The sequence below is a fragment of the Pinisolibacter aquiterrae genome (genome assembly GCF_019160155.1).
In the GTDB taxonomy this organism is placed as follows: Bacteria; Pseudomonadota; Alphaproteobacteria; order Rhizobiales; family Ancalomicrobiaceae; genus Pinisolibacter; species Pinisolibacter aquiterrae.
Window position 1 is genome coordinate 1 of the sequence record NZ_JAFNIH010000023.1, and the last position, 57,671, is coordinate 57,671.

The 57,671-nt window shown below is 68.9% G+C and carries 46 protein-coding genes, 2 tRNA genes and 1 CRISPR repeat array; of the genes, 18 read left to right on the top strand and 30 right to left on the bottom strand.

The window, feature by feature from the left end; translation table 11 throughout:
- Positions 1-195 precede the first annotated feature (195 nt).
- Positions 196-5,757: a CRISPR direct-repeat array (repeat unit 31 nt; unit sequence GTTTCGATCCACGCCCCCGTGAGGGGGCGAC).
- Between the two features lie 171 nt (positions 5,758-5,928).
- The 10 genes from cas2 to lon form a co-directional block, all read right to left on the bottom strand.
- Positions 5,929-6,219, bottom strand: coding sequence for a CRISPR-associated endonuclease Cas2 (gene cas2 / locus J3S89_RS07600; protein ID WP_217926897.1), 291 nt, complete (start codon positions 6,217-6,219; stop codon positions 5,929-5,931).
- 34 nt (positions 6,220-6,253) lie between these two features.
- Entirely contained in the window at positions 6,254-7,288 is a 1,035-nt protein-coding gene (gene cas1c / locus J3S89_RS07605) for a type I-C CRISPR-associated endonuclease Cas1c (protein WP_217926898.1), read from the bottom strand.
- Positions 7,285-7,953: a CRISPR-associated protein Cas4 gene (gene cas4, locus J3S89_RS07610; RefSeq protein WP_217926899.1), complete on the bottom strand. Its 669-nt coding sequence runs from the start codon at positions 7,951-7,953 to the stop codon at positions 7,285-7,287. Before cas4 ends, cas1c begins: the two co-directional genes overlap by 4 nt.
- Positions 7,954-7,974: 21 nt before the next feature.
- Positions 7,975-8,928, bottom strand: a complete 954-nt coding sequence (gene cas7c / locus J3S89_RS07615; RefSeq protein WP_217926900.1) for a type I-C CRISPR-associated protein Cas7/Csd2 — start codon at positions 8,926-8,928, stop codon at positions 7,975-7,977.
- On the bottom strand, positions 8,928-10,700 hold the full coding sequence (gene cas8c / locus J3S89_RS07620; RefSeq protein WP_217926901.1) for a type I-C CRISPR-associated protein Cas8c/Csd1: 1,773 nt from the start codon (positions 10,698-10,700) through the stop codon (positions 8,928-8,930). Before cas8c ends, cas7c begins: the two co-directional genes overlap by 1 nt.
- Positions 10,697-11,362, bottom strand: a complete 666-nt coding sequence (cas5c, locus tag J3S89_RS07625) for a type I-C CRISPR-associated protein Cas5c (protein WP_217926902.1) — start codon at positions 11,360-11,362, stop codon at positions 10,697-10,699. The genes cas8c and cas5c overlap by 4 nt, the downstream gene beginning before the upstream one ends.
- Before the next feature lie 307 nt (positions 11,363-11,669).
- On the bottom strand, positions 11,670-13,922 hold the full coding sequence (locus J3S89_RS07630; protein ID WP_217926903.1) for a CRISPR-associated endonuclease Cas3'': 2,253 nt from the start codon (positions 13,920-13,922) through the stop codon (positions 11,670-11,672).
- Between the two features lie 222 nt (positions 13,923-14,144).
- Positions 14,145-14,219, bottom strand: a tRNA-Val gene (locus tag J3S89_RS07635).
- Between the two features lie 221 nt (positions 14,220-14,440).
- Positions 14,441-14,716, bottom strand: coding sequence for an HU family DNA-binding protein (locus J3S89_RS07640; protein ID WP_217926904.1), 276 nt, complete (start codon positions 14,714-14,716; stop codon positions 14,441-14,443).
- Between the two features lie 334 nt (positions 14,717-15,050).
- Positions 15,051-17,471: an endopeptidase La gene (gene lon / locus J3S89_RS07645; protein ID WP_217926905.1), complete on the bottom strand. Its 2,421-nt coding sequence runs from the start codon at positions 17,469-17,471 to the stop codon at positions 15,051-15,053.
- A gap of 616 nt (positions 17,472-18,087) precedes the next feature.
- Between lon and J3S89_RS07650 the strand changes: the two genes are divergently transcribed.
- Positions 18,088-18,777, top strand: coding sequence for a class I SAM-dependent methyltransferase (locus J3S89_RS07650; protein ID WP_230489110.1), 690 nt, complete (start codon positions 18,088-18,090; stop codon positions 18,775-18,777).
- A 114-nt stretch (positions 18,778-18,891) separates the two neighbouring features.
- Here J3S89_RS07650 and clpX read toward each other — a convergent pair whose 3' ends face one another.
- The 3 genes from clpX to tig all read right to left on the bottom strand — a co-directional run bounded on the left by clpX (position 18,892) and on the right by tig (position 22,886).
- Positions 18,892-20,154, bottom strand: coding sequence for an ATP-dependent Clp protease ATP-binding subunit ClpX (clpX, locus tag J3S89_RS07655; protein WP_217926907.1), 1,263 nt, complete (start codon positions 20,152-20,154; stop codon positions 18,892-18,894).
- A gap of 408 nt (positions 20,155-20,562) precedes the next feature.
- Positions 20,563-21,195: an ATP-dependent Clp endopeptidase proteolytic subunit ClpP gene (clpP, locus tag J3S89_RS07660; protein ID WP_217926908.1), complete on the bottom strand. Its 633-nt coding sequence runs from the start codon at positions 21,193-21,195 to the stop codon at positions 20,563-20,565.
- A 344-nt stretch (positions 21,196-21,539) separates the two neighbouring features.
- Positions 21,540-22,886 (bottom strand): trigger factor, encoded by a 1,347-nt coding sequence (tig, locus tag J3S89_RS07665; RefSeq protein ID WP_217926909.1) that lies wholly within the window; start codon positions 22,884-22,886, stop codon positions 21,540-21,542.
- Between the two features lie 294 nt (positions 22,887-23,180).
- Here tig and J3S89_RS07670 point away from each other — a divergent pair, with 294 nt between their 5' ends.
- Together J3S89_RS07670 and J3S89_RS07675 are read left to right on the top strand one after the other, a co-directional pair.
- A complete protein-coding gene (locus J3S89_RS07670; protein WP_217926910.1) occupies positions 23,181-23,783 on the top strand; it encodes a DUF2585 family protein in 603 nt (200 codons plus the stop codon).
- A 40-nt stretch (positions 23,784-23,823) separates the two neighbouring features.
- Positions 23,824-24,702, top strand: a complete 879-nt coding sequence (locus tag J3S89_RS07675) for a DMT family transporter (protein WP_217926911.1) — start codon at positions 23,824-23,826, stop codon at positions 24,700-24,702.
- A gap of 8 nt (positions 24,703-24,710) precedes the next feature.
- Here J3S89_RS07675 and hemW read toward each other — a convergent pair whose 3' ends face one another.
- The 3 genes from hemW to rph all read right to left on the bottom strand — a co-directional run bounded on the left by hemW (position 24,711) and on the right by rph (position 27,339).
- Positions 24,711-25,874 carry a radical SAM family heme chaperone HemW gene (hemW, locus tag J3S89_RS07680; RefSeq protein WP_217926912.1) on the bottom strand — a complete coding sequence of 388 codons (1,164 nt, stop codon included), beginning with the start codon at positions 25,872-25,874 and terminating at the stop codon, positions 24,711-24,713.
- 89 nt (positions 25,875-25,963) lie between these two features.
- Positions 25,964-26,590: an RdgB/HAM1 family non-canonical purine NTP pyrophosphatase gene (rdgB, locus tag J3S89_RS07685; RefSeq protein WP_217926913.1), complete on the bottom strand. Its 627-nt coding sequence runs from the start codon at positions 26,588-26,590 to the stop codon at positions 25,964-25,966.
- 35 nt (positions 26,591-26,625) lie between these two features.
- A complete protein-coding gene (gene rph, locus J3S89_RS07690) occupies positions 26,626-27,339 on the bottom strand; it encodes a ribonuclease PH (RefSeq protein WP_217926914.1) in 714 nt (237 codons plus the stop codon).
- Between the two features lie 377 nt (positions 27,340-27,716).
- Here rph and hrcA point away from each other — a divergent pair, with 377 nt between their 5' ends.
- The 4 genes from hrcA (at position 27,717) to hslU (ending at position 31,860) form a co-directional block, all read left to right on the top strand.
- Positions 27,717-28,808: a heat-inducible transcriptional repressor HrcA gene (gene hrcA / locus J3S89_RS07695; RefSeq protein WP_217926915.1), complete on the top strand. Its 1,092-nt coding sequence runs from the start codon at positions 27,717-27,719 to the stop codon at positions 28,806-28,808.
- A gap of 123 nt (positions 28,809-28,931) precedes the next feature.
- A complete protein-coding gene (hslV, locus tag J3S89_RS07700) occupies positions 28,932-29,495 on the top strand; it encodes an ATP-dependent protease subunit HslV (RefSeq protein ID WP_217926916.1) in 564 nt (187 codons plus the stop codon).
- Positions 29,492-30,559, top strand: coding sequence for a hypothetical protein (locus tag J3S89_RS07705; protein WP_217926917.1), 1,068 nt, complete (start codon positions 29,492-29,494; stop codon positions 30,557-30,559). The genes hslV and J3S89_RS07705 overlap by 4 nt, the downstream gene beginning before the upstream one ends.
- Positions 30,556-31,860, top strand: coding sequence for an ATP-dependent protease ATPase subunit HslU (gene hslU, locus J3S89_RS07710; RefSeq protein WP_217926918.1), 1,305 nt, complete (start codon positions 30,556-30,558; stop codon positions 31,858-31,860). The genes J3S89_RS07705 and hslU overlap by 4 nt, the downstream gene beginning before the upstream one ends.
- A 52-nt stretch (positions 31,861-31,912) precedes the next feature.
- On the opposite strand, the gene J3S89_RS07715 is transcribed toward hslU, so the two are convergent.
- Positions 31,913-33,289, bottom strand: a complete 1,377-nt coding sequence (locus J3S89_RS07715) for a DHA2 family efflux MFS transporter permease subunit (protein ID WP_217926919.1) — start codon at positions 33,287-33,289, stop codon at positions 31,913-31,915.
- 268 nt (positions 33,290-33,557) lie between these two features.
- On the opposite strand from J3S89_RS07715, the gene J3S89_RS07720 reads away from it, so the two are divergent.
- The 9 genes from J3S89_RS07720 (at position 33,558) to J3S89_RS07760 (ending at position 42,288) form a co-directional block, all read left to right on the top strand.
- A complete protein-coding gene (locus tag J3S89_RS07720) occupies positions 33,558-34,400 on the top strand; it encodes a hypothetical protein (protein WP_217926920.1) in 843 nt (280 codons plus the stop codon).
- 176 nt (positions 34,401-34,576) lie between these two features.
- Complete coding sequence (locus J3S89_RS07725) at positions 34,577-35,638, top strand: aromatic ring-hydroxylating dioxygenase subunit alpha (protein WP_217926921.1); 1,062 nt, start codon at positions 34,577-34,579, stop codon at positions 35,636-35,638.
- A 7-nt stretch (positions 35,639-35,645) separates the two neighbouring features.
- A complete protein-coding gene (locus J3S89_RS07730) occupies positions 35,646-36,398 on the top strand; it encodes a GntR family transcriptional regulator (RefSeq protein WP_217926922.1) in 753 nt (250 codons plus the stop codon).
- Between the two features lie 34 nt (positions 36,399-36,432).
- Positions 36,433-37,407 carry a PDR/VanB family oxidoreductase gene (locus J3S89_RS07735; RefSeq protein ID WP_217926923.1) on the top strand — a complete coding sequence of 325 codons (975 nt, stop codon included), beginning with the start codon at positions 36,433-36,435 and terminating at the stop codon, positions 37,405-37,407.
- A gap of 258 nt (positions 37,408-37,665) precedes the next feature.
- Positions 37,666-38,850, top strand: a complete 1,185-nt coding sequence (locus J3S89_RS07740) for an ABC transporter substrate-binding protein (protein ID WP_217926924.1) — start codon at positions 37,666-37,668, stop codon at positions 38,848-38,850.
- An 88-nt stretch (positions 38,851-38,938) separates the two neighbouring features.
- Complete coding sequence (locus J3S89_RS07745; RefSeq protein ID WP_217926925.1) at positions 38,939-39,796, top strand: branched-chain amino acid ABC transporter permease; 858 nt, start codon at positions 38,939-38,941, stop codon at positions 39,794-39,796.
- Positions 39,797-39,806: 10 nt separating this feature from the next.
- Positions 39,807-40,841, top strand: coding sequence for a branched-chain amino acid ABC transporter permease (locus J3S89_RS07750; protein ID WP_230489111.1), 1,035 nt, complete (start codon positions 39,807-39,809; stop codon positions 40,839-40,841).
- Positions 40,838-41,581 (top strand): ABC transporter ATP-binding protein, encoded by a 744-nt coding sequence (locus J3S89_RS07755; RefSeq protein ID WP_217926926.1) that lies wholly within the window; start codon positions 40,838-40,840, stop codon positions 41,579-41,581. The genes J3S89_RS07750 and J3S89_RS07755 overlap by 4 nt, the downstream gene beginning before the upstream one ends.
- A complete protein-coding gene (locus J3S89_RS07760; RefSeq protein WP_217926927.1) occupies positions 41,581-42,288 on the top strand; it encodes an ABC transporter ATP-binding protein in 708 nt (235 codons plus the stop codon). Before J3S89_RS07755 ends, J3S89_RS07760 begins: the two co-directional genes overlap by 1 nt.
- Positions 42,289-42,327: 39 nt before the next feature.
- Here the strand turns inward: J3S89_RS07760 and J3S89_RS07765 are convergent, their stop codons facing one another.
- From J3S89_RS07765 to J3S89_RS07775, 3 genes are all read right to left on the bottom strand, one after another.
- Positions 42,328-42,945: a DUF938 domain-containing protein gene (locus J3S89_RS07765; RefSeq protein WP_217926928.1), complete on the bottom strand. Its 618-nt coding sequence runs from the start codon at positions 42,943-42,945 to the stop codon at positions 42,328-42,330.
- A gap of 169 nt (positions 42,946-43,114) precedes the next feature.
- Positions 43,115-43,199, bottom strand: a tRNA-Leu gene (locus J3S89_RS07770).
- Between the two features lie 83 nt (positions 43,200-43,282).
- The gene (locus J3S89_RS07775) at positions 43,283-44,848 is read right to left on the bottom strand and encodes an NAD(P)H-hydrate dehydratase (protein WP_274383226.1); all 1,566 of its coding nucleotides are present in this window, start codon (positions 44,846-44,848) and stop codon (positions 43,283-43,285) included.
- Between the two features lie 369 nt (positions 44,849-45,217).
- Between J3S89_RS07775 and J3S89_RS07780 the strand changes: the two genes are divergently transcribed.
- Both J3S89_RS07780 and glnA read left to right on the top strand, forming a co-directional pair.
- Complete coding sequence (locus tag J3S89_RS07780) at positions 45,218-45,556, top strand: P-II family nitrogen regulator (RefSeq protein WP_217926929.1); 339 nt, start codon at positions 45,218-45,220, stop codon at positions 45,554-45,556.
- A 103-nt stretch (positions 45,557-45,659) separates the two neighbouring features.
- On the top strand, positions 45,660-47,069 hold the full coding sequence (gene glnA / locus J3S89_RS07785) for a type I glutamate--ammonia ligase (protein WP_217926930.1): 1,410 nt from the start codon (positions 45,660-45,662) through the stop codon (positions 47,067-47,069).
- 227 nt (positions 47,070-47,296) lie between these two features.
- Here glnA and J3S89_RS07790 read toward each other — a convergent pair whose 3' ends face one another.
- From J3S89_RS07790 to J3S89_RS07835, 10 genes are all read right to left on the bottom strand, one after another.
- Positions 47,297-48,934, bottom strand: coding sequence for a LysM peptidoglycan-binding domain-containing M23 family metallopeptidase (locus J3S89_RS07790; protein WP_217926931.1), 1,638 nt, complete (start codon positions 48,932-48,934; stop codon positions 47,297-47,299).
- A gap of 159 nt (positions 48,935-49,093) precedes the next feature.
- The gene (locus J3S89_RS07795) at positions 49,094-49,786 is read right to left on the bottom strand and encodes a protein-L-isoaspartate(D-aspartate) O-methyltransferase (protein ID WP_217926932.1); all 693 of its coding nucleotides are present in this window, start codon (positions 49,784-49,786) and stop codon (positions 49,094-49,096) included.
- Positions 49,787-49,874: 88 nt separating this feature from the next.
- Positions 49,875-50,636, bottom strand: coding sequence for a 5'/3'-nucleotidase SurE (surE, locus tag J3S89_RS07800; RefSeq protein WP_217926933.1), 762 nt, complete (start codon positions 50,634-50,636; stop codon positions 49,875-49,877).
- A gap of 105 nt (positions 50,637-50,741) precedes the next feature.
- Entirely contained in the window at positions 50,742-51,011 is a 270-nt protein-coding gene (locus J3S89_RS07805) for a hypothetical protein (RefSeq protein WP_217926934.1), read from the bottom strand.
- 281 nt (positions 51,012-51,292) lie between these two features.
- The gene (locus J3S89_RS07810) at positions 51,293-52,000 is read right to left on the bottom strand and encodes a glutathione S-transferase N-terminal domain-containing protein (RefSeq protein ID WP_217926935.1); all 708 of its coding nucleotides are present in this window, start codon (positions 51,998-52,000) and stop codon (positions 51,293-51,295) included.
- 81 nt (positions 52,001-52,081) lie between these two features.
- Positions 52,082-52,717, bottom strand: a complete 636-nt coding sequence (locus J3S89_RS07815) for a glutathione S-transferase family protein (protein ID WP_217926936.1) — start codon at positions 52,715-52,717, stop codon at positions 52,082-52,084.
- Between the two features lie 235 nt (positions 52,718-52,952).
- Positions 52,953-53,813, bottom strand: a complete 861-nt coding sequence (locus tag J3S89_RS07820) for an OmpA/MotB family protein (RefSeq protein ID WP_217926937.1) — start codon at positions 53,811-53,813, stop codon at positions 52,953-52,955.
- A 25-nt stretch (positions 53,814-53,838) separates the two neighbouring features.
- Positions 53,839-54,609, bottom strand: coding sequence for a motility protein A (locus tag J3S89_RS07825; protein WP_217926938.1), 771 nt, complete (start codon positions 54,607-54,609; stop codon positions 53,839-53,841).
- Positions 54,610-54,793: 184 nt separating this feature from the next.
- On the bottom strand, positions 54,794-56,275 hold the full coding sequence (gatB, locus tag J3S89_RS07830) for an Asp-tRNA(Asn)/Glu-tRNA(Gln) amidotransferase subunit GatB (RefSeq protein WP_217926939.1): 1,482 nt from the start codon (positions 56,273-56,275) through the stop codon (positions 54,794-54,796).
- A 101-nt stretch (positions 56,276-56,376) separates the two neighbouring features.
- Positions 56,377-57,582: an MFS transporter gene (locus J3S89_RS07835; RefSeq protein ID WP_217926940.1), complete on the bottom strand. Its 1,206-nt coding sequence runs from the start codon at positions 57,580-57,582 to the stop codon at positions 56,377-56,379.
- Positions 57,583-57,671 lie beyond the last annotated feature (89 nt).

A 57,671-nucleotide genomic window follows, 5' to 3' on the forward strand; every position in this document is an offset into this window, starting at 1 on the left:
CATGCCGGCCTCGTGCTCCCTCAACACGCCGATGATCTGCTCTTCACTGAAACGGCTGCGCCGCATGGTCCTGCTCCTGGTGAAGGACCAAACTTATCCGTGGCCGGAATGACGGGGAGCACGTCATGACGTTTCGATCCACGCCCCGTGAGGGGGCGACCCCGCGCCGGCTAAGTGGGGAGGTGCATCATGCATGTTTCGATCCACGCCCCCGTGAGGGGGCGACCTTCTCGGACCATTCGGCGAGCGCGATCTCGAGGACGTTTCGATCCACGCCCCCGTGAGGGGGCGACGCCACCTCCGCCGACTTCTGCCGGCCGAGCATGAGGTTTCGATCCACGCCCCCGTGAGGGGGCGACGCGGTCGCTATAGGACTGCGCCAATCGTTGACGCATGTTTCGATCCACGCCCCCGTGAGGGGGCGACGCCGTGATCGGCGGCGAGGCGACGACCGAAGGCGACGTTTCGATCCACGCCCCCGTGAGGGGGCGACGCCGACGTCCGCCGTCCTCCCGGTCGCGCTCGACGAGTTTCGATCCACGCCCCCGTGAGGGGGCGACGTGGATCATCCTCGACTATAAGCGCGACGGATACTTGTTTCGATCCACGCCCCCGTGAGGGGGCGACGGTCAGCGGCACAGTCGACACGGGGGGGAACGGTGGAGTTTCGATCCACGCCCCCGTGAGGGGGCGACGCGGCCGGCGTCGCCATCGTCGCGCTGGTGCTGTCGTTTCGATCCACGCCCCCGTGAGGGGGCGACGACCGGCGGCGAGATCTGGGTCTCTCCGGCTGCCGTTTCGATCCACGCCCCCGTGAGGGGGCGACGTGGCGAACCGCACGAGACCGACCCGATGGATCTCATGTTTCGATCCACGCCCCCGTGAGGGGGCGACATCGTCGCCGGCATCAACGCGGTCGCGGGCGCGGGTTTCGATCCACGCCCCCGTGAGGGGGCGACACGACTGGACCGACGAAACGACCTGGGCGAAGGCGTTTCGATCCACGCCCCCGTGAGGGGGCGACGGCGCGTCGTACGTCATCAAGCCTGTCGACGAGGCCGTTTCGATCCACGCCCCCGTGAGGGGGCGACGCGCGGCGTCAAGATGCTGCTGGCACACGATCCGGAGTTTCGATCCACGCCCCCGTGAGGGGGCGACCAGTCCGGCCCAGGCATCCACCTCAAAGGGTCCGGTTTCGATCCACGCCCCCGTGAGGGGGCGACATCGGAGCTTCGCCACACGCCAAATCGTACGTGAGTTTCGATCCACGCCCCCGTGAGGGGGCGACCCTCGGTAGCCAGCTTCGCGACACTGCGCAGCCGTGTTTCGATCCACGCCCCCGTGAGGGGGCGACCGGGCGATGCGCGAGACGGTCGATCGGATGCGGTCGTTTCGATCCACGCCCCCGTGAGGGGGCGACCCGACCTCCTGGGGCGGATCTCCGACCGGACGGTCGTTTCGATCCACGCCCCCGTGAGGGGGCGACGAGGCGGAGCGTCTCGTCGCCGTCGCCGACGTGTTCGTTTCGATCCACGCCCCCGTGAGGGGGCGACCTCGGTAGCCAGCTTCGCGACACTGCGCAACCGTGTTTCGATCCACGCCCCCGTGAGGGGGCGACGTGTCACCTCCGCGAATGTCCCATCGGATGGCAAGGTTTCGATCCACGCCCCCGTGAGGGGGCGACGAGAACCGGGAACCACTCTCCCCATTGCTTCAAAAAGTTTCGATCCACGCCCCCGTGAGGGGGCGACGCGATCAAGTCGAACTCGGCCTCGACGACCACGTTGTTTCGATCCACGCCCCCGTGAGGGGGCGACGCGGCGGAACGGGCGATGATGCGGGGGATGGGCAGTTTCGATCCACGCCCCCGTGAGGGGGCGACGGTCGACGTCGATCGAGCGGGTGGTGTTGGCGATCGAGTTTCGATCCACGCCCCCGTGAGGGGGCGACCTCCAGCCTGCGGTTCATTCATCGGATCGAGGTCGTTTCGATCCACGCCCCCGTGAGGGGGCGACGTGTCACCTCCGCGAATGTCCCATCGGATGGCAAGGTTTCGATCCACGCCCCCGTGAGGGGGCGACCCGATGCCCCGAGGTCGGCGGCCTCGCCTCTGGCCGTTTCGATCCACGCCCCCGTGAGGGGGCGACCTGCATTGATGCCGGCGATGATCCGCGACGCGGTGTTTCGATCCACGCCCCCGTGAGGGGGCGACCGCCGTCGAGGCGGCGACCGCGACCAAGCGGACGGCGTTTCGATCCACGCCCCCGTGAGGGGGCGACTGCCGACGACGGTGCGGGCGGAACCGAAAATTCCTGTTTCGATCCACGCCCCCGTGAGGGGGCGACGGCGCTCCAGCGCCTCCTCGCCGGCGAGATGGACGTTTCGATCCACGCCCCCGTGAGGGGGCGACCGATTTTGATGGACATGGTGGTTGCTCCGGCAGGTGTTTCGATCCACGCCCCCGTGAGGGGGCGACAATCATCGGCGAGCGCATCCTGCATCTGGTAGGGGTTTCGATCCACGCCCCCGTGAGGGGGCGACGCGCGGCGTCGAGCGGTGCATGTTCACCCACGGATGTTTCGATCCACGCCCCCGTGAGGGGGCGACGATCCACTGCCCCGAGCATCGGCTCGACCGACACGTTTCGATCCACGCCCCCGTGAGGGCGCGACACGACCTCGAGCTGGATCGTCGTCGTCGACAGGCCGTTTCGATCCACGCCCCCGTGAGGGGGCGACCCCTGGCGAGTGCGAAGGCGACGTCGGCGGCGGTGTTTCGATCCACGCCCCCGTGAGGGGGCGACCATGGGCGTCGGGGTGGTGTGCGTGACAGGGAGAGGGTTTCGATCCACGCCCCCGTGAGGGGGCGACCATCACGATCAAGGCGGTCGGACGGATCGCCGCGTTTCGATCCACGCCCCCGTGAGGGGGCGACTGGAGTGCCAGAGCGGCGCGGCATTGGGCGATGATGTTTCGATCCACGCCCCCGTGAGGGGGCGACTGAACCTCGTGGGTGGGGTGGGTGGGCGAGCCCTGGTTTCGATCCACGCCCCCGTGAGGGGGCGACGCCGGTGAGCAGCTTGTGCCATCCCTCCGTGCAAGGTTTCGATCCACGCCCCCGTGAGGGGGCGACGGGACGCCGCCAGGGCCGCTGCCAGGGACGCCCAGTTTCGATCCACGCCCCCGTGAGGGGGCGACGCCCCGGGTCCGCCGGGATGATCTTGACGACCTCGTTTCGATCCACGCCCCCGTGAGGGGGCGACGTCTGGCGGCGGCGGCTTCGGCGCCCGGTGGCGTGGTTTCGATCCACGCCCCCGTGAGGGGGCGACAGACGGACCAGAGAGCGTCCGGGAGTAGCCGAGGGTTTCGATCCACGCCCCCGTGAGGGGGCGACCGGCGGCGATGGCTTCGTAGCGGTCGCGATCACGCAGTTTCGATCCACGCCCCCGTGAGGGGGCGACCGTCGATGCGTCAGAAAGACGTTCGCGCCTGCCTGTTTCGATCCACGCCCCCGTGAGGGGGCGACAAAGTCACGCTCCCCCTGTGGGGCGTGTTGGGTCGTTTCGATCCACGCCCCCGTGAGGGGGCGACCATCGCCGACGCCTGTTCGATGGCGGCGGCGAGGGAGTTTCGATCCACGCCCCCGTGAGGGGGCGACGCGGACCTACCCGAAGAACCCCGACGGATTCCGTGTGTTTCGATCCACGCCCCCGTGAGGGGGCGACGCCGGCCGCCGCACGCCGTTCGCAATCCAGGGCCTGTTTCGATCCACGCCCCCGTGAGGGGGCGACCCGGGAAATCACCCTCGGGCAGGGCGAGCAACTCGTTTCGATCCACGCCCCCGTGAGGGGGCGACGCCCCGCGATCATAGATGAGATCGAGACAGATCGTTTCGATCCACGCCCCCGTGAGGGGGCGACGTCGTCGGCGAGGGCCTCGTGAAAATCGGCGATGATCGTTTCGATCCACGCCCCCGTGAGGGGGCGACATGTCCACGGGCCCGGCCCGGTGAGAACGACGTCGTTTCGATCCACGCCCCCGTGAGGGGGCGACGGGCAGGGCAATCGCTCGGTCGATCTCGCCGCATGGTTTCGATCCACGCCCCCGTGAGGGGGCGACGTTCGAGGACGAATTCGACCTTGTTGGTGGCATCGTTTCGATCCACGCCCCCGTGAGGGGGCGACCCGTCGTTCGCGGCGGCGTCCGTGTCGACGACCCGTTTCGATCCACGCCCCCGTGAGGGGGCGACGGGAGTGGCCGGAGAGCGCCACCGAGTTGACCCGGTTTCGATCCACGCCCCCGTGAGGGGGCGACAGGGCGGATGGACCGGGGCACTGCGCCACGCTCCGGTTTCGATCCACGCCCCCGTGAGGGGGCGACCAAGCTCTTTGTATGGCCCCTTGACACCGGACATGTTTCGATCCACGCCCCCGTGAGGGGGCGACTGGGAGCGGTGGCAGGCGGCGCAGGGCGATACGACGTTTCGATCCACGCCCCCGTGAGGGGGCGACCTTCAGCGTATTCGAGTTGACCGTATCTCCCGAGAAGTTTCGATCCACGCCCCCGTGAGGGGGCGACATTGTTGTAGCGGACGACGGTCGACAGGTACTTGCGCGTTTCGATCCACGCCCCCGTGAGGGGGCGACGATCGTGCAAGGAGGCCATGATGGCGAATGAACTGTTTCGATCCACGCCCCCGTGAGGGGGCGACCGTCGTCACCGGCCATGTCTCGCCGCGCGCCTCGGCGTTTCGATCCACGCCCCCGTGAGGGGGCGACGCGATCTCGGCGAGATCCTCGCCCGCCTTCGGCCGGTTTCGATCCACGCCCCCGTGAGGGGGCGACGACGGCGACCGGAGAGGTCTTCGTCATCGCCGAGTTTCGATCCACGCCCCCGTGAGGGGGCGACATGGCGACGGTTCGGTCCGCCGCCCCCACAAGAGTGTTTCGATCCACGCCCCCGTGAGGGGGCGACACCGCGTCACCGCGTCGCAACCCGGTATAGCGCAGTTTCGATCCACGCCCCCGTGAGGGGGCGACGAGCGGCCGCCGCGCCCAACGACGTCGCATGCTGGTTTCGATCCACGCCCCCGTGAGGGGGCGACCTCGAGACGATCATGCAAGGAGGCCCCATGATGGCGTTTCGATCCACGCCCCCGTGAGGGGGCGACACGTCATCAAGATCAAGCCCGGCAAATGGACCCCGTTTCGATCCACGCCCCCGTGAGGGGGCGACGATCATGAGATCTCTGCGCCGTCCGGCGTCGATGTGTTTCGATCCACGCCCCCGTGAGGGGGCGACCGCTGACGCTCATGCGGCTGATCGCCGTCGCGACCGTTTCGATCCACGCCCCCGTGAGGGGGCGACAGCTTCCCAACGGGATCATCGTCGAGACCAAAGGGTTTCGATCCACGCCCCCGTGAGGGGGCGACGGTAGTTCTCGTCGAGCCACTCTCGGGTGTACTTGTTTCGATCCACGCCCCCGTGAGGGGGCGACGGCGCTTCTCGGAGGAGACGCGCACCGCTTCCGTGTTTCGATCCACGCCCCCGTGAGGGGGCGACGATCGCCAAGGAGATCGGCCTCGCGCTCGAACACGTTTCGATCCACGCCCCCGTGAGGGGGCGACCATTCCGACCGCCCTCTAGCTCGGTGGTGATGGGGTTTCGATCCACGCCCCCGTGAGGGGGCGACTCATGCGGGAGGAGCTGGAGTGGCGCGACTGGTCGGTTTCGATCCACGCCCCCGTGAGGGGGCGACCGTTTCATCGTAGAGCGTTCGTCCGTCGGCGGAAACCGCGCCGATCGCGCGAGGCGACGGCGTAGGAGGCCGGGCACATGGCGTCGCAGGGGTGAAACGGCGTCGCGAGCGCGGAAAAGCGCCGGTGCGAACCTGCCGGGATAGGCATGCCTGCTTGCGGTGCGCGCAATGTCATACGATCAGGGCGCCGCTCAGGTCGAGGCTCGCCTTGGCGCCCACGTGCTCCACCCGACGGCGCCAATTCGCGCCGAGGTGATAGTAGCGCAGGCTGTCCGCCCGCGGGTCGATGATCTCTTCGAGCCGCGCCTTCAACGCCGTCCAACGGGCGGGATCGACCTCGATCTCGAAGACGGAGAACTGCACGCGCTGGCCATGATCGCGGCAGATCTTGGCGACCCGGCGCAGCCGACCGGCGCCACCGGAATCGGACGTCTTCACGTCGTAGGTCACGAGAACCATCATCGCGTCTTCCCCCTCGTCGCATGGCCCGGTCCGCTCATTTCCACAGCCAAGGCGGATAGGCGTCGAGATCCCCCCGCAGATGGCGGGCGAGCAGTTGCGCCTGGAGATGCGGCACGAGGCCCAGCGGCGCGACTTCGTCGAGGAACGGGTGCCGGCGCTCCTCCTTCTTGCGCTCCACCCAGGCGGTCAACACCGTCTTGCGGCCTTCGTCACCGAGCAGAACCGCGCCGCCGTCGCGCCGCTCGAAGTCGCGCGCGCGCAACTGGCGCCGATTGAGCAGCGACAGAGCGAGACGATCGGCGAGAACCGGCCGCAGCTCCTCCATCAGATCGAGCGCGAGGCCGGGACGGCCCGGGCGATCGCGATGGAGAAATCCGACCGCCGGATCGAGGCCGACGCCTTCCGCCGCCGAGCGGCAATCATGCGCGAGGAGCGTATAGAGGAAAGAAAGCAACGCGTTGACGGGGTCGAGCGGCGGGCGCCTCGATCGCCCCTCGAAGCGGATCTCCGCGTCGGGGGAGCGCAACAGGCGGTCGAACACCGAGAAATAGGCGCGCGCCGCATCGCCCTCGTGGCCGCGCAATTCGTCGAGCGTCGCCGGCGCGAGCGCGACCCGGCGCAGGAGGCGGGCGAGTTTCTCCACGGTCGCCTCGAGATCGGCACGGTGCTCGGGCGCCGTGTCGTCGCCGTGATCGCGCAAGGCGCGTTGCAGAACGGCGCGCTGGTTGGCGATCTTGCCGCAGACGACGCCACGGACGATCGCCTCCGGCGCCTCCGCCGCCCGATATTGCGCCCGTCGCAGCAGCACGTTGCCGCTCACCGGGCCTTCGATACGCGCCTGGAAGCGTCCGGCGCGGTCGAGGAGAACCATCGTGATCCCGGCCGCCGCGCAGGCTTGAATCAACGGCGGCGACAGGACGATCGCCCCGAAGACGACGAGCGAGGCGAGCATGTGGAGCGGCACCCGCATCCGCTCCGCGCCCTCGATCGACACCACCACGTTCTCACCGTCCTTGGTGAGGGCCGCCCCCTCGGTGGTGACGTAGAGCGTGTTGAGCAGCTTCTTCACGGCCTCTCCTCCCCCACTCCCGGCGCGGGATCGAGCGTTTCGGCGATCCGATCGCGCAGCCACGCTGCGGCCGAGCGGGCGCCGGCCTTCGGGCGGCAGAGCTCGAGGAGCGAACAGGCACGGCAGCGATCGGCGCGCCAAACGGCCGCCGGCGTCCGCCCCGAGGCCACCATGGCGGCGAGCGCCTCGGCGGTCGCGATCGTCTCGCGGCGGAGGCCGTCGTCGATCGGCACGACGAGACGACGGCGGGTTTCGGCATAGAACAGGGCGCCCTCGGGCACGGGCCGCCCGAGCGCCTCCTCGAGGGCCATCGCCTGGGCACAGAGTTGCACCTCGTCGGCCCGATGGAGCTTCGGGCGCCCACGCTTGAACTCGACCGGCAAGGCCGTCTCCGGCTCGCCCTTCGCGGCGCGATGAAACTCGACGAGATCGGCCACACCGGCGACACCGAGGCGGCGACTGCGCAAGGGCAGCGCCGTCACGCGGCGAATGCCGGCGCGGCGCTTCGCGCCGGGCTCGTCGGCATTGGTGTGCAGGATGCGCCCCTCGGCCGTGAGGCGGTTCTCCTCCCACAGCCTCTCGACATGGATCAAGGCCGCCTGACGCGGGCAATAGACCATGTGTTGCAGGGCGGAGAGCGGGAGAGGATCGCCGTCGTCGTCCATGGCTCGCTCTCCCGCTCGGCCTCACAGGCGCTTCAGGATCTCGACACCCTCGGGAAGGTCGGATTCGTCGATGGTGATGCGATAATCGGCGAAGGAGCGCGCCGGAGGCAGATTGTCGAGGCGCGGATCGCCGATCGGCCAGACGTCGTCGCCGGAGACTCGGCCGACCCGGATGCGCTCGAAGAGATCGTGCGCGGCCGCTCGTCCGAGGGCGGTGTCGTGGCGGAAGACGACGAGGCGGCGCGCCGCCATCTCGCCACGCGCGGCGGATCGATCGTGTTCGAACAGGCTCGCCACCGCCTCGAGGAGAAGATCGAGGTCTTCCTCCGAGAAGCCGGTTCGCTCGGCGAGCTTGGCGGAGACGAAGCCGTGCACCCGGTAGAGAGCGTAGGGCACGATGTATTTGCGGCCCATGGTGCGATTGTCGGTGCGCTCGTCGCCGTCGGACCCGTCCGCGCGTTTCTCCTTCTCCTCGGCCGAGGTCGCAGCCATGCGGGTGATCGAGATCTCGAGCGGGACGATCGGCTCGATCGAGCGGGCAAAGGCCAATTGCACCGGCCCGCGGACCTGACCGCAGTTGATGCCGGTCGACATCACCGCGCCGAAGGTGCGCACGTCGAAGAAGTTGGCGCACATGAAGGCGGTGAGCGCGCGGGCCTCGTCGTCGCTCTTCGGATTGAGCTTCTTGTCGGTCGCCACCTTCGCGTCGCCGGACCGTATTGCCGCGTAGGCCTCGCGATGCTTCTCGTTGAGGATGGCGCCTTCCGAGACGTAGATGTGGAAGCCGGGCACGTCGCCGCGCGCCAGTTCGACGTAGTTGCGGACCTTGCGCTTCAGGCTGACGTCGGAGACGAGGCCGAGATTGGTCTCCGGATCGAGGCGCGGCAGATTGCCCGCGTCGGGATCACCGTTGGGATTGCCGTTCTGGACGTCGAAGAAGAAGACGAAGTCGTGGCGTCGGGTGAGCGCGGTCATCAGAGCGTCTCCTGGGCAGCGGGGGCGGCGGACGCATCGGAGCGCGGCCGATAGAAGTCGTTCTTCTGGTGGTAGTAGCCGACGGCGAACATCGACTGACGCGCTGCGTTGAGCGTCGGCACGAACAGGGCGCGCGGATCGGCCACGTCGAAGATCTCGCCGATGCGGCGATCGAGCACGGTGGCCAACCCCGGTTTTTCCTTGCGCAGCTTGGCGAGGTGATGGGTCGCCGAACGCTGCAGGAGCGGGAAGACCGCGCGCGGACTGGCGGAGGCCGTACCGTAATACTTGTCGCGGATCGTCGCGTTCAGGCTCGGCAGCGCCTGGGTCTGGGCATACTCGTAAGCCGCGAAGAGCCGACCGAGCAGATAGCCGGAATCGCGCTCGTTGATGTCGAGGGCCACCGGAACCTCCTTTCCGAAGTTCTCGAGGAGAACGGATTTCAGAATGCCGACGCGATGGGCGTCGACGTCGTGATCGGCGCGCATCCGTGTGATGAGCGACGACATCAAGGTCAGCGGATAGTGGGTGCCGGAGAGGATGGCGCGCAGCCATTCCCCCGCGAGATTGGGAGCGATGTTCTCGCTCTTGCGCAGCGCCGCCGTCTCGATCAGGAGACGCCACATGGACGGCAGCGGATCCTTCGGCGGCGGCTCGATCCGCATGCGTTCGAGATGGGCGAGCCAACGACTGCCGATCACACCGAAGTCGTCCTCGAGATAGAACCGCACCGAAAGACGGGCCGCGTTGGGGGCGAGGCCGAGGACGTGGAAGCGGACGCCTTCGGGGAGCGCGGGGCGGATGTCGGCGAGCGGCCGTCCCGCGCGGAGCGCCTTCAGGATCGCCCCGACCTTCTTCGCCTCGGTCTTCTCGTCGATCCTGGTCTCGCCGAGCATCTCGGCGAAGAGATCCTCCGCCTCCGTGGCCGCCTCCGCGTCGCGCGCGTCGGCCCAGAAGACCGTCGAGGCATCGCCGATCTGGATGCGATGGCCACTGTCCCTTTCCAGAAAGCGATTGAGCGCGCTCGTATAGGCGAAGGCCGCGGCTTCCGAGACCGGCGCGTTGTCGCCCTGCTCGTGGCCGTAGGAGGTGAAGGCGTCGAGATTGAACGAGACCAGCGAGGCACCCGAAGACTGCGCGCCCCACACACCCTTGATCGCCGGATGGAGGCGGGCCACCGGCCCGTGTTCGCCGGTGACCAGACAGGCGGAGAAGGTCTTCTCGCCCTCCGTCGCGATCCGAGCCCAGAGAGCCTTGGCGGCCGGGCGGTCGTGCACGCAGATCGTCGTGCTCTTCGGCCCGATCCGCTCGGACTCCAGCGCGAAGACGACGTTCTGGTCCTTCATCTCCTCCGGCCATCCGAGCCGGGCGAAATCCTCCGGTCGCCAGGCCTCGAGGAACCGGCGCAGGGCGAGAAGGCCCGCGTCGTCCGTCTCCGCGAAGAGGGCCAGATGCCGCCCGCGAAACGCGGCGTGTTCCTCCGCCGTCCGACGCCCCTCCCCGGCGGTGACGCCGAGGGCGTAGGACGTCTTGTCCCAGAAGGTAGTGGGAGCGACGCCGGAGGTGCGCTTGGAAGGCTGCGGCACCCGCATCGTCGGCGCCTGCCTCTTCTTGCCTTCGCCGACACGCAGATCGATCGGCGGGCACGGGGTGCCGTCCTCGCGCAGCGGGATCAGGAATCCGATCTTCTCACTCGAGAAGCCGTAGGGGGGCACCTCGTCGCGCGTCTCCAGGCGCTCGTAGGCGTCGACCAGGGAGGCCAGCACACTCATCGGCGGATCTCCTCGGAGTTCGGCGCAGGTACGCGAACGATGCCGTTCTCGAGCCGCGCCCGGAAGAACAGCGAGGCTCGATCGCCGGCGTGATCGATGTCCCAGAGCATGAAGCCGAGGTCGCGCGTCTCCGCGATCGCGGGCGGCAGCGGCTCGTCCGGCGGGATCGGCGAAAAGCGTGCGGGGAACTCGCGCGTGCCGAGGCAGGGCTGATGGAAACACTGGCCACGCGCGGCGCGCCGATTGAACGTGTCGAGGTGCTTGCCCGCGTTGTCCTCGGGACCGGCGCGTTTCGTCATCTCGAAATGCGCCTCGATCACATAGTCGACCCCGACGAGGACGGTCGCCGCGCGCTGTTGGCGATCCTCGTCGACGCGCAGGACCAGACCCTCGACGCTGCCGGCGTTCATCGCCTTGCGGATCGAGGCGACCGGCGCCTTGTGGCCGACCTCGTTGCGGCGGATCGATTGGAAGCGGATCGGCTTCAACACATGGATCGCATCGACCACCCAGCGGATCGCCGGCTTCCAATGGATCGCCTCGAGAATCCCGCGCGCCGCCGACGGCGTCATCACGTCGTAGGAGACGCGCTCGACCTTCATCTCCGGCCGGGTGAAACAGGCGTGATCGCCCGAAACCCGCAGTCTGACGCCGAAAGGCATGGTGGCCCGCCCCCATCTTGCGCGAATCAAGATCGCGTTCAAGTAGAGTTTCGTTACTTATTTCTATCCACACTAGCACCAAGATACTAGCGACCGGGAGCGAGCCAGCACCTCATTACCACCCGAACATTGAGGCCACCACACCGCGAAGCGCCTGGCCGATAGCGACCACACTGACCGCGAGGGCCACCACTCTCTCAATCTCAGTCAAGGTAGGTGCACGCATCAGAATCCCCTGGAGCTCACCATACTCCGAGAGATAGCTCTGACACTTATAAACTTCAAGTACCTTATTCTACATGAACAGTCATATGATCGCCCGATCGAGGCCCAGGTCGCCGGCCTCCTCCCACAGAAGGCCACAATCCGGATCATAGAGGCGCGACGTGATCAGCTCCGCGAACTGCTGCTCCCAGCGGTCCTCCCGCACGAAACGGACGTGACCGAGCGCGACCAGTTCGCCGAAGGCCTTGCGCGGCACCTGGACCAGCCAGGGCTGAAGGCGACGCGCGCCGACACCCGGCGGGATCGGATTCTCGGCGGCGAGCGCCCGGATCACCGCGCGCGCGGCCTCGTCGGTCGGCACGATCACCGGCGACATCTCGCTCTCGACGAGACGGAACCTCTCCCCCACCGTGCGGTAGCAGAAATCCGGCTCGCGGCCGGAGAGGCGAAAGGCCTCGAGCACGTGATCGCGGTCGAGATCGGCACCCTTGCGCCAATAGACCTCGCCGAAATAGTCGGCGATCGCCGCCGGTGCCGTCAGATCGTCGTGGCGATCCGCGATCCGGCCGAGATCGGCGGCGAAGCTCCGGATCTCGCGCGGCGACGGATGATCGGGCGCGCGGAAGACGGTGACGATGCTCTCCTCGACCGGGTTCTTGCCCTCGCGATTGCAGCGGCCGGCGGCCTGGACGATCTGGTCGAGCCCGGCCTCCGCCCGCCAGACGCGCGGGAAGTCGATGTCGACCCCGGCCTCCACCAGCGAGGTGGCGATCAGACGGCAGGGAGCCCCGGTCTTCAAGGCCACGCGGATCGCGGCGAGGGCCGTCTGGCGGTCTCGGGCGTGGCGACGGGTGGAGAGATGAACGACGCCGGTGAGCCCGCGCGCCCGCGCCGCCCGCCACAGCGCCAGCGCATGAGCACGACTGTTGACCACCACCAGTCCCTGCGCCACACCCTCGAGAGCATCGAGCAGCGCCTCGTCGTCGAGATCGCCGACGCGCTCGAGCCGGACGCGAACGAGGGCGCGGTGCAGCCGCGCCGGATCGGGCGCCAGTTCCCGCCCCGGCCCCAGCGCGAGCCCCCCCTCGAACCGCTCCGCGTCGAGCGCCGGCTGGGTCGCGGTGCACAGGACCACGCTCGACCCGTACCGCGCCGCCAATTCGCGGATCGCCGCGACGCAGGGGCGCAGCACGTGCAACGGAATGGTCTGAGCCTCGTCGAGCACGATCACCGCTCGGGCGAGATTGTGGAGGCGGCGGCAGCGCGACGGCTTGTGCGACCAGAGGCTCTCGAAGAGCTGGACGTTGGTGGTCACCACCACCGGCGCCGCCCAATCCTCCATGGCGAGACGCAACTTGTCGCGGGATTCCGGATCGACGAACTTCGTCTCGTCGAGCGACGAATGGTGCTCCAGCACCATGTCGTCGCCGAGCACGTCTCGGAAGACGGCGGCGGTCTGCTCGATGATCGAGGTGAAGGGGATGGCGTAGACGATCCGGTCGAGGCCGAGGCGCCTGGCGTGCTCCAACGCGAAGGCGAGCGAGGCGAGCGTCTTGCCGCCGCCGGTCGGCACCGTCAGCGTGAAGAGGCCCGGCTCCCTTCCCGCGCCGGCGCGGACATGGGCGAGGATTTCCGCTCGCAGCATATTCAGCGGCGTCCCCGACTCCGGGCCGGCGAGGCTGCCCATGTGCGCGTCGAAGCGGGCGAGAAGCCCATCGACCACGGTCCCGAGCTTCGGCCAATCGCGATCGATCGCCCGCCCTTCGGCCCGGGCATAGAAGGCTTCGGTATCGCGCCAATCCGCATCGACCAGCGCCGAGAAGACCATGCGACCGAAGAAGGCGAGCGCGCCGTCGCGCACACCGGGGTCGCGGAAATCGAGATCGGGCCAGAGCCGTGGCGGCTCCGTTGCGATCTCCTCGCGCCACACCGGATCGAGCGCTGCGAGATCGTTCGTCATCCGCTCCGCGAGCGCGCCCGCCGTTCCCAGACTATCGGGAAGTCCGGTGTGGTGACCGGCGATCGCATGGGCGACGATCCGCGCCACGAGCCGGTCGAGTTCCGCCGTCCGGGTCGTGGCGGCGGTCGCGAGTTCCACCAGCATGCGCGCGCCGGCGGACGCGTGATCGACCTTGGGGCCGGTGCCTCGGATCCGTCGCTGATAGGCCTCGGTGTATTTGCCGAGATCGTGGAGGCGTCCGGCCCAGGCGCCGGCGCCGGCGGCTCCGAATTTGCCCGCGGCGTCCGCGGCGAGCTCCGACACGGCCGTCAGATGGTCCGAGAGCGGCTGCCACTCGGACTCCGGGCGCCCCGGTAGCGAATGGGCGTGGAACATGATGCCGACCCCCTCCCACCACCATTAGGAATGAGTCAGGCAGATTCCACAACCCCGGCAGAGTGGAACTCGTGGATCTCTCGAACCGGCCCGAGCCCGATCCACTCCTGGGCGACCGCCGTCGCGAAGGGAGCCACCCGGCGCAGAAGACCGTCGGCAATCGCGACCGCGCCACGAAGCGCAGCGACCGAAGTCGGAACATCCACGGATTTCATTGACGAATGGTGGGCGGTGAGGGGATCGAACCCCCGACCAACGGCGTGTAAAACCGTCGCTCTACCGCTGAGCTAACCGCCCATCGCCTCCGTCCGGGCGGGCGGAGGTCGGACCCGGGGTCTGATGATCCCGATCCGTCGCGAACCGGGCCGGTCTCGGTCGTATCCCGCAGGAGGCCGAGAGCCGGGGCGGCTCGTCACCGTCCCTTCGGCGAGGGCGCGACCCGCCAGGAGCCGCCGCCTTCGGGACGAAAACGGCCTCGCCGAGGTCGGGCGAGGCCGAAGTCTCGTCGATCCGCCGGATCAGGCGTTGACCGAATCCTTCAGAGCCTTGCCGGCGCGGAACTTCGGCGCCTTCTGCTCCGGAATGGCGATGGTCTCGCCGGTGCGCGGGTTGCGGCCTTCGGACGCGGCGCGGGTCGCGACGACGAAGTTGCCGAAGCCGGCGATCTTCACGTCGTCGCCCTTCGCGAGGGCGGCCGTGATCGCGTCGAAGACGGCCTCGACGGCCTCGCCGGCGGCAACCTTGGTCTGGCCGGTCTTGCTGGCGACTTCCGCGATCAGGTCGTTCTTGTTCATCGTCTCAAGTCCTTCGTTCATCGTTGGTGGACGGCACGAGCCGTCGGTCGCCGATCTCTGGTGCCGCCTCGATCCCCGGCCACCCGGCCGGGTCGACCTCGACGACCTCTTCCCGCGCGTCGCCGACCGGGGTCGGTCTCGGTTCGAGCGGGACACGCGCCACAAGCCCCGAAAAACGGCGCTTCGCAAGGGGTTTTTCGCAGAAGGGCGCGAATTTTCGACCGAAATCGCAGAAGCGACCATCCGAGCCCCACCGCCGATCCGCGACCGCCTACGCAAAACCCCGCGGGAGCGTCTCCCGCGGGGTTTTCTGAGAAGAGCTCGAATCGTCGGCTCAGTGCGCCGTGATCGCCGAGGCGTCGTCCTCGGCGGTCTTGGCCGGGGTGGTCGGCTCCTCCCACTCGATGCGCTCGGGCATCCGAGTCAGAGCGTGGCCGAGCACCTCGTCCATGCGCGAGACGGGCACGATCTCGAGACCCGACTTCACGTTCTCCGGGATCTCGGCGAGATCCTTGGCGTTCTCGGCCGGGATCAGCACCTTCTTGATGCCGCCGCGCAACGCCGCCAGCAGCTTCTCCTTGAGGCCGCCGATCGGCAGGACGCGACCGCGCAGGGTCACCTCGCCGGTCATCGCGACGTCGTGGTGGACCGGGATGCCGGTCAGCACCGAGACGATGCAGGTGGCCATCGCGGTGCCCGCCGAGGGGCCGTCCTTCGGGGTGGCGCCCTCCGGCACGTGAACGTGCACGTCGCGCTTCTCGAACAACGGCGGCTCGATGCCGAAATCGAGCGCGCGCGAGCGGACGTAGGACGCCGCCGCCGAGATCGATTCCTTCATCACGTCGCGCAGATTGCCGGTCACCGTCATGCGGCCCTTGCCGGGCATGGTGACCGCCTCGATCGTCAGCAATTCGCCGCCGACCTCGGTCCAGGCGAGACCCGTGACCACGCCGACCTGATCGTCGACCTCGGCCTCGCCGTGGCGGAAGCGCGGCACGCCGAGATAGGCCTCGAGCTTCACCTTGTCGACGTCGACCTTGATCACCGTGCCCATCACCAGATCCTTGGTGACCTTGCGGCAGAGGGTGGCCAGCTCACGCTCGAGATTGCGCACGCCGGCTTCCCGCGTATAGGTGCGGATGGTCTCGCGCAGCGCCTCGTCGGAGATGGTGAACTCGCCCTCCTTCAGACCGTGATCCTTCATGGTCTTCGGCAGCAGGTGCTTGCGGGCGATCTCGACCTTCTCGTCCTCGGTGTAGCCGGCGATGCGGATGATCTCCATGCGGTCCATCAGCGGCGCCGGGATGTTCAGCGTGTTCGCCGTGGTCACGAACATCACGTCCGAGAGGTCGTATTCGACCTCGAGGTAATGGTCCATGAAGGTGGAGTTCTGTTCCGGATCGAGCACCTCGAGCAGGGCCGACGACGGATCGCCGCGGAAGTCCTGGCCCATCTTGTCGATCTCGTCGAGCAGGAAGAGCGGGTTGGACTTCTTCGCCTTGCGCATCGACTGGATGACCTTGCCGGGCATCGAGCCGATGTAGGTGCGGCGGTGCCCCCGGATCTCGGCCTCGTCGCGCACGCCGCCGAGCGACACGCGCACGAACTCGCGGCCGGTCGCCTTGGCGATCGACTTGCCGAGCGAGGTCTTGCCGACGCCCGGAGGGCCGACGAGGCAGAGGATCGGTCCCTTCAGCTTGGTGCCGCGCGACTGAACCGCGAGATACTCGACGATGCGCTCCTTGACCTTGTCGAGGCCATAGTGGTCGTCGTCGAGGATCGCCTGGGCGAAGGCGAGATCCTGCTTCAGCTTCGACTTCTTGGCCCAGGGGATGCCGAGCAGCCAGTCGAGATAGTTGCGCACCACGGTGGCTTCCGCCGACATGGGCGACATCTGGCGCAGCTTCTTGACCTCGCCGGTGGCCTTTTCACGGGCCTCCTTGTTGAGCTTGGTCTTGGCGATGCGCTCCTCGAGCTCGGCGATCTCGTCGCGGCCGTCCTCGCCGTCGCCGAGTTCCTTCTGGATCGCCTTGATCTGCTCGTTGAGATAGTACTCGCGCTGGGTCTTCTCCATCTGGCGCTTAACGCGCGAGCGGATTCGCTTCTCCACCTGGAGCACGGAGATCTCGCTCTCCATGAAGCCGAGCACCTTCTCGAGGCGTTCGGCGACGGAGAGGACGCCGAGCAGCTCCTGCTTCTCGGGGATCTTCACCGCGAGGTGCGAGGCGATGGTGTCGGCGAGTTTGGAGTGATCCGTGATCTGGGTCACGGTGCCGAGCACTTCCGGCGACACCTTCTTGTTCAGCTTCACGTAGTTCTCGAACTCGGCGACGACCGAGCGGCCGAGCGCCTCGAGTTCGACCGGGTCGGCCGCGATCTCGTCGACGACGCGCACGGACGCCTCGAAGATGTCGGCGCGATCACCGAAGGCGACGATCTCGGCGCGCGAGGCGCCCTCGACCAGAACCTTGACGGTGCCGTCGGGCAGCTTCAGGAGTTGGAGCACACTCGCCAGGGTGCCGATGCGATAGATGTCGTCGGTCGACGGATCGTCGTCGGCGGCGTTCTTCTGCGTGGCGAGCAGGATCTGCTTGTCGGCCTTCATCACCTGTTCGAGGGCGCGGATCGACTTCTCGCGGCCGACGAACAACGGCACGATCATGTGGGGGAACACCACGATGTCGCGCAGCGGCAGGACCGCATAGACGTCGGCGCCGGCCGGGGCCGGTGCGGAAGTGGTGGTTTCGTCGGTCATCGTCTCGTCCTCTCTCGCCTCGGCGTCGCGCCATCGGTCGCGTCCTCGCGCCCCGATTCCGACACCGGATCGGCACCCGCCGTTCGCGACCCGTCGGATGGGCATTTTCCTGAAGCAGGATCCGCGCCATCCGCCGTTCCGATCGGACGAACCGGCCCTCCCCGCTCCTCGAGCGCCAGAGGGCCAGTACTCCTGCGACCGCACCGTTCCTCCATTAGGTGGCTACCCGCCCGCCCTTAGTCAAGGCTCGCTCCCCGCAGTGCCGAAGACCTCCCCGACATGGTGAATTCCTCAATGACGTCAATGGTCCGAGCAGGGTCCTACGGCATCGCGCCCCCGTGGAAGGAGGGTGGAACGGTCGCGCGTGCCGGCGCATCGGCGCGAGTCGGGACCGCTCACAGACGAAGTGGCGCGCGCTCGGGCCGGGTCTCGCAATGTGTCGGCGACGTTTCCATCCGCGCCGTGCGTGCTTGAAGCGCGCCCCACCCCATGCGATCGTCGCTCCCGTCTCGAAGGCTCCGCGGGGGCGATCCCGCGTGGCCATGCGTCCACGGTGGGGCGGGAGGCGAAGGTCGAAAGGGCGGCAATGGATTCGGCGACGACGGAGAAATACCGGATGTCAGTCTCCAGGTTCGCGCAGTTCCAGACCTGGTTCTCACATTTCGTCTTTTCCAACACCTTCGGCCGCCTCCCCTATTTCCGGACCCACGCGCCGGGCATCGACATTCTCGGCGACAGCGGGCGTCTGATCGGCGAGATCCTGGCGCGCGAGGCGGCGGAGAAACGCGCCGCGGGCCTGCCGGCGCCGTCGTTCCTCGACGTCGGGGCGCGGCGGTCGGAGCGCGCCGGCTTCGCCGAGGGCTACGACTATCACGCGATGGACATCGCACCGCGCGCCGGCACCGTGCTCGTCGGCGACATCTGCGCCTGTCCGCAGATCCCGGACGACAGTTTCGACGTCGTGTTCTCGATGGACGTGTTCGAGCACGTGCGCGAGCCCTGGGAAGCGGCGAGGGAATGCATCCGCATCACCAAGCCGGGCGGGCTGATGATCCATCGCACGCTCTTCGCCTATCGCTATCATCCGAGCCCGGTCGACTACTGGCGCTATTCGGCGCAGGGGCTCGAATATCTCTTCACCCGGACCGGGCGCGCGACGACGGTGGTGAAGGGCTACGACCTCACCCGCCGCCGGGCCGACCATCGCGGCAGCCATGCCTCCAACAAACCACCGATCGATCACCTCGGCGGGTTCCGGGAGAACTGGCGGGTGCTGTGGATCGGGCGGAAGTCGCTCGACGGCTGATCGGGGCGACGGGCGGGCCGCGGCACTCGCCGGGTCGCGACCTCGCCGAAACGCGAACGGCCCGCGCGAGCGCGGGCCGTCGGTGGGTTCGATGCCGTACGGAGGAGGCGGCGATCAGGCCGACGCCTCTTCCTCGGTCTCGTCCTCGTAGGTGTAGAGCGGACGGGCATTGCCGGTGACGACTTCCGGAGAGATCACGATCTCCTTGACGCCCTTCAGGCCCGGCAGCTCGAACATGGTCTCGAGCAGGATGCCCTCGAGGATCGAGCGCAGGCCGCGCGCGCCGGTCTTGCGTTCGATCGCCTTGCGGGCGATCGCCTTCATCGCCTCGTCGGTGAAGACCAGCTCGACGCCTTCCATCTCGAACAGACGCTGATACTGGCGGGCGAGCGCGTTCTTCGGCGCGGTCAGGATCTCGACCAGGGCGGCCTCGTCGAGGTCCTCCAGCGTCGCGATGATCGGCAGACGGCCGATGAACTCGGGGATCAGGCCGAATTTGACCAGATCCTCGGGCTCGACCTCACGGAAGATGGCGCCGGTGCGGCGGTCTTCCGGGGCCTGGACCTTGGCCTTGAAGCCGATCGAGGTGCCACGGCCGCGATCGGAGATGATCCGGTCGAGGCCGGCGAAGGCGCCGCCGACGATGAACAGGATGTTGGTCGTGTCGACCTGGAGGAACTCCTGCTGCGGATGCTTGCGGCCGCCCTGGGGCGGCACGGAGGCGACCGTGCCTTCCATGATCTTCAGCAGGGCCTGCTGCACGCCCTCACCCGAGACGTCACGGGTGATCGAGGGGTTGTCGGACTTGCGGGAGATCTTGTCGACCTCGTCGATGTAGACGATGCCGCGCTGGGCCCGCTCGACGTTGTAGTCGGCCGACTGCAGCAGCTTCAGGATGATGTTCTCGACGTCCTCGCCGACATAGCCGGCTTCCGTCAGCGTCGTCGCGTCCGACATGGTGAAGGGCACGTCGAGGATGCGGGCGAGGGTCTGGGCGAGCAGCGTCTTGCCGGTGCCGGTCGGGCCGATCAGCAGGACGTTCGACTTCGCCAGCTCCACGTCGTTGTTCTTGGAGGCGTGGTTCAACCGCTTGTAGTGGTTGTGAACCGCGACCGACAGGACCTTCTTGGCGTGTTCCTGACCGATGACGTAGTCGTCGAGCACCTTGCGGATCTCGCGCGGCGTCGGGATCCCGTCACGCGACTTCACCAGCGAGGACTTGTTCTCCTCACGGATGATGTCCATGCACAATTCGACGCATTCGTCGCAGATGAACACCGTGGGCCCGGCGATCAGCTTGCGCACTTCGTGTTGCGACTTGCCGCAGAACGAGCAGTAGAGGGTGTTCTTGGTGTCGCTTCCGGTGACCTTGCTCATCGCCAACCCCGTCTCGCGGTCGTTCGTTCGTTCGATCCGAGGGACAGTCGCCTCGAATCCTCCAGGGGATCTCGCATCGCAGGGGCGAGGGATCTCCGGGTTCGACCTTCGTCATGCGAACATGTTAGCCGGGTCGAGATCAAGACCGTCTTAACGACGCCCCCGCCCTTTCCCCGTCTGCATTGCTCACCGCCCCTCGCCTCTCGATCGAGACCGGGGCCGGACGAGGCCTTCACGACGACGATTACCGCGCCTTTCTTCTCTCGTGTACGTCCTGTCGGACCACCGACAATTCCGATCGGACTTCATGCATCGGGGGTTCCCGATGCGATGATCGTGCCAGGAACGGGATCTGCCGGGATCCCGCGTCGGCACTCGCGCGCGGGCCTGGGCCCGCGCGGAACGGGATCAACCGGCCGCGGCCTCGAGGACGGCACGGCTGGTGATCACGTCGTCGACCAGACCGAAGGCCTTGGCGCCGTCGGCGGTCATGAAGTTGTCGCGCTCCAGCGCCTCGTGGATGGCGTCGAGCGTCTGGCCGGTATGGGTCACGTAGATCTCGTTCAGACGCGCCTTCAGCGACAGGATCTCCTGGGCGCGGATGGCGATGTCGGAGGCCTGACCACGGAAGCCGGCCGAGGGCTGATGCACCATGACCCGCGAGTTGGGCAGACAGAAGCGCTGGCCCTTCTCGCCGGCGGCGAGCAGGAGCGAGCCCATCGAGGCGGCCTGACCGATGCACAGCGTGGAGACCGCCGGTTTGATGAACTGCATCGTGTCGTAGATCGCCAGACCCGCCGTGACGGAACCGCCCGGCGAGTTGATGTACATGGCGATTTCCTTGGTCGGGTTCTCCGCCTCCAGGAACAGGAGCTGGGCGCAGATCAGCGTCGCCATGTAGTCCTCGATCGGACCCGTGACGAAGATGATGCGCTCCTTGAGGAGACGCGAATAGATGTCGTAGGCGCGCTCGCCGCGGTTGGTGGTCTCGACCACCATCGGCACCAGCATGTTCATCTCGACGTCGACGGCATCCATCATCGTCTCACCAGACCTTTCGACTTCACTGCGGCGCCACCCCGATCGTCACGGGGTGAAGGCCGGACCCTCAACCATGGTCGCGGGACGTGGGAACGCGCGACGTCGGAGGCTTCCGCCCCCCTTTTCTCGATACATATAGCCTCGAGGCCCCGTCGGGAAGGGGCGCGGACGACGCGTCCCCGAAGCCGGGGAAATATCGTCAACGCCGACCCAAGCCTCTGACCCTCAACTCGTTTCATGGCGAGACGAAGGCTCGGGCGCATCCCGAAAACGAAAGACCCGCCCCAGGGGGGCGGGTCTCGTGACGGTTCGGCGAGACGTAGCCGCTCGCGAATCGGGGCCGATCAGGCCTCCTCGGTCTCCGCGAGAAGCTCCTCGGCGGTCACTTCCTTGTCGGTCACCTTGACCTCGGCGAGGATGAGGTCGATCACCTTCTCCTCGAAGATCGGGGCGCGCAGCGAGGCGAGCGCCATGGCGTTCGAACGGTAGTAGTCGAACACCTGCTTCTCCTGGCCGGGGAACTGGCGCACGCGCTCGATGAGGGCGCGCTGGACTTCCTCGTCCGTCACCTTCACCTCGCGCTTCTCGCCCACTTCCGACAAGACCAGGCCGAGACGGACGCGACGGGTCGCGATCTTGCGATAGTCGGCCTTGGCCTCGTCCTCGGTGGTGCCCTCGTCGGCGAAGGTCTTGCCGGTCTGCTGGAGTTCGGCCTGGGCCTGGTTCCAGATGTTCTCGAACTCGCCCTCGACCAGCTTCTCCGGCAGGTCGAAGGTGTACTGCTCGTCGAGCTTGTCGAGGAGCGCGCGCTTGACCTTGGCGCGGGTGGCGCCGGCGTACTGGGCGCCGATCTGCTCCTTGATGATCTCGCGCAGCTTGTCGAGGCTGTCGATGCCGAGCTTGGAGGCCCACTCGTCGTCGATCACCAGTTCGCCCGGAGCGGCGATCGCGGTCACCTTGCAGGCGAATTCGGCCGGCTTGCCGGCGAGATGAGCGGCGGCGTAGTCCTCGGGGAAGGAGACCTTCACCACGACCTCGTCACCGACCTTGGCGCCGACGAGCTGGTCCTCGAAGCCGGGGATGAACTGGTTGGAGCCGAGCACGAGGTCGACGCCCTCGGCCGAGCCGCCGTCGAAGGGCACGCCCTCGATCGTGCCGACGAAGTCGATCTTGACGCGGTCGCCGGTCGCGGCGGCCTCGCCCTCGGCCTTGTCGGCGAAGGGACGGTTGCCCTCGGCGATCTGCTTCAGCCGCTCCTCGACCTCCTCGTCCTTGACCGGGACGACGGCGCGCTCGACCTCGATCGCCGACCAGTCGGCGATCTCGAAGTTCGGCAGCAGCTCGTAGGCGGCGGTGAAGACGAGATCGGCGTCGCCGGCGACGACCGCCTCGGCGGCGCAGCCCTCGGCCAGCGCGACGTCGGGGTTCAGCGCCGGACGCTCGCCGCGGCCCTCGACCACTTCGCGGATCGATTCGCCGATCACCTCGTCGACGATGCGCGCCATCTCCTGGGCGCCGACGAGGCGCTTGAGGTGAGCGGTCGGAACCTTGCCGGGACGGAAGCCGTTGATGCGGACGGTGTCCTTGATCTCGGCGAGGCGCTTGTCGAGGCGACCGACGAGATCGGCGGCCGGGACCGTGATGGAGAGTTCGCGCTTCAGGCCCTCGGAGAGGGTTTCGGTCACCTGCATGGGGGTCGACGTCCTGGTTTCGTGATCGATCATCGGGGTGGGGCGGGAGAGCGAACGCGCGTGAGCGCGGCCCGGGCCCGAACCCGCCGTGGTGGCGCTTCTTAAGCGCGGGAGGCCCGAAGAACAAGCGCAAAAAGCGGAAGACGGGCCGATTCTCCCGCCCGAACCGCCCTCACCGACCGCTTGCATCGCGGCGGCGCGAGCCTCAGCATGCGTCTCCCGCGCGACCGGCGCCGTCGGCACGCGCCCTCGGCCGCTCGCGACCACCTCCGCCTTCGACCCTTCGAGACGCCGATGACCGACGCACCCTCCCCCTCCCGCCTCTCCCCGGCCGGGCTTCTCGCCCTCCTCGCCGCCTTCGCCGCCGTCCAGGCGCTGGTGCTCCATCTCATGGGCCAGCCGTGGATCTGCACCTGCGGCGTCGTCCGGTTCTGGACCGGGGTGGTGCTGGGGCCGGAGAATTCGCAGCAGCTGACCGACTGGTACACGTTCAGCCACGTGCTGCACGGGATGATCTTCTACGGCGCCACGCGCCTCGTCCTGCCGCGCCTCCCCCTCCTCGCGGCCCTGGCGATCGCGCTCGGGCTCGAGGTCTCCTGGGAGCTCCTCGAGAACTCGCCGCCGGTGATCGCGCGCTACCGCGAGCAGGCCCTGGCGCAGGGCTATTCCGGCGACAGCGTGCTCAACTCGGTGTCGGACACGGTGGCGATGACGATCGGCTTCGTCGCGGCGCGGCTGCTGCCGGTCCGCGCGACGGTCGCGATCGGTCTCGCCTTCGAGATCTTCACCGCCGTCATGATCCGCGACAATCTGACCCTCAACGTGATCCAGCTGATCCATCCGGTCGAGGCGATCGCGGCGTGGCAGGGGGGCGTCACCGCCTCGCCGCATCCGTGATCCCGGCCGAATCGATCGAGACCCCGAGCGAGGAGCCTCCATGTCGCGCCTCACCGTCTTCCTGGCGACCGTGGTGACGATGATCGCCTTCGCCGGCAACGCGCTGATCGGCCGCGCGGCGCTGCGCGACACGGCGATCGACGCGATGAGCTACACCTCGATCCGGCTCGCCGCCGGGGCGGTCGTGCTGGTGGTGATCGCGCGTCTCGTCCGGCGGGGGCGCGAGCGCGGTTCGGCACGGCTCGGCGGCACCTGGACCTCGGCGCTGGCGCTCTTCGCCTATGCGATCCTCTTCTCATTCGCCTATCGCGGCATGGCGGCGGGCAGCGGCGCGCTGGTGCTGTTCGCCGCCGTCCAGGCGACGATGATCGGCTGGGGCCTCGTCCAGGGCGAGCGGTTCCGGCCGATCCAGATCGCCGGTCTCGCGATCGCCGGGGCGGGCCTCGTGTGGCTGGTGGCGCCGGGGCTCGACGCCCCGCCCCTCGGCGCGGCGAGCGCGATGGCGGCCTCCGGCGTCGCCTGGGGGGTCTATTCGCTGCGCGGGCGCGGGGCCGGCGATCCGCTCGCCGCCAGCGCCGGCAACTTCGCGCGCGCCCTGCCCTTCGCCGGCCTCGGCAGTCTCGTCGCGGCGACCTCGGCCACGCTCGATCCGGCCGGCGTGGCGCTCGCGATCGCCTCCGGGGCGATCACCTCGGGCATCGGCTACGCGATCTGGTACACGGTGGTGCCCCGGCTCGCCGCCACCACCGCCGCGACGGTGCAACTGACGGTGCCGGCGATCGCTTCGGGGATGGCGGTGGTCTTCCTCGGCGAGGCGCTGACGCTCAGGCTGGTGCTCGCCTCGATCGCCATTCTCGGCGGCATCGCCGTGGTGATCGTGTGGCGGCGGAAGCCGCCGGCGATCGCCACGCCCCGCTGAAGTCGACTTCAGGCGGCGAGATCGGCCACCACCGCGTCGAGGACGGCGGCGCCGGAAGCGGTGGCGCGGACGCGGCGGCGATTGCCCTCGCGCACCGTCTCGACCATGCCGTGGGCCTCGAGATCGGCGAGACGGGCGGGGTCGAGCACGCGGCCGGAGATCTCCTCCCAGCGATCGAGGTCGATGCCCTCGGTGAGGCGCAGGCCCATCAGCAGATATTCGTCGCCCTGTTCCTCCCGGGTGAGGAACTCGTCGTCGACGAGGCCGTGGCCATGGGCCTCGACGAGACGCAGCCACTTCTCCGGGTTCTTCTCGGTGGCGGTGGCGCGGCGCTCGCCCTTCTCGACGAGGCGGCCATGGGCGCCGGCGCCGACGCCGACATATTCGCCGTAGCGCCAATAGACGAGGTTGTGGCGGCTCTCGGCGCCGGGGGCGGCGTGGTTGGAGGTCTCGTAGGCGGGGAGCCCGGCGGCGTCCAACACCTCGTGGGTCGCGTCCCAGAGATCGGCGGCGAGGTCGTGATCGGGCAGAACGAGCTTGCCGGCCTTCCACAGGTCCTCGAACCGGGTCTCCGCCTCGATCGTCAGCTGATAGACCGAGAGATGATCGGCGGCGAGGTCGACCGCCGCCTTCAGCTCGTCGCGCCACTCGGCGACGGTCTGATCGGGCCGGGCATAGATCATGTCGAAGGACATGCGGTCGAAGGTCCGCCGCGCCAGCGCGATGGCGTCGAGGGCCTCGGCGACGTCGTGGAGGCGGCCGAGACGCTTCAGGTCACGGTCGTTGAGGGCCTGGACGCCGAGCGACAGGCGATTGACCCCGGCCGCGCGATAGGCGGTGAAGTTCGCGGCATCGGCGCTCGACGGGTTGGCCTCGAGGGTGATCTCGACGCCCTCGTCGATCGACCAGTGTTTCGCGATCGCCTCGAGCACGGTCTCGACCGACTTCGGCGCCATCAGCGAGGGCGTGCCGCCGCCGAAGAAGATCGAGCCGACGGTGCGGCCGGGCACGCGGGCGGCGAAATGGGCGAGCTCCTTCGCCAGCCCCGCCGCGAAGCGGGCCTGATCGACGCCGTTCGGCCGGACGTGGCTGTTGAAGTCGCAATAGGGGCATTTGGAGGCGCAGAACGGCCAGTGGACGTAGATCCCGAACCCCGGTTCGCCTGTGATCATCGCGCCTTCCCCCCTCGACGGAGACCCGCCCTCCGCGACGAATCACCCTCGCCGGCCGTTCCGATCCAATCAGATCTCGGCGACATCCGTCACAGGCAGCGCGCCGCGAAGGCGGAAAAAGCCCGCGCGCGGTGCGACAGCCCTTCGGCCTCGCCGCGACGCCAGCCGTGTTTCTCGTCGGCCGACATCTCGCCGAAGGTGCGCGTCTCGCCGTCGGGCAGGAACATCGGGTCGTAACCGAAGCCCCGGTCCCCGCGCGGCGGCCACACCAAGTGCCCATGCACCTCGCCGCGCACCGTCTCGGTGTGGCCGTCGGGCCAGGCGAGGCAGAGGGCGGCGACGAAATGGGCGCGGCGGTCGTCGCTGCCGGACTGGGCCAGCAGTTCCTCGACGTTGCGCATGGCGCGAGTGAAGTCCTTGTCCTCGCCGGCCCACCGGGCGGAATAGATGCCGGGCTGGCCGCCGAGCGCGGCGACGCAGAGACCCGAGTCGTCGGCGAGCGCCGGCAGGCCCGAGGCTTGGGCGGCGGCGAGCGCCTTCAGGGCGGCATTGGCCTCGAAGGTCTCCCCGGACTCCTCCGGCTCCGGCAATTCGAGTTCGCCGGCAGAGACCGCCTCGAGCCCATAGGGCGCGATGAGGTCGCGGATCTCGGCGAGCTTGCCGGCATTGTGGGTGGCGACGACGAGCCTGCCACCCTCGAGACGACGCGCGGTCATGAGCGTTCCTCCCTCATGGGCGACCCGATCGGCGATCAGGTCACCACCAGCTTCTGCAACTCGACCAGACCGGCGATGCCGCCCTTGGCGAGGCGGAGCAGTTCGGCCAACTGTTCCTCGGTGAAGGGGCGCCCCTCCGCCGTGCCCTGGATCTCGACGATGCCGCCCGATCCGGTGACGACGAAATTGGCGTCGGTCTCGGCGACGGAATCCTCGGCATAGTCGAGGTCGAGCACCGGAATGCCCTTCCAGATGCCGCAGGAGACGGCGGCGATGTGGTCCTTGAGGACCTCGCCCTTGAGCATGTCGCGCGCCTTCATCCAGGCGAGACAGTCGTGCAGCGCGATCCAGGCGCCGGTGATCGAGGCGGTGCGGGTGCCGCCGTCGGCCTGGATCACGTCGCAGTCGACGGTGATCTGGCGCTCGCCGAGGGCCTGGAGGTCGACCACCGCGCGAAGCGACCGGCCGATCAGGCGCTGGATCTCCTGGGTGCGGCCGGAGGGCTTGCCGGCGGTCGATTCCCGGCGCATGCGGTCGTGGGTGGCGCGCGGCAGCATGCCGTATTCGGCCGTCACCCATCCGCGACGCTGGCCGCGCAGCCAGCCGGGGACGTTCTCCTCGAGGCTCGCGGTGCAGAGCACGTGGGTATCGCCGAATTTGACGAGGCACGAGCCCTCGGCGTGCTTGGCGACGCCGCGCTCGAGGGCGACGGGGCGCATTTCGTCGGCGGCGCGTTTGGACGGACGCATGGACATTCTTTCGCGTGGACCTTCGGATCGGTCTGACTAGCCCCTCGAGGGAGGTGCGTAAAGGCCGAAGCGGCCGTGTGCGGCGCGAAAGCGGGCAGGAAGACGGTGCCCTCGGCACGGGAGCCCTTCATGGTGAGGCGCCGCGTGAGCCTCCTCGAACCGCGAAGAGATGTGGAACCGAGGTCGTCCCCCGCTCGCCCTTCGAGGCCCGCGCGAGCGCGGGCACCTCAGGACGAAGCCGTTCCGTGGGTGGGGCCGACGCGGCGGATCGACATCGGCGAACGCACCCGGCGACCACGCGACCGTCGGCGCGATTGTCTCGGACGCTCGCGCATGCTTCCATCGGCCGTCCCCTCCCGGAGCTGAAGTCGCATCCCATGGCCCTCCCCCCGCCCCTCTTCGGAACCCTCGGCACGCCCGGGTCCGGCAGTCTCGCGGCTCTCGACGAGCGCTCGCGCGAGATCTTCCGGCGCATCGTCGAGAGCTATCTCGACACCGGCGAGCCGGTCGGGTCGCGCAATCTGTCGCGGGTGCTGCCGATGGCGCTGTCGCCGGCCTCGGTCCGCAACGTCATGGCGGATCTCGAACAGGCCGGGCTGATCTTCGCCCCCCACACCTCGGCCGGGCGGCTGCCGACCGAGACGGGCCTGCGCTTCTTCGTCGACGCACTGCTCGAGATCGGCGATCTCGGCGAGGACGAGCGCCGCCGCATCGAGGCGGAGGTGCGCGCCGCCGGACGCAAGCCGGAGGAGGTGCTGACCGAGGCGAGCCGGATGCTGTCGGGCCTGACGCGCGGCGCCGGCGTGGTCCTCGCCCACAAGGCGGATCTGCGCCTCAAACACATCGAATTCGTCCGGCTCGAGCCGACCAAGGGGCTGGTCGTGCTGGTCGGCGAGGACGGATCGGTCGAGAACCGGATCATCGATCTGCCGCTCGATCTGCCGCCCTCGGCGTTGACCGAAGCGGCCAACTACATCAACCGCACCCTGCGCGGCCGTACTCTCACCGAGGCGCGGGCGGAGCTGGAGCGGCTGCAACTGGACCGCCAAGCCGAGCTCGACCGTCTCACCGCGCGGGTGGTCGACGACGGGCTCGCCACCTGGGCCGGCGCGACCGAGGGGCGGCCGCAGCAGCTGATCGTGCGCGGCCGCGCCAATCTGCTCGAGGATCTGAAGGCGGCCGAGGATCTCGAGCGGATCCGCTCACTCTTCGACGATCTCGAGAAGAACCGCGACCTGATCGAACTGCTCGGCGACGCCGAGACCGGCGACGGCGTGCGCATCTTCATCGGCTCGGAGGCGAAGCTCTTCTCGCTGTCGGGCTCGTCGCTGGTGGTCTCGCCCTACCGGGACGCGGAATCGCGCATCGTCGGCGTGCTCGGCGTGATCGGCCCGACCCGGCTCAACTACGGCCGCATCGTGCCGATGGTCGACTACACGGCCAAGCTGGTGAGCCGGCTGATCGGGTGACGGCGGGTCGTCGCGCGCCGGCCCCGACCGTCGGCCGCGCCACGATCGACCTTTGCATCGCGATCCACGCTCCCTACATGTGAGCGACAATCCGGCCGGACGGCCAAGCTCGGAGCCTCGCCCATGTCCTCCTCCCCGACCGCATCCGGTGCCGAAAGCTGGCACGGCACCACCATTCTCGCCGTCCGCAAGGGCGGGCGCGTGGTGGTGGCCGGCGACGGACAGGTGACGCTCGGCGCCACCGTGATCAAACATTCCGCCCGCAAGGTGCGCCGGCTCGGGCGCGGCGACGTGATCGGCGGTTTCGCCGGCGCCACCGCCGACGCCTTCACGCTGTTCGAACGGCTCGAGAAGAAGCTCGAGCAATTTCCCGGGCAGCTCACCCGCGCCTGCGTCGAGCTCGCCAAGGACTGGCGCACCGATCGCTATCTGCGCCGCCTCGAGGCGATGATGATCGTCGCCGACGCGACCACGACCCTGGTGCTGACCGGCAACGGCGACGTGCTGGAGCCGGAGGGCGGGGTCGCGGGGATCGGCTCGGGCGGCACCTATGCGCTCGCCGCCGCCCGCGCGCTGATCGATCAGGACCTCGATCCGGAGGCGATCGCCCGCAAGTCGATGGCGATCGCGGCGGAGATCTGCGTCTACACCAACACCAACGTCGTCGTGGAGGCGATCGGGGCATGAGCGATCCGGGAACGGCCCGGGACGGAGACCCGATCGGGCTCGATCCGTCCGATCTCGCCGCGGCGGTCGCGGCCGGCGTCGTCACGCCGACCCAGGCCGAGGCGCTCAGGGCCTTCGCCCGCAAGCGTCACGCGCTGCCCTCGGCCACCGTCGACGAGGAGGACGTGCGCTTCGTCACCTCGTTCAACGACATCTTCGTCACGCTCGGCATCGCGCTGGTGACCTCGGCGATCGTCGCCTTCGGCATGGAGTCCCGGCCGCTGGCGGTCGCGCCGGCGGTGGCGGTGCTCGCCTGGGCGCTCTCGGAGATCTTCGCGCTGCGGCGGCGGATGGCCTTTCCCAGCATCGTGCTGGTCGGCCTCTTCGTCGTCGCCTGCGGCATGAGCGTCGCCTCCTTCCTCTCCGACCATTCGCGCGTCGTCGCGCTCGCCTCGGGGGCGGCCGCCTTCGTCGGCGCCTATGCCCATTGGCGGCGGTTCGGCGTGCCTATCGCCATGGCGGCGATGATCGGCGGCGGCGTGGCGATCGTGCTGGGGCTGATCATCGCGGCCTCGCCGGACGTCTTCGAGGCGAACATCGATCTGCTGTTGCTGGCGGCGGGGCTCGTCGTCTTCGCCTTCGCGATGCGTTGGGACGCCTCCGACCGGCAGCGGCGCACGCGGCGCACCGACACCGCCTTCTGGCTCCACATCCTGGCGGCGCCGCTGATCGTCCATCCGCTGGCGGCGATGATCGGCGCCGGGCTCGGCACCGGCCGCATCGAGGCGCCGACCTTCGTGCTGGCGATGTTCGCCCTGCTGGCGGTCGTCGCGCTGGTGGTCGACCGGCGCGCGCTGCTGGTCTCGGCGCTGATCTATTTCGGCGGTTCGATCCTGATGCTGCTGGAGCGCTCCGGCTGGGTCGGCTCGTCGAGCGCCTCGGCGACGATCGGTCTGGTCGGCGCGGTCGTGCTGCTCCTCTCGATCGCCTGGGCGCCGATGCGCGCCGTCGTGCTTCGTTTCGTTCCCGCGCGCGTGCGAGCCCTGGTGCCGGCGCCGCGCCACTTCGAGGGCTCCGTCACATGACCAACTTCTCCCCGCGCGAGATCGTCTCCGAGCTCGACCGCTACATCGTCGGCCAGAAGGACGCCAAGCGCGCCGTGGCGATCGCGCTGCGCAATCGCTGGCGCCGCCAGCAGTTGACCGGGCACCTGCGCGACGAGGTGCTGCCCAAGAACATCCTGATGATCGGCCCGACCGGCGTCGGCAAGACCGAGATCTCGCGGCGTCTGGCCAAACTCGCCGACGCGCCCTTCCTCAAGGTCGAGGCGACCAAGTTCACCGAGGTCGGCTACGTCGGCCGCGACGTCGACAGCATCGTCCGCGATCTGGTCGAGGTCGGCATCGGGCTGGTCAAGGCGAGGAAGCGCGCCGAGGTGAAGGCCAAGGCGGAACTGGCGGCGGAGGAGCGGGTGCTCGACGCGCTGGTCGGCAAATCCGCCTCGCCCGCCACCCGCGACAGCTTCCGCCAGAAGCTGCGGCGCGGCGAGTTGAACGACAAGGAGATCGAGATCGAGGTGTCGTCGGCGCCGTCGATGCCGAACTTCGACATTCCCGGCATGCCCGGCGGCTCGGTCGGGGTGATGAACCTCGGCGAGATGTTCGGCAAGGCCTTCGGCGGGGCCAAGAAGAGCCGCAGGGTCACGGTCGCCGACGCTCACGTGCCCCTGGTGGCCGAGGAGAGCGACAAGCTGCTCGACCAGGATCAGGTGACGGCGGAGGCGGTGCGCGCGGTCGAGGAGAACGGCATCGTCTTCCTCGACGAGATCGACAAGATCTGCGCCCGCGACGGCCGCGCCGGCGCCGACGTCTCCCGCGAGGGCGTGCAGCGCGATCTCCTGCCGCTGATCGAGGGCACCACCGTCTCGACCAAATACGGGCCGGTGAAGACCGACCACGTCCTCTTCATCGCCTCCGGCGCCTTCCACGTGGCCACCCCGGCCGATCTCCTGCCCGAACTCCAGGGCCGTCTGCCGATCCGGGTCGAGCTGAAGCCGCTGGTCAAGGAGGACTTCGAACGGATCCTGACGGAGACCGAGGCGAGCCTGATCAAGCAATACGTGGCGCTGATGGCGACCGAGGGCGTGACGCTCGAGGTGACGGCGGACGCGATCGCCGAGATCGCCTCGGTCGCGGTCGACATCAACTCCTCGGTCGAGAACATCGGCGCGCGGCGCCTGCAGACGGTGATGGAGCGGATCCTCGACGAGATCTCCTTCACCGCGCCGGACCGTTCCGGCGAGACGATCGTGATCGACGCGAGCCATGTCCGCGAGAACGTCGGCGAACTCGCCAAGAACGCCGATCTGAGCCGCTTCATCCTGTGAGCGGCCTCGTCCGGTGACCGGCGGGCGGCGGCGAACCCGTCGCCCCGCCCGGTCATTCGGTCGCGCGCGGCTCCGCCTTCAGAAGATCGGCGCCGGCGGCGCGCGGCAGGCGGGCGAAGACGAGCGCCGCCGCCATCGACACCGAGCCGACCAGGGTCAGGGCGATCGAGAAGTCGGTCGAGGAGAGCGGACCGGACGAGCGCGCCTCCAGCACGTGGAGCGTCAACGCGCCGAGGGCCACGCCGGCCGACAGCGACAATTGCTGCATCATCGAGGAGAAGGCGGTGGCGCGGCTCGTCTCCTCGGCGGTGATGTCGGAATAGGCGACGACGTTGATCGCGGTGAACTCGAGGCTGCGGAAGAAGCCGCCGACGAGCAGGATCCCCATCACCACCGCCAGGGGCGTCGTGTCGGTGACGAAGCCGATCGCCGCCAGAAAGGCCCCGGCGATCACCGCGTCGGCGGTCAGAGTGGCGCGGAAGCCGTAGCGGGTCAGCACGCGCTTGGCCGCCACCTTCATGCCGATGGCGCCGATCGCCGCGACGAAGGTGGTCAGGCCCGACTGGAGCGCCGAGCGACCGAAGCCGAGCTGGAGCTGCAACGGCAACAGGAACGGCAGCGCGCCGACACCGATGCGAAACAGCGACCCGCCCCAGATCGCCGCCGCGAAGGTCGGCCGGCGCAGGAGTTTCAGGTCGATCAGCGGATGCTCGGCGGTGCGGGCGTGGCGGACGTAGAGGGCGAGCGTGACGAGGCCGAGGAGCGCGACCAGCGCGTCGACCGCCAGCGGAACGATGTCGCGGCCGACCGTCTCGAAGGCGAAGACCGCCGCCGTGAGGCCGACGGTGGAGAGGGCGAAACCGAGGCCGTCGAAGGGCGGCCGGCGATCCTCACGCACCTCCGGCAGCATCGCCAACGCGGCGACCATGCCGATCAGGCCGATCGGCAGATTGATCCAGAAGATCCAGCGCCACGACGCCCAGGTGGTCAGCATGCCGCCGAGCGGTGGGCCGACCACCGGGCCGATCAGCGCCGGGATGGTCAGCCAGGCCATCGCCGACACCAGTTCGGCCCGCGGCACGGTGCGCAACATGACGAGGCGTCCGACCGGGGTCATCAGCGCGCCGCCGAGACCCTGGACGAGGCGGCCGAGGATCAGGATCTCCATCGAGGGCGCGGCGCCGCAGGTGAGCGATCCCGTCAGGAACAGGCCCATCGCGCCGACGAAGACGCGGCGGGCGCCGAGCCGGTCGGCGATCCAGCCGGAGGCGGGGATGAACACCGCCATCGCCACCAGATAGGTGGTGATCGCCAGATTGAGCCGAACCGGCGCGACGCCGAGATCCTCCGCCATGCGCGGCAGCGCCGTGGCGATGATGGTCGAATCGAGATGTTCCATGAACAGGCCGACCGCGACGATCAGCGGCACGGAGCGAGACGTTCCGAGAGGCATTCGGGGTTCCGGGGGGATCGAGGGGCGCCGCCGGTGGGCACCGCCGGACGAGAGAGGCGAGAAGACATCGAACGGGAGGAAAATTCCAGTACCGGGGCGGGGCGGTGGCGAACACGTCGTCGCGAGCGGGACGCGTCTTCGCTCGCCCCGGCGATCGGCGCCGCCCAGCCCCGGCATTTCACACCCGAAGGTGAGGTGACGGCGTATACTCCCTCATGAGGTGTGGTCGTGAGGGAGGGTGACCATGACGAGGGAGATGGCGACGGGGTGGAGACGGCCGGCGGCGGTCCGCCTCGGCGGGTTCGTGGCGGCGGCGGCGGTTCTCGCCGGCGCCGCCGCCCAGGCGGCGGAGGCGGCGGCGCCCGCGACCCCACCGGCGGAGGTGGCGCGGCTGGCGAGCGAGCTCGTCGGGCTGTTCGTGGTGGCGACAGTGATGGAGTCGGCGCTGACGACGCTCTTCAACTGGCGGCTCTATCTCGAGTTCTTCAACGGGCGCGCGGTCAAGACGCTGGTGATGTTCGGCTTCGGCTGGGCGGTGGTGACGACCTTCGACTACGACGTCTTCCACCGGATCCTCGTCTCGCTCGGCGCGAGCGGCGAGACGGGGCCGCTCTCGCGCAGCCTTTCGGCGCTGGTTCTGTCGGGCGGCAGCGTGACGGTCTACCAGCTCTTCAAGATGCTCGGCCTGCGGCCTCCGGCCGAACCCGCGGCGGCGGTGGCGAACCCCCCGGCGGACAAGGCGTGGATCTCGGTGCGGGTCGTCCGCTCGCGCGCGGTCGGCGACGTCGCGATCCTGGTCGAGGCGGTGAAGGACCCGACGCCGGAGATGCTCGCGGCGGTCCCGCTCGCCGGGATCGTCAGGGATCGCTCGCTCGGGCAGCGCCTGCGCGCGGTGTTCCTCGCCGAACCCTTGCGTTGGCCTCCGAGCGGCGGTCACGCGGTGCCGATCGACACGGTCCACCGCGTCGCCGTCCGCGCGAGCCTGCGCAACGAGGGCGACGGCGGGGCGACCACCACGGTCGAGCGCACGCTCCACCTCGGCCGCTTCGCCGGCGGCGCGGTGCTGGATTTCGTCGAGACGCTGTGACGGCCCCGCCCGGAGAGGCCGCGCGACGGGGCCTCGGGGCCGTCGATCGGGGCGCTGTATCCAGCATCGTTCGTATTACGAACATTCGTTCGATTTCAAACGATTTCGTTTGTCCGACGGGCGGCTCTCGGATCAGTATGTATACATAGAAGAGCCGAAGAGCCCGAGGAAACGCCATGACCGAGGACAGCAAATCGCAATGGCCGCGCGAGGCCTGGTACGCCGCCGCCTGGGATCACGAAATCGGCCGCAAGCTGACGGCCCGCAAGATCTGCGACCACGACGTCGTCATGTATCGCCGGCTCGACGGCCGGGTGTGCACGCTCGAGAACGCCTGTTGGCACCGGCTGCTGCCCTTGTCGATGGGCCGGCTCGACGGCGACGAGGTGACCTGCGGCTATCACGGCCTCGTCTTCGACGCCTCCGGCCGTTGCACCCACATGCCCTCGCAGGACACGATCAACCCTTCCGCCTGCGTGCGGACCTATCCGACCGTCGAGCGGCATCGGTTCGTGTGGATCTGGACCGGCGATCCCGCCCGCGCCGATCCCGCCCTGGTGCCCGATCTCCATTGGAACGACGACCCGGACTGGGCGGGCGACGGCAAGGTCATCCACGTGAAGTGCGACTACCGGCTGGTGCTCGACAATCTGATGGATCTCACCCACGAGACCTTCGTCCATTCCTCCTCGATCGGCGATCGGGCGGTGGCGGAGGCGCCGTTCGAGGTGACCCACGGCGACCGCACCGCCACCGTGACCCGGTGGATGGAGGGCATCACCCCACCGCCGTTCTGGGCCGCGCAATACGGTCGGCCCGGTCTGGTCGACCGCTGGCAGATCATCCGCTTCGAGGCGCCGGCGACGATCGCCATCGACGTCGGCGTGGCCGAGGCCGGAACCGGCGCCAAGGAGGGGGATCGCTCCAAGGGCGTCAACGGCTACGTGCTCAACACGATCACCCCGGAGAGCGACGGCACCTGCCATTACTTCTGGGCCTTCGCGCGCAACTACGATCTGCGCAATCAGAAGCGCACCACGGATCTGCGCGAGGGCGTCTCGCGCGTCTTCGGCGAGGACGAGCTGGTGCTCGAGGCGCAGCAGCGGGCGATCGACGCGCGGCCCGACAAGCACTTCTTCAACCTCAACATCGACGCCGGATCGATGTGGGCGCGGCGCCTGATCGATCGGATGATCGAGAGGGAGCGCGCGCCCGTCACCCTGAAGGCGGCGGAGTGAGACCCTCATGACCTCCGCCACCGAGACCTCCCAGACCCGGCGCGCCGAACTCTCCTTACGCGAGGCGATCGCCGACGGCTCGCTCGGCGCCGGCGAGCGCCTGTCGGAACTGACGCTGACCGAGCGCTTCGGCGTGTCGCGCACGCCGCTCAGAACCGCGCTGGTGCGGCTCGCCAGCGAGGGCGTGATCGAGGCCGCCCCCAACGGCGGCTATCTGGTCCGGGCCTTCTCGACGGAGGATCTGATCGACGCGATCGACCTGCGCGGGGTGCTCGAGGGCCATGCGGCGCGGCGGGCGGCGGAACGGGGGGCGAGCCCCCGCGACCTCGGCGCGATCGAGGCGCTCCTGGTGGCGATCGACGATCTCCTGGTCGCCGAGACCCTGGGCGAGGAGGCCTTCGCGGCCTATGTCGACCTCAACGCCCGCTTCCACGCGGCATTGATCGGGCTCGCCGGCAATCCGACGCTGGCGCGCGAGATCGAGCGCGTCCAGGCCCTGCCCTTCGCCGGTCCGAGCGCCTTCGTCGGCGTCCAGGCGCGGCTGCCGCGGGCGCGGTCGATCCTGATCGAGGCGCAATCGCACCACCGCGCCGTCGTCGAGGCGATCCGGGAACGCGAGGGCGGGCGGGCGGATGCCTTGATGCGCGAACACGCCCGGCTCGCCCGGCGCAATCTCCAGGCGGCGATCACCGATCGCGAGCGGCTCGACGGGCTGCCCGGCGTCGCCTTCATAAGAGACGCCGGCAAACGGCGCGCCTGATCGAACGACGAAAAGACGGTCCAGGGAGGACACCATGACCCGCAGCCCCCGGCTTCGCGACGCGATCCTGCGCGACGTCCGCGACGTCGCCGCCGACGTCCGCCGTTTCGAATTCGAACCGCTCGACGGCGAGGCCCGCCGGGAGGCGGGCGACCATGTCGACGTGGTCGTGACGGTCGACGGCCGCCCCGTCACCCGCTCTTATTCGCTGATCCCGGCGACGCCCGGCCGGTTCGCGATCGCGGTCAAGCACGAGCCTCGGGGTCGCGGCGGCTCGGCGGCGATGATGCGGCTCGCGGCCGGCGACCGGATCACCTTCGAGGGGCCGTCCAACGACTTCCCCGCGCTTCTCGACGAGCGCGAGGCGCTGCTCATCGCCGGCGGCATCGGCGTCACCGCGCTGATCGGCCATGCGGAGGCGCTGGCGCGGCGCGGGCGGCGGTTCCGCTTCCTCCATGCCGGCCGGTCGCGCGCGGCGATGGCCTTCGGCGACGAGCTGACGGCCCTGCTCGGCGGGACTTACGAGACCTTCCCCTCCGACGAGGGGCGGCGGATCGATCTCGCCGCCGAGATCGCGCGGCTTCCCGCCGACGGACGGGTGTGGTTCTGCGGGCCGGAGCGGCTGCGCGAGGGGATCGAGGCGGCGTGGAGCGCGGCGGGGCGGCCGATGCACGACCTGCGCTTCGAGAATTTCGGCGGCAGCGAGGGGGCGGCCGAATTCCGCGTCGCGGTGCCGCGCCACGGGGTCGAGATCACGGTGCCCGCCGGGACGACGCTGCTCGACGCGCTCGAGGGCGCCGGGCTCGACCTGATGAGCGACTGCCGGCGCGGCGAATGCGGGCTCTGCGCGCTCGACGTGCTCGAGGTCGAGGGCGCGATCGAGCATCACGACGTCTTCTTCTCGGCGCACCAGAAGGCCGAAGGCACCAAGATGTGCCCCTGCGTGTCGCGAGTCGGCGCCGGCGGACGGGTCGTCCTCGACACGCGCTGGCGGCCGGACGCGATCTGACGGGAAGATCCGGGAATCCCGCGAAATTCGGCTCCGCCGGGCGCCTTTCCACCCCCATCCCGACCATCTGGACCCGGATCACGCCCATCTCGTTCGTTATGCGTACAAACTTCAAGAATGCGTACAAATGAGCCGCCGCCCGGCTTGATGCCGGGGGGCGCTTGCGGGTTCAATCCGTCAACCGCGCGGCCCGAACCGCCGGTCGATGGCTTCAACGGATCCCCTCGAGAGGATCCCGCCATATCGGGAGGAAATCACATGAATCGTCGCAACGCGCTCGCGCGTCTCGCCACCGTCGCGCTCCTCGGCGCCCTGCCCGTCTCCGCCTTCGCGGCGGACACGATCAAGATCGGCCTGATCCTGCCGATGACCGGCCCCTCCGCCTCGACCGGCCGCCAAGTGAGCGCCGCCGTCGCGCTCTATCAGGCGATGAACGGCAAGACCGTCGCCGGCAAGACCGTCGAGGTGATCGTCAAGGACGACACCGGCGCCGCCGATCAGACCAAGCGTCTCGCCCAGGAACTCGTCGTCAACGACCATGTCGCGATCCTCGCCGGCTTCGGCCTGACGCCGCTCGCGCTCGCCGCGGCCCCGATCGCCACGCAGGCCAAGGTGCCGGAGATCGTCATGGCGGCCGGCACCGCGATCATCACCGAGGCCTCGCCCTTCATCGTGCGCACCTCCTTCACGCTGCCGCAGGTGACCGTGCCGGCGGCGGAATTCACCGCCAAGTCGGGCGCCAAGAAGGTGGTGACGCTGGTCACCGACTACGCGCCGGGCATCGACGCGGAGAAGGCCTTCAAGGAGAAGTTCACGGCGGAAGGCGGCACCGTCGCCGCCGAGCTGCGCGTGCCCCTGAAGAACCCTGACTTCGCGCCCTTCCTCCAGCGCGTCGCCGACGAGAAGCCCGACGCGGTCTTCGTCTTCGTGCCGTCGGGCTTCGGCGGGCTCTTCGTCAAGCAGTTCGTCGAGCGCGGCCTCGACAAGTCGGGCATCAAGCTGATCGCCACCGGCGACGTGCTCGACGACGACCTCATCGACCAGATGGGCGACGTGGTGCTCGGCGTCACCTCGACCCACCACTATTCCGCCGCCCATCCCTCGCCGGAGAACAAGGCCTTCGTCGCCGCCTTCGAGAAGGCCAACGGCGGCCAGCGGCCGAACTTCATGGCGGTCGGCGGCTTCGACGGCATGGCGCTGATCTATGCCGCGCTGAAGAAGACCAACGGCGACACCGACGGCGTCAAGCTGGTCGACGCCATGAAGGGCATGGCCTGGACGAGCCCGCGCGGGCCGATCTCGATCGACCCGGAGACGCGCGACATCGTCCAGAACGTCTATGTGCGGACCGTCGAGAAGGTCGACGGTCATCTCTACAACGTCGAAAAGTCGGCCTTCGAGGCGGTCAAGGACCCGGTCAAGGCCGCCAAGGCCAAGAAGTGATCGCTTCCGACTTCGATCCGATCTCCCCGCGCGGCGTTCGTCCGCGCGGGAACGGCCGCGCCGTCGCCCCTCGAAAGGGATCTCCGGAATGCTGACCATTCTCTTCGACGGCATCTCCACGGGCATGCTCTTGTTCGTGCTCGCCGTCGGCCTCTCGGTGACGCTGGGGTTGATGAACTTCGTCAATCTGGCGCACGGCGCCTTCGCCATGCTCGGCGGCTACGTCACGGTGATCGCGATGCAGCGTTTCGGCGTGCCGTTCCTGGCGACGCTGCCGCTCGCCTTCCTCATCGCCGCCGTGGTCGGGGTGATCCTCGAGCGCACGCTCTATGTCCGGCTCTACGGGCGGCCCCATCTCGATCAGGTGCTGTTCTCGATCGGCCTCGTCTTCATGGCGATCGCCGCCGCCTCCTGGGCGATGGGCTCGAGCCCGCAGAACATCCGCCTGCCCGAGGAACTGAAGGGGCGCTTCGACGTCTTCGGCGTCGGCATCGGGCGCTATCGGCTGTTCCTGACGGTGGTCTGCGGCGTGCTGGCGGTCGCCCTGCAACTCGTCCTCTCCGAGACCCGCTTCGGCAGCCGTCTGCGCGCCGCCGTCGACGACGCGCGGGTGGCGCGCGGGCTCGGCATCGACGTGCAGACGGTGTTCGCGCTGACCTTCGCGGTCGGCTCCGGGCTCGCCGGTCTCGGCGGGGCGCTGGGGGCGGAGATCCTCGGCCTCGATCCCGGCTTTCCGGTCAAATACATGATCTTCTTCCTGATCGTCGTCACCGTCGGCGGGTCCTCGTCGATCGTCGGGCCGTTCCTCGCCGCCCTGATGCTCGGCATCGCCGACGTCGGCGGCAAATACTTCGTGCCGGAGATCGGCTCCTTCGTGATCTACGCCTTGATGATCGCGGTTCTGATCGTGCGTCCGAACGGGCTCTTCGCCCGTCCCGGCCGGTGAGGGGGACGCCATGACGATGCCCCTCCTCCCCACCTCGCGCGCCGACGCCGTCGCCTCGGCCAAGGCCTTCCTCGGGGCGCAGTCGCGGGTGCGGCCGCTCGAGATCGCCTTCTGGCTCCTCGCCTTCGCCGCGCTCTTCGTCGGCCGTTCGCATCATCTGCTCCTGGCCGAGATCACCATTCTCGCCCTCTTCGCGGTGTCGCTCGACCTGATCCTCGGCTATGCCGGCATCGTCTCGCTGGGACATGCCGCCTTCTTCGGCCTCGGCGCCTATGCCGCCGGTATCCTGGCGCAATCGGGCCACGGCGATCCCCTCTCCGGGCTCGTGGTGGCGGCGGGCGTCGCGGCGGTGGCGGGCTTCGTCTCGAGCTTCCTGGTGTTGCGCGGGGCCGATCTGACGCGACTGATGATCACGCTCGGCGTCGCCTCGCTCCTCTACGAGGCCGCCAACAAGATGGATTGGCTCACCGGCGGCGCCGACGGGCTCCAGGGCATCCTGATCGGCCCGCTCCTCGGGCGGTTCGACTTCGATCTCTACGGCACGACCGCCTTCGCCTATGCGCTCGGCGTGTTGTTCGTGGTGATGCTGGCGCTCCGCGTCGTGGTGCATTCGCCCTTCGGCCATGCGTTGCGGGCCATTCGCGACAATCGCCTCAGGGCGCGGGCGGTCGGCATTCCGGTCGAGCGGCGACTGGTCGCGGTCTACACGCTCTCGGCGGCGATCGCCGGGCTCGCCGGCGCGCTCTCGTGCCAGACGACCGCCTTCGTGTCGCTCGACGTGCTCGACTTCCACCGTTCGGCCGAGGTGCTGCTGGTGCTCGTCATCGGCGGATCGGGCCGGCTCTACGGCGCCATCGTCGGCGCGGTGGTGTTCCGCTTCGCCCAGGACGTGCTCTCGGCGATGACCCCGCAATATTGGCAGTTCTGGGTCGGACTCGGGCTGGTGATCCTGGTGCTGATCGGCCGCGATCGGCTCGACGACCTCGGCCGGGCGATCGTCGCCCGCATCCTGCCCGCTCGCCGTTCGCCGGAGGGCACGCCGTGACGCTCGCGCTCGAAACCATCGGTCTGAAGAAGACCTTCGGCGGCCTCACCGCCACCAACGACGTCCATCTGCGCCTGGAGAAAGGTGCCCGCCATGCCCTGATCGGGCCGAACGGCGCCGGCAAGACGACGCTGATCAATCTCTTGACCGGCGTGCTCGCGCCCTCGGCCGGCCAGATCCGGCTCGACGGGGTCGAGATCGGCGGCATGGGGGTCGAGGCGCGGGTCCGGCGCGGGCTCGGGCGGACCTTCCAGATCAACCAGCTCTTCCCCGACCTCACCCCGATCGAGACGGTGGCGCTCGCCGTCTCGGAACGCTCGGGACGCGGCGGCGACTGGTGGCGGCGGGTCGGCACGCGCGGCGCGGTGCTCGACGAAGTGGTCGACGTGCTCGAGCGTTTCGGCCTCACCGAACGGATGCGCGAGCCGACGCGGACGCTGCCCTACGGCAAGCAGCGGCTGCTCGAGATCGCGGTGGCGCTCGCCACCAAACCACGCGTGCTGCTGCTCGACGAGCCGGCAGCCGGCGTGCCGGAAGGCGAGCGCCACGAGATCCTGGAGGCGGTCGAAGCACTTCCGAAGGACGTCACGGTGGTTCTGATCGAGCACGACATGGACATGGTGTTCCGCTTCGCCGAGCGCATCACGGTGCTGGTCGCCGGCGCGGTGCTGACGGAGGGCACCGTCGCGGAGATTTCCGACGACCCGCGCGTGCGCGCCGTCTATCTCGGAGAAGGCTGATGAGCGCGCTTCTGGAGATCATCGATCTCACCGCCGGCTACGGCGAGGCGGTGGTGCTCGACCGGCTGTCGCTCACTCTCGAGCGCGGGCGCTCGCTCGCCCTGCTCGGCCGCAACGGCACCGGCAAGACCACCACGATCGATTCCATCGTCGGCGTCACCCGCCGCTTTTCCGGCCGCATCCTCCTCGACGGGGTCGACGTGAGCGGCTTCGCGCCCGAAAAGCGCGCGGCGGCGGGCATCGGCTGGGTGCCGCAGGAGCGCAACATCTTCCGCTCGCTGACGGTGGAGGAGAACATCACCTCGGTGGCGCGCAAGGGGCCGTGGGATCTGGCGCGGCTCTACGCCATGTTCCCGCGCCTTCAGGAGCGGCGCGCCAACATGGGCAACCAGCTCTCCGGCGGCGAGCAACAGATGCTGGCGGTGGCACGCGCGCTCGCCCTCAATCCGAAGATCCTGCTCGCCGACGAGCCGCTCGAAGGTCTCGCGCCGATCATCGTCGACGAACTCTTGGCTGCGTTCCGCCGGATCTCGCGCGAGGAAGGGCTGTCGGTGATCCTGGTCGAGCAGCAGCCGCGCAAGATCCTCGCGGTGACGGACGACGCGGTGGTGCTGGAGCGCGGCACGGTGGTTCTGGCGGCGACCAGCGCCGAGCTGATCGCCGATCCGAGCCGGCTCGAACGGCATCTCGCCGTGTCGCACGGGTGAGCACCGGCGTCGTCGCGCGCACCGTCGACCCCCGGTCGATCAGCGCTCGGCGTCTCCACCTCGACGGAAGATCACGACGAGATTGTTCGCGGGCATGTCGACGATCTCGGGCGCGTCGAACCCGGCGGCGCCGGCGAGATCGGCCACACGCTCGAGATCGCGCACACCCCATTCGCGGTTCTGGTCGCGCAGCCACGCGTCGAAGGTCTCGTTGCTCGGCGCGGTATGGCGTCCGTCCCGCCTATAAGGGCCGTAGAGGCAGAGCGGCGCACCGGCCGGCAGGATCGCCGAGGCGCCGGCGAACAGTCCCTCGGTGGCCGCCCAGGGCGAAATATGGATCATGTTGATGCAGACGATCGCGTCGGCGTGGTCGATCGGCCAGGGTGGGCAGGCGGCATCGAGCGCCAGCGGGGCGACGACGTTGCCGACCCCGGTCTCGGCGACCCAGGCGGCGATGCTGGCGCGTGCCTCGGCGTTCGGATCCGACGGAACGAAGGTCGCCTCGGGCAGAGCGGCCGCGAAATGGACGACGTGCTCGCCCGATCCGCTGGCGATCTCCAAGACGCGCCCGCTTGCGGGCAGGACCGGGCGCAGCGCTTCCAAGATGGGGTCGCGATTGCGGACGGTGGCGGGAGCGTGGAGACGGGCGTCGGTCATGCTGAGCATCTCGGCGACGTGGCGGTCGGGTGGTCCTCCGAGCCGGAGGGTCGGCGCGGCGGTCGGTATCGCGGCCCCGCCGATCGGCGGGGAGACCACGACGCCTGCGGGCGCCCCTTTCCTCGCCCTTCCACGGGTTCGGCGAAAGCCGGCCGGCGCGGACGAGGCATGGTGCGGGTGAAGGGACTCGAACCCCCAAGGCTTGCGCCGACGGAACCTAAATCCGTTGTGTCTACCAGTTCCACCACACCCGCAGCCGGACGGGGTTAGCGCGAAGGATCGCGCGACGCAAGGTCGACGCGACGCGGTCGGTCCCGACGGTCGGCGATCGCGGTGCTCAATCGCTGCCGCCGCGATCGTCGTCCTCCTCCTCGTCCTCGCCGTCGCTCCACGACCGCCGGAGCTCGGCCTCGTGGAACGCGGCCAGGATCGGGCGCAACTCGGCGGCGAGGTCCTCGGCGATGAGGCCGGGACCGGCCTTGCGGCCGCATTCGCCGTGCAGCCACACCGCGCAGGCCGCCGCCTCGAACCCCGGCAGGCGCCGCGCCAGGAGGCCGCCGACGAGGCCGGCGAGGACGTCGCCCGAACCGGCGGTGGCGAGATCGGCAGGGGCATTGTCGGCGATGGCGACGCGGCCGTCGGGCGCGGCGACGACGGTGTCGGCGCCCTTCAGGAGGACGATCGCGCCGGAGCGTTCGGCGGCGCGGCGAGCGCGCTCGGTCTTCGGCAGGTCCGAGACGGCGGCGGCGAGATCGGGGAAGAGCCGGGCGAATTCGCCCTCGTGCGGGGTCAGGACCACCGGCGCGGCGCGCGCGGCGATCGCCGCGAAGATCGGATCGGGCGCCTCGGCGATCGTGGTCAGGGCGTCGGCGTCGAGCACCACGGCGGGCGCGGCGACGAGCGCGGTCTCGACCAGCGCGCGGGTCCCCTCGCCCACCCCGCAGGCGGGGCCGAGCACGAGCGCGTTGCGGCGGGTGTCGGCGAGGATCTCGGCGAGGCCCTCGGCGCCGTTCATCCGCGTGAGCATGACGGCGGTCAGATGCGACGCATTGACCACCAGCGCGTCGGGCGGCGAGGCGAGCGTCACCAGCCCGGCGCCGACCCGGAGGGCCGCCTCCGCCGCCAGCCGCGCCGCGCCGGTGCGGGTGAGCGGGCCGGAGACCACGACGGCGTGACCACGCGAATACTTGTGATCGGCGAGGCCGGGCGGCCGCAGGTGATCGCGCCAGAGTTCCGGCAGGTCGCGGGTCGTCCTCGAGCCGATCGCGGCGAGGACGCTCGCGGGGATGCCGATGTCGGCGACGAGCGTCTTGCCGCAGGCGATGCGCCCCGGCAGCAGCAGGTGACCCGGCTTCATGCGGAAGAAGGTGACGGTCCATTCCGCCCGGATCGCCGGGCCGAGGATGCGGCCGGTGGCGCCGTCGACGCCGGACGGCAGATCGACCGCCACGACCGGGCGGCCGGAGGCGACGACCGCCTCGACCACGGCGGCGGCGGCGCCCCCGAGCGGGCGGGCGAGCCCGGCCCCGAACAGCGCGTCGACCACCACCCGGCAATCACGCAGCGCGCTCGCCACCCCGGCCGGTTCGGCCGGCTCGACGCCGCCACGCCAGCGCTCGGCCGCCTCGGCGGCGTCGCCGGTGAGGCGGGTGCGATCGCCGAGCAGCATCAGGCGGACGACGAGGCCGCGCTCGCGCAGGATGCGGGCGCAGACGAAACCGTCGCCGCCGTTGTTGCCGGGACCGCACAGGACCAGCACGCGGGTTCCCGCCGGCCAACGATGGACGATCATGTCGGCGACGGCGCGGCCGGCGTTCTCCATGAGCACGCGTCCGGGCACGCCGCGCGCGATCGCGGCGGCATCGGCGCGGGCCATCTCGGATGGGGTCAGAAGTTCGAGCAAGGATCACCTCTCGGTTCGAACGTTAACCGGGTGCATCGGCGATGACCAGACGCGACGAGAGGGGGAAGAAGGCGCCCGCGCGGCCCGCCGCGGCCCCGGACGGCGCCCGATCACGAGGCAGACCGGCGGCGGCGTGGGGCGGATCGGATGTCCCCCGAAACCGCATATGCCCAAAATTTTTTCATTTGCCCATGAAATGCACTGCGATCTATTCTCGCACCGCCACAAGACGTTGCAAACTTCGCGCATTTTCCCGATCGCCGGGGCATGTCGCTTCCCGTCGCCACATGGCACGAGGCTTGCCAAGGTCCGACGCGGGCCGGTCTCCCAGGCCGGTTCCCCCATGTTTCTTCGGAGTATCGGAAGCCGATGAAGAAGATCGAGGCCATCATCAAGCCCTTCAAGCTCGACGAGGTGAAGGAAGCCCTCCAGGAGGTCGGCCTCCAGGGCATCACCGTGACCGAGGCGAAGGGCTTCGGCCGTCAGAAGGGTCATACCGAGCTGTACCGCGGTGCAGAATACGTGGTGGACTTTCTGCCGAAGGTGAAAGTCGAGATCGTCCTGCCGGACGAGACGGTGGAGAAAGCCGTCGACGCGATCCGCAAGGCCGCCCAGACCGGACGGATCGGCGACGGCAAGATCTTCGTCTCCAACGTCGAAGAGGCGGTAAGAATCCGGACCGGCGAGACGGGACTCGACGCGATCTGAGCGACCCGCTAGATCCCTCGGCCGTCTCCCCCTTCCTCACGCCCGCGACGCTCACCGTCGACGGCGTCGGACCAGAGCACACTCAGCGAAAGGGAAAGTTCCCATGACGAAGACTGCGAACGACGTTCTCGCCCTCATCAAGGAGCAGGACGTCAAGTACGTCGATTTCCGCTTCACCGATCCGCGTGGCAAGTGGCAGCACGTCACGTTCGACGTCTCGCTGGTCGACGAAGACATCTTCTCCGAGGGCACCATGTTCGACGGTTCGTCGATCGCCGGCTGGAAGGCGATCAACGAGTCCGACATGGTCCTGATCCCGGACCCCGAGACCGCCTTCATCGACCCCTTCTTCGCCCAGACCACCCTGGTCCTCGTCTGCGACATCCTCGAGCCGTCGGGCGACCGCTACGGCCGTGACCCGCGCGGCATCGCCAAGAAGGCCGAGATCTATCTGCAGTCGACCGGCATCGGCGACGCCGTCTACTTCGGCCCGGAAGCCGAGTTCTTCATCTTCTCGGACGTCAAGTACAAGGCCGACCCCTACAACACCGGCTTCAAGGTCGACGATCCGGAACTGCCGATCAACACCGACACCGACTACGAGGGCGGCAACCTCGGCCATCACGTCAAGACCAAGGGCGGCTACTTCCCCGTCCCGCCGATCGACAGCTGCCAGGACATCCGTGGTGAGATGCTCGCCATGATGGCCAAGATGGGCGTCGCCGTCGAGAAGCACCATCACGAGGTCGCCTCGGCCCAGCACGAGCTCGGCATCAAGTTCGCGCCGCTGACCAAGGTCGCCGACCACCTGCAGATCTACAAGTACGCGATCCATCAGGTCGCGGCCGCCTACGGCAAGACCGCCACCTTCATGCCGAAGCCGGTCTTCGGCGACAACGGCTCGGGCATGCACGTGCACCAGTCGATCTGGAAGGAAGGCAAGCCGACCTTCGCCGGCAACCAGTACGCCGATCTCTCCGAGACCTGCCTCTACTACATCGGCGGCATCCTGAAGCACGCCAAGGCGCTCAACGCCTTCACCAACCCGTCGACCAACTCCTACAAGCGTCTGGTCCCGGGTTACGAGGCTCCGGTTCTGCTCGCCTACTCGGCCCGCAACCGCTCGGCGTCCTGCCGTATTCCGTGGGGCAACTCGCCGAAGGCCAAGCGCATCGAGGTCCGCTTCCCGGATCCGACCGCGAACCCCTATCTCGCCTTCGCGGCGATGCTGATGGCCGGCATCGACGGCATCGTGAACAAGATCCATCCCGGCGCGGCGATGGACAAGAACCTCTACGATCTGCCGCCGAAGGAGCTCAAGAAGATCCCGACCGTGTGCGGCTCGCTCCGCGAGGCTCTCGAGTCCCTCAAGAAGGACAACGCGTTCCTCACCGCCGGCGGCGTCTTCGAGCCCGACTTCATCGAGAGCTACATCGAGCTGAAGTGGGAAGAGCTGATGCGCTACGAGATGACCCCGCATCCGGTCGAGTATGAGATGTACTACTCCTGCTGATCGGCTCGTCCGACACCGGCAGACGTTTCGGGGCGCCTTCGGGCGCCCCGTTTCGTTTCGGCCCCCGCGGCGCCCGGCGTGCCGCCCCGTCGCGCTGTCCCGAGGCCCCTGCCCTCGGGACCCGACGTCGCGGCGCAAACGGAAAAACGGCCCCGGATCGCCGCGATCCGGAGCCGTTTCTCAATCTGCTTCCGCCGTGGCCTCCGGCGGAAGCGAAGGGGGGCGCCTCAGTTGGAGGCGAGATAGGGCTTGGGGTCGACCGCCTTCTGGCCGTTGCGCAGCTCGAAGTGGAGCTGGGGCTGACTGACCGAGCCGGTGGCGCCGGCGCGGGCGATGATCTGGCCACGGGTGACCTTGTCGCCGCGATTGACCAGAAGCTCGCTCGCATGGGCATAGGCCGAGACGAAGCCGTTCGGGTGGCGGACCAGGACGAGGTTGCCGTAGCCCTTCAGCTCGTTGCCCGAATAGATGACCTCACCGCCGTCGGCGGCCTTGATCGAGGTTCCCTCCGGCACCGCCAGATTGATTCCCTCGTTCTTCTCGCCGTTCGACTTGGCACCGTATTCGGAGATGATGCGGCCACGCACCGGCCAGCGGAAGCTGCCGCCGCCCGACGACGCCTTCTCGACCTCGGCCGGCGAGGCCTCGCGCGCCACGGCGATGGTCTCGGCCGCGTGCTGGTCGATCTTCGACGTGTCCTTCGGCGGTTTGGCCGGGGTCGTGGCGGTGGTCGCGGGAGCCTTCACCGCCGGGGTCTTGACCTCGGCGACGACGACCGGAGCGGCCGGCTTGGTGGTCGGCACCTCGGTGGCGGCGGCGGGCGCCTTGGAGGTCTTCAGCATCAGCTTGGTGCCGGCCGGCAGCAGCAGCTGCTGACCGGGCGAGATCGACGCGCTGCGCAGATTGTTGCGATCGCGCAGGGCCTGCTCGGAGACGCCGTAGGTGCGGGCGATCGATCCGAGCGTATCGCCGCTGCGCACCGTGTAGGCGCCGACCAGCTTGACGCCACCGTTCGGGGGCGTCGTGGCCGCGGCCGTGGTGGTCGGGCGGGGCGTCGCCGGCGGCATCGGCGCGGGCGCGGCCGCCCGGGCGATCACGGCCGGAGCGGGCGCGGCGACCGGCGGGCGCGGCGCGGCGGCGGGCGCCGGGATCGAGCCGGTGGCGAAGCGCTGCGGCGCGGCGGTCGGCGCCGGGGCAGGCGCGGGAGTGGGCCGGCTCATCGAGATCTGACGGACCTGCGGCGCGGGCGCGGACGCCGGCGCGGCGGCCGCGGTCGGGCGATGATAGACGGGGATCAGCACGCGATCGCCGGGGCTGGGAGTGCGGCCGGCGGGGATGGCGTTGGCCTGACGGATCGCCGCGATCGGCACGCCGTAGCGGTTCGACAGCGTATCGATGGTCTCGCCCTGACGCATGGTGACCCAGGTTCCGCCCTGGGGGCTCCAGCCGCCGGCGGCGGCGACCTGGGGATAGGCGGGCGCCGGTTCGGCCGGACGGGCGGCGTCGGCGAGCGGGCTCGCGACGGTGTCGGCATAGGCACCCGAGGGCGGCGGGGTGAGATCGGAGCGGCTGACGGCGGCCGAACCGGGCTCGATCGAGCCGGTGGTGTCGACGTTCGACCAGCTGCGCTCGGGAACGCGGCCGTAGGAGGGCGAGGCGCTGTAGGCGTTGCCGCCGTAGCGGGCCGCCTCGCCGCCGCTCGGGCCGAGGATGGCGCGCTGGTTGGGGGTCGAGCCGGTGTAGATCGGATCCGATCCGAAGCGCCCGACATCACTGGAGCAGCCGCCGAGAACGGCGGCGGCAGCGACGAGGATCGCCGCGCGGGACACGTTGCTGGAACGCAGTTTCTGGGTCGTCGGACGCATCGCAACACTCACGCCGTTTTGACGAAAATCTCGTCGTTCACGTGCATCCATTCAAAACATCGTAACGTTGACGAAGGCTTAAGCGCGCGACGAATTCACCATGTTTCGATACCCGCACGGCGGGCGAAACGGACCGGCGCGGCGGGCGAAACGGGGGTGTCAGAGGGCGGTGGCGCGGCCGGAAATCAAGGCGACGCGGCGGGTCGGGCCGATCTTCTCGACGTCGAAACCCTTCTCGCGGCGGATCCATCGCATCGAGGTCTGCGGGCCGCGCGCCGGCCCGATCGCCGCCACCAGGATGCCCTGCGGGGCGAGTTGCTCGAGCAGCCCGCGGGGCACCTCCTCCACCGCCCCGGCGAGCAGGATCCGGTGGAACGGCGCGTGGCGGGCGAAGCCCTCGAGGCCGTCGTGAACGGAGGGGACGACATTGTCGATGGCGAGCGCGGAGAAGCGCTCGAAGGCGAGATCGGCCAGGGTGCGGAAGCGTTCGACCGTGTAGACCTTGGTGCAGAGGCCGGCGAGGAGCGCGGTGCCCCAGCCCGACCCGGTGCCGATCTCCAACACCCGGTGCTCCGGCAGAAGCTCGGCCGCCTGGAGCGCGAGCGCGATCACCGAGGGCGCATCGGCGGTCTGGCCGCATTCGATCGGGATCGGGCGATCCTCCAGCGAGCGGAGGCGATGGGCGCTCGCCACGAACAGGCTGCGCGGCAGGGTCTCGACGGCGCCGAGGATGCGGCGGTCGTGCAGCCCCTTGGTGGAGAGCGTCAGGGCCAGGCGGGCCAGAGCCATCCGTTCGTCGTCGTCGATGTGGCAATCGGCATGGCGCAGAAGAGTGGCGTGGCGGCCGGCCATGGGCGAAGACTCCGAGAACGACGAGACGACTCGCTCGCATATCCGGAATTGGTTGATTTTTCCGTACCGGCCGGTGTGCGGTGCAAAATCAGGCCGAGAATCGTTCCCTCAGCCGCTCCTGCGCGGCGTGATCGGTCAGATCGAGCCGGAGCGGGGTCACCGAGACGGCGCCGCGCGCCAGAGCCTCGAGGTCGGTGCCGTTGCCGGGGGTCGTCGTCTGCGGCCGGTAGTGGATCCAGAAATAGGGATTGCCGCGCCCGTCGATGCGCGGGTCGATGCCGATGGTGGCATCGTTGCGCGCGCCCTGGGAGGTGATCGCGACGCCGGAGACGTCCGCGGGCGCGCGGGCGGGGAAGTTGACGTTGATCAGCGTGCCCGGGGCGATCCCGGCCTCGATCAGGCGCGCCAGCACGGCGGGGCCGTGGACCTCGGCGCAGGACCAGTCGGGTTGGGCGTCGGTCGCCCAGGCATAGGCCTGCGACAGGGCGACGGAGGGAATGCCGAGGAGCGTCCCTTCCATGGCGGCGGCGATGGTGCCGGAATAGGTCACGTCGTCGGCGACGTTGGCGCCGCGATTGACGCCGGACAGCACGAGCGTCGGCTTGGCGGGCAGGATGTGGCGGACCCCCATGATGACACAGTCGGTCGGGGTGCCGCGAACCGCGAAATGGCGGTCGGAGATCTTGCGCAGACGCAGCGGATCGGACAGCGACAGCGAATGCGCCTTGCCCGACTGATCGGTCTCGGGGGCGACCACCCAGACGTCGTCGGAGAGTTCGCGGGCGATGCGCTCGAGGACGCGCAGGCCCGTGGCATGGATGCCGTCGTCGTTGGTGATGAGGATTCGCATCGGGGGCCTCCGGCGGGCCTCCGGGTTACCATGGCGCCGGAAGACTGGGCAAGCCGAATGGATGGTCATCCACGCGTTCGGCGGGCCCCGGGCGGCGGCACGGGATCAGTGGCAGCGCATCCACTCGCGGGCCTGACGCTGCGCCTCGGCGACCTCGGCGGCGGTCATCTCGGCGGCCACTTCCTGGCGACGGCGGGCGGCGTCGCGATTGCCGCGGGCGGCGGCGAGGTTGAACCACATGTGGGCGGCGACCATGTCGACGGCACCACTGCGGCCGATCGAATGATCGAGACCCATCTGGAAGAACACGTCGGCGGTGACGGCCTGGGCGCCCATGCCGGCGATTTCGGCGGAGTTCATTTCGAAGCGAGCCATGATGCGATCCCCATTTCGCTTTGTCTTCTGCGGCGATGATCGATCTACTTTCTCGATCACCGTTCTTGGGGAAATACTCGCGTGTTCGATTAAAACTCGAGTTAAATGGATTGCTTAATCAGGACCGAACAGAATCGAAACGAAAGGTATATTTCACCGACGATTCACGATTTCGCGGCGATTTCCGCTTTCGAATCAAGGATGCTTCCGTGGGGTGAGCGGAACCGCGGAAAGATTCGATTCACCGCGATTCCGCCCGATCCGAGAGAAGCGCGAATTCTTCAGCGCGCGCGCTGACCGAAGAGAACCTTCTTGGCTGCGTCGTCGGTGGCGACGTCGCGGCGCAGCTCGCCGGCCACCGCCAAGCCGCGCGCGACGGCGGGCCGGGCCAGCATGCGATCGAGCCAGGCGGCGAAGGCCGGGAACTCGGCGATGTCCATGCCCTGCCCCTCCCAGAGCTTGGCCCAGCCGACGATCGCCATGTCGGCGATCGAATAGTCGCCGGCGACGAAGTCGCGATCCTTCAGGCGCTTGTCGAGCACCCCGTAGAGACGGTGGGTCTCGTTGCGATAGCGATCGATGGCGTAGGGGATCTTCTCGGGCGCGTATTTCGAGAAGTGGTGGTTCTGGCCGAGCATCGGGCCGAAGCCGCCCATCTGCCACATCAGCCACTGCTCGACCTCGACGCGGGCGCGCTCGCTCCGCGGATAGAACTTCCCGAACTTGCGGCCGAGATACATCAGGATGGCCCCGCTCTCGAAGACCGAGATCGGGGCGCCGTCGGGACCGTTCGGATCGACCAGCGCCGGCATCTTGTTGTTGGGCGAGATCTCCAGGAAGGCCGGGTCGAACTGGGCGCCCTTGCCGATGTCGACCGGGATCACCTCGTAGGGAACGCCCAGCTCCTCGAGCATGATCGTGATCTTCCAGCCGTTCGGGGTCGGCCAGTAATAGAGGCGAAGCGGTGCGGGATCGGTCATGGGGATCATCCGTCGTGTGAGGGGCGCCCGCCTTCGCGGGTCATACGAAGGTAGGGGCGAAGGTAGGGGGCTGCGCCCCTCTTTTCCAGATCACGCGGTGGCGACGAGAAGCGCGGCCGGCGGCGCCCAGCCCGGCAGCGCCTCGAGGCGGGCGATCCAGGCGGTGATCGCCGGGCGCGTCGAGAGGTCGATCTGGGCCTCGCCGCAGTAGCGGACGGAGCCGTAGACGTCGATGTCGGCGATGGTCGGAGCGTCGCCGACGATCCAGTCGCGGCCGGTGAGACGCCCCTCGAGCAGGTCGAGCGCCATCGCCGCGAGGCCCTCGTAATGGGTGACGACCGCCGGATCCATCGGGCGGATGCCGAGGCGGGCGGTGCGGACCCGGTAGACCGAGGAGGCGAGCCGGTCGAAGTCCCAATACATCCACGCACGGACGTCGGCCCGGTCGGCCTCGCCGACGGCGCCGAAGCGGCCGGTCACGGAGGCGACGTATTCCAGGATCGACGCGGACTGGGCGAGCGAGCGCCCGGCGTGTTCCAACACCGGCACCTGGCCGAAGGGGGTCTTGGCGAGAAACTCGGACGTGCGCTGTTCGCCGGCCCTGAGATCGACGATGTGGCAGGACGGCGTGATGCCGCAGAGCGCCAGCATCAGGCCGACCTTGTAGGACGGGCCCGAGAGCGGATTGACGTGGATCAGCCATTCGGCGGCGGCAGATGAGGTCATCGATGCGTCTCCCCGAGGAGGGATCGTTCGGGCCGTGCGCCGATCGCCGCCGCCTCGGTTCGTCCCTCGTCGCGCCCGAGACGATCACGCCGGCGCGAGCCTGTCCATCGCGGCCCCGGCGCCGGTCCCCTCACATCGCCGTGACCGTGGCGCGCCCGTCCCGCGCACCCGCGAAACGCGAACACCCCCGTGGGGTCGCACGGGGGTGTCGGGGGACGACCGCTCCCTCGCGGGATCAGTCGAACGGTTTGGGGGGCATCGGCGGGGCTTCGTGGACGAGCAGGATGTCGATGCGTCGGTTGGCGGCGAGCATCGGCTCGTTGGGGAAGAGCGGGTCGGTGTCGGCCTTGCCCACCACCGAATCGAAGCGATCCGTGGGCACGCCGTAGCCCGCCAGGATCTCCTCCACCGCCACGGCGCGGCCCGAGGAGAGATCCCAGGCGGAGGGGCCGCGGCCCGACCAGCGGGTGCCGCCGGCGGTGTGGCCGGTGATGCGGATGCGATGGGGCAGACGCGCCAGCGGCGGCGCCAGTTTGGCGAGGATGGTGCGGGTGAATTCGTAGGGCTGTTTCGCCCCTTCGGCGAACATCGAGCGGCCGTCCTGGTCGACCAGACGGATGTTGAGGCCCTCGTCGGTCTCCTCGAACAGGACGTGTTTGGAGACCTCGGTGATCTCGGGCATGTCCTGGAGCGCCTGGCGCAGCGAGGCGGCGGCGGTGAGGAACTGGCGCGGCTTCTCCTGTTTCGCCTGTTCGAAGTCGTGGGTGTTGTTCTCCGGCCCCTGGAGGGCATGCTTGTCGTTGGAGAGCGCGGAGGTTTCCGCGTCGAGCTTCTGATCGACCGGGGCGCTCTGCTTGATGAAGCGGCGCACCGGCAGGCCGTCGCGCTCGATCATGCCGGCGGTGCGCGGGATCGGCTGGACGCCGAAGGCCTCCTTGAGCGAGCCGGAGGCGTCGGCGAGCTTCTGCTTGTCCTGGTTGGCGGAGGCCAGCATCATCACGAAGAAGGCCATCAACAGCGCCATCAGATCGGCGAAGGTGATGACCCAGGCTCCGCCGTGCCCGCCGCCGCCGCCGTGTCCCTTCTTCTTCGACATGGCCGATCCCCTCGCCTCCGATGCCTCAGGCCGCTTCCTGGAAGGAGGCGCGATGCTTGTTGGGCAGGTAGGAGATCAGCATGTCGCGGATCACCGCCGGGCTCTTGTTCTCGCGGATCATCATCACGCCGTCGATGACGAGCGTGTAGTTGATGTTCTCCTCGAGCGACTTCATCTGCAGCTTGTCGGCGATCGGCAGCGCCACGACGTTGGCCATGATTGCGCCGTAGAGGGTGGTGAGCAGCGCCACCGCCATGCCGGGGCCGATCTTCTTGGGGTCGTCCATGTGGGCGAACATCGAGATGAGACCGATGATCGTGCCGACCATGCCCATGCCGGGGGCGGCGTTGCCCATGAAGTTGAAGAGCTTGTTGGCGTCGTCGAGACGCTCGATGTGGAGATCGCGCTCGCGCTCGAGCGTCTCGCGGATGATGTGGAGATCGAAGCCGTCGGCGATCATCCGCATGCCCTTGGCGAGGAACTCGTCCTCGATCTCGACCGCCTCGAGGCCGAGCGGACCCTGCTTGCGGACGATGTCGGCGAGTTCGGCGATCTTCTCGATCGTGTCGCGGGCGGAGACGTGATGGTTGAAGGCGACGGCCTTGAGGCCCGTGGTCAGCGCGGCGACGAAGCCGCCCATGGTGAAGCGAGCCATGGTGGTGGTGAGCGCCCCGCCGATGACGACGTTGGTGGCGAGCAGATCCATGAACATGGAGAGCTTGGAGCCCTCCAGGAACACGGCGAACACCAGAACGCCGAAGCCGCCGCCGATACCGAGGAAGGTCGCAATGTCCATGGTCACTCACACACACGCGTCGACCCCGAGCGGGGTCTTCTCGGCCGAGAGTGTCGTGGAACAAAGGTAAGGAAGGGTTACCGAGGGGGCGGCGACGTTGACCATGTTCGCCGTCCGGCCCACGAAAAAGGCCGCGCCCCGAGGGGGCGCGGCCGATCGCGATCGACGAAAACCTCGGGTCGGATCACTCCAACCCCAGCTTCGCCTTCAGGATTTCGTTGACGGCCTGGGGGTTCGCCTTGCCGCCGGTCTGCTTCATCACCTGACCGACGAACCAGCCCGCCATGGTCGGCTTCGCCTTGATCTGCTCGACCTTGTCGGGGTTGGCCGCGATCACCGCGTCGACCGCCGCCTCGATGGCGCCGGTGTCGGTGACCTGCTTCAGGCCGCGCGTCTCGACCAGCGTCTTCGGGTCGCCGCCCTCGGTCCAGACGATCTCGAAGAGGTCCTTGGCGATCTTGCCGGAGATGGTGCCGTCGACGATCAGATCGACGATGCCGCCGAGCTGCGCCGCCGAGACCGGGCTCTCCTCGATGCTCTTGCCTTCCTTGTTGAGGCGGCCGAACAGCTCGTTGATCACCCAGTTGGCGGCGATCTTGGCGTCGCGGCCCTTCGCGACGTCCTCGTAGAAGTCGGCCGAGGCCTTCTCCAGCGTCAACACCATCGCGTCGTAGGGCGTGACGCCGTACTGGGCGATGAAGCGCGCCTTCTTGGCGTCGGGGAGCTCGGGCAGGCCCGCCTTCAGCTCGTCGACCCAGGCCTGCGTGAACTCGAGCGGCAGCAGGTCGGGATCGGGGAAGTAGCGATAGTCGTGCGCCTCCTCCTTCGACCGCATCGAGCGGGTCTCGCCCTTGCCGGGGTCGAACAGGCGGGTCTCCTGCTTGATCGTGCCGCCGTCCTCGATGATGCCGATCTGGCGGCGCGCCTCGTAGTCGATCGCCTGACCGACGAAGCGAATCGAGTTGACGTTCTTGATCTCGCAGCGCGTGCCGAGCTCGCCGCCGGGCTTGCGCACGGAGACGTTGACGTCGGCGCGCATGTTGCCCTTGTCCATGTCGCCGTCGCAGGTGCCGAGATAGCGCAGGATCGTCCTGAGCTTCGACAGATAGGCCTTGGCCTCGTCGCCGGAGCGCATGTCGGGCTTCGACACGATCTCCATCAACGCCACGCCGGAGCGGTTGAGGTCGACGAAGGTGTGGTTCGGCGACTGGTCGTGGATCGACTTGCCGGCGTCCTGCTCGAGGTGCAGACGCTCGACGCCGACCTCGACCACCTCGCCGTCGGGCATGTCGAGACGGACCGTGCCCTCGCCGACGATCGGGCTCTTGTACTGGGAGATCTGATAGCCCTGGGGCAGGTCGGGGTAGAAATAGTTCTTCCGATCGAACACCGACTTCAGGTTGATCTCGGCCTCGAGGCCGAGGCCGGTGCGCACCGCCTGGGCGACGCATTCCTCGTTGATCACGGGCAGCATGCCGGGCATGGCCGCGTCGACCAGGGAGACGTGATCGTTGGGCGCGCCGCCGAAGGCGGTCGAGGCGCCGGAGAAGAGCTTGGCGTTCGAGGCGACCTGAGCATGCACCTCCAGACCGATGATGACTTCCCAATCGCCGGTCGCGCCCTTGAGGTACTGCGACGGCTTGGCGGTGCGGAACGCGGTGAACATGCGATGCCTCGAACTTGCGACGGATAGCCTGCTCCCTGGGTAGAGCGGATCGCGCGAGGGTTCAAGACACCCCCCGCGCGATCGGGCGGCGGGAGGCCGCCTCAGCGCGCCTTCTTCAGGTTCGGCAGGAACACGGTCAGGATGCCGATCGCCGGCAGGAAGGCGCAGACCTCGTAGACGAAGCGGATCGAGGTGCGGTCGGCGAGTTCGCCGAGCGCCGCCGCGCCGAGACCGCCGAAGCCGAAGGCCATGCCGAAGAAGAGACCGGCGATCATGCCGATCCGGCCCGGCACCAGTTCCTGGGCGAACACGAGAATGGCCGAGAAGGCCGAGGACAAGATCAGGCCGATCACCACCGACAGGACCGCCGTCATGCCGAGCCCGACGTGGGGCAACATCAGCGAGAACGGCAGCACGCCGAGGATCGACACCCAGATCACCGCCTTGCGGCCGATGCGGTCGCCGATCGGGCCGCCGACGAGAGTGCCGAGCGCCGCCGCGCCGAGGAACAGGAACAGGTAGACCTGCGCCTCCTTCACCGACACGTGGAACGTGTCGATCAGGTAGAACGTGTAGTAGCTCGACACGCTGGCGAGATAGACCTGCTTGGAAAAGACCAGCGCCATCAGCACGGTCACGGCACGGATCACCACCGCGCGCGGCAATTCGGCGGTCGGGCGGACCTTCGGCGCCGGCCGGGTGCGTCGATGCTCGCGGCCCCACAGTCCGACCTTGGTCAGGAGCGTCATGCCGATCAGGGCGAGCACCGCGAACCACGCCACCGACGTGCGCCCGTTGGGCAGCACCACGAAGGCGGCGAGGAGCGGGCCGATCGCCGTGCCGGAATTGCCGCCGACCTGGAACAGCGACTGGGCGAGGCCGTGGCGCCCGCCGGAGGCGAGGCGCGCCATGCGCGACGATTCGGGATGGAAGATCGAGGAGCCCGTGCCGATCAGGCCGACCGAGATCAGGAGGACCGCATAGGTCGGGGCCGAGGCGAGGAGCAGCAGGCCGATCAGCGTCGAGGCCATGCCGGCGGCGAGGCTGAAGGGCATCGGGTGGCGATCGGTGACGATGCCGACCACCGGCTGGAGCACCGAGGCCGTCACCTGGAAACACAGGGTGATCAGGCCGATCTGTCCGAAGTCGAGGGAGAAGCCCTCCTTCAGGATCGGATAGCTCGCCGCCACCAGCGACTGCATCGTGTCGTTCAGCATGTGCGACAGCGACAGCATGACGAGGATCGACCACGCGGTCCCCTCGGATGCGGAGGGGCGAACGGCGGCGGTATCCGTCACGGCGGTCATGGGTGTCTCCTCGATGCGGTCGCGCCGTCGGTCTCGGGCCGAGGTTGCGGCGAAGCTCGTCACTCTGCGGGGCGCCGGGCGATCCGTAA

Bases quoted from the DNA above. Each gene is read 5' to 3' on its own strand.
- cas2 (WP_217926897.1), bottom strand. From the start codon at position 6,219: ATGATGGTTCTCGTGACCTACGACGTGAAGACGTCCGATTCCGGTGGC.
- cas4 (WP_217926899.1), bottom strand. From the start codon at position 7,953: ATGGACGACGACGGCGATCCTCTCCCGCTCTCCGCCCTGCAACACATG.
- cas7c (WP_217926900.1), bottom strand. From the start codon at position 8,928: ATGACCGCGCTCACCCGACGCCACGACTTCGTCTTCTTCTTCGACGTC.
- cas8c (WP_217926901.1), bottom strand. From the start codon at position 10,700: ATGAGTGTGCTGGCCTCCCTGGTCGACGCCTACGAGCGCCTGGAGACG.
- cas5c (WP_217926902.1), bottom strand. From the start codon at position 11,362: ATGCCTTTCGGCGTCAGACTGCGGGTTTCGGGCGATCACGCCTGTTTC.
- J3S89_RS07630 (WP_217926903.1), bottom strand. From the start codon at position 13,922: ATGTTCCACGCCCATTCGCTACCGGGGCGCCCGGAGTCCGAGTGGCAG.
- J3S89_RS07640 (WP_217926904.1), bottom strand. From the start codon at position 14,716: ATGAACAAGAACGACCTGATCGCGGAAGTCGCCAGCAAGACCGGCCAG.
- lon (WP_217926905.1), bottom strand. From the start codon at position 17,471: ATGACCGACGAAACCACCACTTCCGCACCGGCCCCGGCCGGCGCCGAC.
- J3S89_RS07650 (WP_230489110.1), top strand. From the start codon at position 18,088: ATGTCAGTCTCCAGGTTCGCGCAGTTCCAGACCTGGTTCTCACATTTC.
- clpX (WP_217926907.1), bottom strand. From the start codon at position 20,154: ATGAGCAAGGTCACCGGAAGCGACACCAAGAACACCCTCTACTGCTCG.
- clpP (WP_217926908.1), bottom strand. From the start codon at position 21,195: ATGATGGATGCCGTCGACGTCGAGATGAACATGCTGGTGCCGATGGTG.
- tig (WP_217926909.1), bottom strand. From the start codon at position 22,886: ATGCAGGTGACCGAAACCCTCTCCGAGGGCCTGAAGCGCGAACTCTCC.
- J3S89_RS07670 (WP_217926910.1), top strand. From the start codon at position 23,181: ATGACCGACGCACCCTCCCCCTCCCGCCTCTCCCCGGCCGGGCTTCTC.
- J3S89_RS07675 (WP_217926911.1), top strand. From the start codon at position 23,824: ATGTCGCGCCTCACCGTCTTCCTGGCGACCGTGGTGACGATGATCGCC.
- hemW (WP_217926912.1), bottom strand. From the start codon at position 25,874: ATGATCACAGGCGAACCGGGGTTCGGGATCTACGTCCACTGGCCGTTC.
- rdgB (WP_217926913.1), bottom strand. From the start codon at position 26,590: ATGACCGCGCGTCGTCTCGAGGGTGGCAGGCTCGTCGTCGCCACCCAC.
- rph (WP_217926914.1), bottom strand. From the start codon at position 27,339: ATGCGTCCGTCCAAACGCGCCGCCGACGAAATGCGCCCCGTCGCCCTC.
- hrcA (WP_217926915.1), top strand. From the start codon at position 27,717: ATGGCCCTCCCCCCGCCCCTCTTCGGAACCCTCGGCACGCCCGGGTCC.
- hslV (WP_217926916.1), top strand. From the start codon at position 28,932: ATGTCCTCCTCCCCGACCGCATCCGGTGCCGAAAGCTGGCACGGCACC.
- J3S89_RS07705 (WP_217926917.1), top strand. From the start codon at position 29,492: ATGAGCGATCCGGGAACGGCCCGGGACGGAGACCCGATCGGGCTCGAT.
- hslU (WP_217926918.1), top strand. From the start codon at position 30,556: ATGACCAACTTCTCCCCGCGCGAGATCGTCTCCGAGCTCGACCGCTAC.
- J3S89_RS07720 (WP_217926920.1), top strand. From the start codon at position 33,558: ATGACGAGGGAGATGGCGACGGGGTGGAGACGGCCGGCGGCGGTCCGC.
- J3S89_RS07725 (WP_217926921.1), top strand. From the start codon at position 34,577: ATGACCGAGGACAGCAAATCGCAATGGCCGCGCGAGGCCTGGTACGCC.
- J3S89_RS07730 (WP_217926922.1), top strand. From the start codon at position 35,646: ATGACCTCCGCCACCGAGACCTCCCAGACCCGGCGCGCCGAACTCTCC.
- J3S89_RS07735 (WP_217926923.1), top strand. From the start codon at position 36,433: ATGACCCGCAGCCCCCGGCTTCGCGACGCGATCCTGCGCGACGTCCGC.
- J3S89_RS07740 (WP_217926924.1), top strand. From the start codon at position 37,666: ATGAATCGTCGCAACGCGCTCGCGCGTCTCGCCACCGTCGCGCTCCTC.
- J3S89_RS07745 (WP_217926925.1), top strand. From the start codon at position 38,939: ATGCTGACCATTCTCTTCGACGGCATCTCCACGGGCATGCTCTTGTTC.
- J3S89_RS07750 (WP_230489111.1), top strand. From the start codon at position 39,807: ATGACGATGCCCCTCCTCCCCACCTCGCGCGCCGACGCCGTCGCCTCG.
- J3S89_RS07760 (WP_217926927.1), top strand. From the start codon at position 41,581: ATGAGCGCGCTTCTGGAGATCATCGATCTCACCGCCGGCTACGGCGAG.
- J3S89_RS07765 (WP_217926928.1), bottom strand. From the start codon at position 42,945: ATGACCGACGCCCGTCTCCACGCTCCCGCCACCGTCCGCAATCGCGAC.
- J3S89_RS07780 (WP_217926929.1), top strand. From the start codon at position 45,218: ATGAAGAAGATCGAGGCCATCATCAAGCCCTTCAAGCTCGACGAGGTG.
- glnA (WP_217926930.1), top strand. From the start codon at position 45,660: ATGACGAAGACTGCGAACGACGTTCTCGCCCTCATCAAGGAGCAGGAC.
- J3S89_RS07790 (WP_217926931.1), bottom strand. From the start codon at position 48,934: ATGCGTCCGACGACCCAGAAACTGCGTTCCAGCAACGTGTCCCGCGCG.
- J3S89_RS07795 (WP_217926932.1), bottom strand. From the start codon at position 49,786: ATGGCCGGCCGCCACGCCACTCTTCTGCGCCATGCCGATTGCCACATC.
- surE (WP_217926933.1), bottom strand. From the start codon at position 50,636: ATGCGAATCCTCATCACCAACGACGACGGCATCCATGCCACGGGCCTG.
- J3S89_RS07805 (WP_217926934.1), bottom strand. From the start codon at position 51,011: ATGGCTCGCTTCGAAATGAACTCCGCCGAAATCGCCGGCATGGGCGCC.
- J3S89_RS07810 (WP_217926935.1), bottom strand. From the start codon at position 52,000: ATGATCCCCATGACCGATCCCGCACCGCTTCGCCTCTATTACTGGCCG.
- J3S89_RS07815 (WP_217926936.1), bottom strand. From the start codon at position 52,717: ATGACCTCATCTGCCGCCGCCGAATGGCTGATCCACGTCAATCCGCTC.
- J3S89_RS07820 (WP_217926937.1), bottom strand. From the start codon at position 53,813: ATGTCGAAGAAGAAGGGACACGGCGGCGGCGGCGGGCACGGCGGAGCC.
- J3S89_RS07825 (WP_217926938.1), bottom strand. From the start codon at position 54,609: ATGGACATTGCGACCTTCCTCGGTATCGGCGGCGGCTTCGGCGTTCTG.
- gatB (WP_217926939.1), bottom strand. From the start codon at position 56,275: ATGTTCACCGCGTTCCGCACCGCCAAGCCGTCGCAGTACCTCAAGGGC.
- J3S89_RS07835 (WP_217926940.1), bottom strand. From the start codon at position 57,582: ATGACCGCCGTGACGGATACCGCCGCCGTTCGCCCCTCCGCATCCGAG.